This is a genomic window from Pseudomonas caspiana, from assembly GCF_002158995.1.
In the GTDB taxonomy this organism is placed as follows: Bacteria; Pseudomonadota; Gammaproteobacteria; order Pseudomonadales; family Pseudomonadaceae; genus Aquipseudomonas; species Aquipseudomonas caspiana.
The window spans coordinates 13805-71100 of sequence record NZ_LOHF01000010.1 but is presented as its reverse complement, the minus strand read 5'-3'; the positions used below and the strand labels follow the sequence as shown (position 1 = coordinate 71100).

General features: G+C 58.1%; 53 protein-coding genes and 1 pseudogene (1 of these 54 cut by a window edge). 20 read left to right on the top strand and 34 right to left on the bottom strand.

What is annotated here, in order from left to right; genetic code table 11:
* Nucleotides 1–412, top strand: partial view of a DUF1810 domain-containing protein gene (locus tag AUC60_RS13620; protein WP_087268028.1) — the 3' portion only. Its footprint begins 20 nt before the window's first position; only the last 412 of its 432 coding nucleotides appear in the window; its start codon lies beyond the left edge, outside the window; it ends in the stop codon at nt 410–412.
* A gap of 50 nt (nt 413–462) precedes the next feature.
* Entirely contained in the window at nt 463–693 is a 231-nt protein-coding gene (locus AUC60_RS13615; RefSeq protein WP_087268025.1) for a DUF6555 family protein, read from the top strand.
* On the opposite strand, the gene AUC60_RS13610 is transcribed toward AUC60_RS13615, so the two are convergent.
* The 7 genes from AUC60_RS13610 to AUC60_RS13580 all read right to left on the bottom strand — a co-directional run bounded on the left by AUC60_RS13610 (nt 690) and on the right by AUC60_RS13580 (nt 7493).
* Entirely contained in the window at nt 690–1835 is a 1146-nt protein-coding gene (locus AUC60_RS13610; RefSeq protein ID WP_405623476.1) for a DUF1615 domain-containing protein, read from the bottom strand. The genes AUC60_RS13615 and AUC60_RS13610 overlap by 4 nt on opposite strands.
* A 116-nt stretch (nt 1836–1951) precedes the next feature.
* A complete protein-coding gene (glsB, locus tag AUC60_RS13605) occupies nt 1952–2860 on the bottom strand; it encodes a glutaminase B (protein ID WP_087268023.1) in 909 nt (302 codons plus the stop codon).
* A gap of 211 nt (nt 2861–3071) precedes the next feature.
* Complete coding sequence (locus tag AUC60_RS13600) at nt 3072–3803, bottom strand: ABC transporter permease (protein ID WP_167384349.1); 732 nt, start codon at nt 3801–3803, stop codon at nt 3072–3074.
* Between the two features lie 29 nt (nt 3804–3832).
* Entirely contained in the window at nt 3833–5032 is a 1200-nt protein-coding gene (locus tag AUC60_RS13595; RefSeq protein ID WP_087268017.1) for an ABC transporter substrate-binding protein, read from the bottom strand.
* Nucleotides 4998–5843: an ABC transporter ATP-binding protein gene (locus AUC60_RS13590; protein WP_087268013.1), complete on the bottom strand. Its 846-nt coding sequence runs from the start codon at nt 5841–5843 to the stop codon at nt 4998–5000. Before AUC60_RS13590 ends, AUC60_RS13595 begins: the two co-directional genes overlap by 35 nt.
* Nucleotides 5840–6910, bottom strand: coding sequence for an acyl-CoA dehydrogenase family protein (locus AUC60_RS13585; RefSeq protein WP_087268011.1), 1071 nt, complete (start codon nt 6908–6910; stop codon nt 5840–5842). The genes AUC60_RS13590 and AUC60_RS13585 overlap by 4 nt, the downstream gene beginning before the upstream one ends.
* A gap of 22 nt (nt 6911–6932) precedes the next feature.
* On the bottom strand, nt 6933–7493 hold the full coding sequence (locus AUC60_RS13580) for a carboxymuconolactone decarboxylase family protein (RefSeq protein WP_087268008.1): 561 nt from the start codon (nt 7491–7493) through the stop codon (nt 6933–6935).
* A gap of 103 nt (nt 7494–7596) precedes the next feature.
* Here AUC60_RS13580 and AUC60_RS13575 point away from each other — a divergent pair, with 103 nt between their 5' ends.
* Entirely contained in the window at nt 7597–8508 is a 912-nt protein-coding gene (locus AUC60_RS13575; protein WP_087268005.1) for an AraC family transcriptional regulator, read from the top strand.
* A gap of 40 nt (nt 8509–8548) precedes the next feature.
* On the opposite strand, the gene AUC60_RS13570 is transcribed toward AUC60_RS13575, so the two are convergent.
* The 9 genes from AUC60_RS13570 to AUC60_RS13530 all read right to left on the bottom strand — a co-directional run bounded on the left by AUC60_RS13570 (nt 8549) and on the right by AUC60_RS13530 (nt 18737).
* Nucleotides 8549–9277, bottom strand: coding sequence for a UTRA domain-containing protein (locus AUC60_RS13570; RefSeq protein ID WP_087268001.1), 729 nt, complete (start codon nt 9275–9277; stop codon nt 8549–8551).
* A gap of 115 nt (nt 9278–9392) precedes the next feature.
* Nucleotides 9393–9998 carry a nicotinamide riboside transporter PnuC gene (gene pnuC / locus AUC60_RS13565; RefSeq protein WP_087267998.1) on the bottom strand — a complete coding sequence of 202 codons (606 nt, stop codon included), beginning with the start codon at nt 9996–9998 and terminating at the stop codon, nt 9393–9395.
* Between the two features lie 57 nt (nt 9999–10055).
* Nucleotides 10056–10892, bottom strand: a complete 837-nt coding sequence (locus tag AUC60_RS13560; protein WP_087267995.1) for a 5'-nucleotidase, lipoprotein e(P4) family — start codon at nt 10890–10892, stop codon at nt 10056–10058.
* Between the two features lie 7 nt (nt 10893–10899).
* Complete coding sequence (locus tag AUC60_RS13555; RefSeq protein ID WP_167384347.1) at nt 10900–13122, bottom strand: TonB-dependent siderophore receptor; 2223 nt, start codon at nt 13120–13122, stop codon at nt 10900–10902.
* Nucleotides 13123–13236: 114 nt separating this feature from the next.
* Nucleotides 13237–14118 carry a sulfurtransferase gene (locus AUC60_RS13550; RefSeq protein WP_087267992.1) on the bottom strand — a complete coding sequence of 294 codons (882 nt, stop codon included), beginning with the start codon at nt 14116–14118 and terminating at the stop codon, nt 13237–13239.
* On the bottom strand, nt 14115–15269 hold the full coding sequence (locus AUC60_RS13545) for a phosphotransferase enzyme family protein (protein WP_087267989.1): 1155 nt from the start codon (nt 15267–15269) through the stop codon (nt 14115–14117). Before AUC60_RS13545 ends, AUC60_RS13550 begins: the two co-directional genes overlap by 4 nt.
* Nucleotides 15269–16186 (bottom strand): ABC transporter substrate-binding protein, encoded by a 918-nt coding sequence (locus AUC60_RS13540; protein WP_087267986.1) that lies wholly within the window; start codon nt 16184–16186, stop codon nt 15269–15271. The genes AUC60_RS13545 and AUC60_RS13540 overlap by 1 nt, the downstream gene beginning before the upstream one ends.
* A gap of 325 nt (nt 16187–16511) precedes the next feature.
* On the bottom strand, nt 16512–17534 hold the full coding sequence (locus AUC60_RS13535) for an aldo/keto reductase (RefSeq protein ID WP_193441862.1): 1023 nt from the start codon (nt 17532–17534) through the stop codon (nt 16512–16514).
* A gap of 252 nt (nt 17535–17786) precedes the next feature.
* Complete coding sequence (locus AUC60_RS13530; RefSeq protein ID WP_087267982.1) at nt 17787–18737, bottom strand: helix-turn-helix domain-containing protein; 951 nt, start codon at nt 18735–18737, stop codon at nt 17787–17789.
* Between the two features lie 293 nt (nt 18738–19030).
* On the opposite strand from AUC60_RS13530, the gene AUC60_RS13525 reads away from it, so the two are divergent.
* Nucleotides 19031–20344 carry an ABC transporter substrate-binding protein gene (locus AUC60_RS13525; protein WP_087267979.1) on the top strand — a complete coding sequence of 438 codons (1314 nt, stop codon included), beginning with the start codon at nt 19031–19033 and terminating at the stop codon, nt 20342–20344.
* A 56-nt stretch (nt 20345–20400) separates the two neighbouring features.
* Complete coding sequence (locus tag AUC60_RS13520) at nt 20401–21174, top strand: L-iditol 2-dehydrogenase (protein WP_087267976.1); 774 nt, start codon at nt 20401–20403, stop codon at nt 21172–21174.
* 90 nt (nt 21175–21264) lie between these two features.
* Here the strand turns inward: AUC60_RS13520 and AUC60_RS13515 are convergent, their stop codons facing one another.
* Nucleotides 21265–21885, bottom strand: a complete 621-nt coding sequence (locus AUC60_RS13515; RefSeq protein ID WP_087267974.1) for a DapH/DapD/GlmU-related protein — start codon at nt 21883–21885, stop codon at nt 21265–21267.
* 319 nt (nt 21886–22204) lie between these two features.
* On the opposite strand from AUC60_RS13515, the gene AUC60_RS13510 reads away from it, so the two are divergent.
* Nucleotides 22205–24328 (top strand): TonB-dependent receptor family protein, encoded by a 2124-nt coding sequence (locus AUC60_RS13510; protein ID WP_087267971.1) that lies wholly within the window; start codon nt 22205–22207, stop codon nt 24326–24328.
* Between the two features lie 90 nt (nt 24329–24418).
* Complete coding sequence (locus tag AUC60_RS13505; protein WP_238599575.1) at nt 24419–25600, top strand: MFS transporter; 1182 nt, start codon at nt 24419–24421, stop codon at nt 25598–25600.
* Between the two features lie 118 nt (nt 25601–25718).
* On the opposite strand, the gene AUC60_RS13500 is transcribed toward AUC60_RS13505, so the two are convergent.
* Complete coding sequence (locus AUC60_RS13500) at nt 25719–27845, bottom strand: TonB-dependent siderophore receptor (protein ID WP_087268318.1); 2127 nt, start codon at nt 27843–27845, stop codon at nt 25719–25721.
* A 281-nt stretch (nt 27846–28126) separates the two neighbouring features.
* Here AUC60_RS13500 and AUC60_RS13495 point away from each other — a divergent pair.
* From AUC60_RS13495 to AUC60_RS13480, 5 genes and pseudogenes are all read left to right on the top strand, one after another.
* A pseudogene (locus AUC60_RS13495) lies at nt 28127–29022 on the top strand (LysR family transcriptional regulator).
* A 4-nt stretch (nt 29023–29026) separates the two neighbouring features.
* Complete coding sequence (locus AUC60_RS28340; protein ID WP_338014030.1) at nt 29027–29233, top strand: helix-turn-helix domain-containing protein; 207 nt, start codon at nt 29027–29029, stop codon at nt 29231–29233.
* Nucleotides 29234–29236: 3 nt separating this feature from the next.
* Nucleotides 29237–29929, top strand: a complete 693-nt coding sequence (locus tag AUC60_RS13490) for a LysR substrate-binding domain-containing protein (protein ID WP_338014029.1) — start codon at nt 29237–29239, stop codon at nt 29927–29929.
* A gap of 162 nt (nt 29930–30091) precedes the next feature.
* Nucleotides 30092–30712: a glutathione S-transferase family protein gene (locus tag AUC60_RS13485; protein ID WP_087267968.1), complete on the top strand. Its 621-nt coding sequence runs from the start codon at nt 30092–30094 to the stop codon at nt 30710–30712.
* 34 nt (nt 30713–30746) lie between these two features.
* Entirely contained in the window at nt 30747–32807 is a 2061-nt protein-coding gene (locus AUC60_RS13480) for a pyridoxamine 5'-phosphate oxidase family protein (RefSeq protein WP_087267966.1), read from the top strand.
* A 185-nt stretch (nt 32808–32992) separates the two neighbouring features.
* Here the strand turns inward: AUC60_RS13480 and AUC60_RS13475 are convergent, their stop codons facing one another.
* Nucleotides 32993–33256, bottom strand: a complete 264-nt coding sequence (locus AUC60_RS13475) for a DUF1652 domain-containing protein (protein WP_087267963.1) — start codon at nt 33254–33256, stop codon at nt 32993–32995.
* A 170-nt stretch (nt 33257–33426) separates the two neighbouring features.
* Complete coding sequence (locus tag AUC60_RS13470) at nt 33427–34914, bottom strand: helix-turn-helix transcriptional regulator (protein WP_087267960.1); 1488 nt, start codon at nt 34912–34914, stop codon at nt 33427–33429.
* A gap of 278 nt (nt 34915–35192) precedes the next feature.
* Between AUC60_RS13470 and AUC60_RS13465 the strand changes: the two genes are divergently transcribed.
* Nucleotides 35193–36446, top strand: a complete 1254-nt coding sequence (locus AUC60_RS13465) for an MFS transporter (protein ID WP_087267957.1) — start codon at nt 35193–35195, stop codon at nt 36444–36446.
* Between the two features lie 103 nt (nt 36447–36549).
* Here the strand turns inward: AUC60_RS13465 and AUC60_RS13460 are convergent, their stop codons facing one another.
* The 9 genes from AUC60_RS13460 to AUC60_RS13420 form a co-directional block, all read right to left on the bottom strand.
* Complete coding sequence (locus AUC60_RS13460) at nt 36550–37596, bottom strand: AI-2E family transporter (RefSeq protein WP_087267954.1); 1047 nt, start codon at nt 37594–37596, stop codon at nt 36550–36552.
* Nucleotides 37597–37695: 99 nt separating this feature from the next.
* Complete coding sequence (locus AUC60_RS13455; RefSeq protein WP_087267951.1) at nt 37696–38514, bottom strand: DUF4892 domain-containing protein; 819 nt, start codon at nt 38512–38514, stop codon at nt 37696–37698.
* Nucleotides 38515–38644: 130 nt separating this feature from the next.
* Nucleotides 38645–39499, bottom strand: a complete 855-nt coding sequence (locus AUC60_RS13450) for an alpha/beta hydrolase (RefSeq protein ID WP_087267947.1) — start codon at nt 39497–39499, stop codon at nt 38645–38647.
* On the bottom strand, nt 39496–40293 hold the full coding sequence (locus AUC60_RS13445; protein ID WP_087267943.1) for an alpha/beta fold hydrolase: 798 nt from the start codon (nt 40291–40293) through the stop codon (nt 39496–39498). The genes AUC60_RS13450 and AUC60_RS13445 overlap by 4 nt, the downstream gene beginning before the upstream one ends.
* A gap of 118 nt (nt 40294–40411) precedes the next feature.
* Nucleotides 40412–40855 carry a hotdog fold thioesterase gene (locus AUC60_RS13440; protein WP_087267940.1) on the bottom strand — a complete coding sequence of 148 codons (444 nt, stop codon included), beginning with the start codon at nt 40853–40855 and terminating at the stop codon, nt 40412–40414.
* A gap of 52 nt (nt 40856–40907) precedes the next feature.
* Nucleotides 40908–42578, bottom strand: coding sequence for an AMP-binding protein (locus AUC60_RS13435; RefSeq protein ID WP_087267937.1), 1671 nt, complete (start codon nt 42576–42578; stop codon nt 40908–40910).
* Nucleotides 42579–42880: 302 nt separating this feature from the next.
* On the bottom strand, nt 42881–43336 hold the full coding sequence (gene sixA, locus AUC60_RS13430; RefSeq protein ID WP_087267933.1) for a phosphohistidine phosphatase SixA: 456 nt from the start codon (nt 43334–43336) through the stop codon (nt 42881–42883).
* The gene (locus tag AUC60_RS13425; RefSeq protein ID WP_087267930.1) at nt 43333–43677 is read right to left on the bottom strand and encodes a DUF4389 domain-containing protein; all 345 of its coding nucleotides are present in this window, start codon (nt 43675–43677) and stop codon (nt 43333–43335) included. The genes sixA and AUC60_RS13425 overlap by 4 nt, the downstream gene beginning before the upstream one ends.
* 24 nt (nt 43678–43701) lie before the next feature.
* Nucleotides 43702–44727, bottom strand: a complete 1026-nt coding sequence (locus AUC60_RS13420; RefSeq protein WP_087267927.1) for an NAD(P)H-dependent glycerol-3-phosphate dehydrogenase — start codon at nt 44725–44727, stop codon at nt 43702–43704.
* Nucleotides 44728–45040: 313 nt separating this feature from the next.
* Here AUC60_RS13420 and AUC60_RS13415 point away from each other — a divergent pair, with 313 nt between their 5' ends.
* The 6 genes from AUC60_RS13415 to AUC60_RS13390 all read left to right on the top strand — a co-directional run bounded on the left by AUC60_RS13415 (nt 45041) and on the right by AUC60_RS13390 (nt 51203).
* Nucleotides 45041–45901, top strand: a complete 861-nt coding sequence (locus AUC60_RS13415; RefSeq protein ID WP_144443260.1) for an ABC transporter substrate-binding protein — start codon at nt 45041–45043, stop codon at nt 45899–45901.
* Complete coding sequence (locus AUC60_RS13410; RefSeq protein WP_087267921.1) at nt 45898–47826, top strand: response regulator; 1929 nt, start codon at nt 45898–45900, stop codon at nt 47824–47826. The genes AUC60_RS13415 and AUC60_RS13410 overlap by 4 nt, the downstream gene beginning before the upstream one ends.
* A 219-nt stretch (nt 47827–48045) precedes the next feature.
* Nucleotides 48046–48561, top strand: coding sequence for a 3-hydroxyacyl-[acyl-carrier-protein] dehydratase FabA (gene fabA / locus AUC60_RS13405; protein WP_027898655.1), 516 nt, complete (start codon nt 48046–48048; stop codon nt 48559–48561).
* An 11-nt stretch (nt 48562–48572) separates the two neighbouring features.
* Nucleotides 48573–49793 (top strand): beta-ketoacyl-ACP synthase I, encoded by a 1221-nt coding sequence (gene fabB / locus AUC60_RS13400; RefSeq protein ID WP_087267917.1) that lies wholly within the window; start codon nt 48573–48575, stop codon nt 49791–49793.
* A gap of 139 nt (nt 49794–49932) precedes the next feature.
* Complete coding sequence (locus AUC60_RS13395) at nt 49933–50334, top strand: OsmC family protein (protein WP_087267913.1); 402 nt, start codon at nt 49933–49935, stop codon at nt 50332–50334.
* A 17-nt stretch (nt 50335–50351) separates the two neighbouring features.
* The gene (locus AUC60_RS13390; RefSeq protein ID WP_087267910.1) at nt 50352–51203 is read left to right on the top strand and encodes a pirin family protein; all 852 of its coding nucleotides are present in this window, start codon (nt 50352–50354) and stop codon (nt 51201–51203) included.
* Nucleotides 51204–51299: 96 nt separating this feature from the next.
* Here the strand turns inward: AUC60_RS13390 and AUC60_RS13385 are convergent, their stop codons facing one another.
* The 4 genes from AUC60_RS13385 to AUC60_RS13370 all read right to left on the bottom strand — a co-directional run bounded on the left by AUC60_RS13385 (nt 51300) and on the right by AUC60_RS13370 (nt 55047).
* Entirely contained in the window at nt 51300–52031 is a 732-nt protein-coding gene (locus AUC60_RS13385; protein ID WP_087267907.1) for a dienelactone hydrolase family protein, read from the bottom strand.
* 84 nt (nt 52032–52115) lie between these two features.
* Entirely contained in the window at nt 52116–54020 is a 1905-nt protein-coding gene (gene htpG / locus AUC60_RS13380; RefSeq protein WP_087268315.1) for a molecular chaperone HtpG, read from the bottom strand.
* Between the two features lie 113 nt (nt 54021–54133).
* A complete protein-coding gene (locus AUC60_RS13375; protein WP_087267904.1) occupies nt 54134–54586 on the bottom strand; it encodes a PaaI family thioesterase in 453 nt (150 codons plus the stop codon).
* Nucleotides 54583–55047 carry a PaaI family thioesterase gene (locus AUC60_RS13370; protein ID WP_087267901.1) on the bottom strand — a complete coding sequence of 155 codons (465 nt, stop codon included), beginning with the start codon at nt 55045–55047 and terminating at the stop codon, nt 54583–54585. The genes AUC60_RS13375 and AUC60_RS13370 overlap by 4 nt, the downstream gene beginning before the upstream one ends.
* 167 nt (nt 55048–55214) lie before the next feature.
* Between AUC60_RS13370 and AUC60_RS13365 the strand changes: the two genes are divergently transcribed.
* On the top strand, nt 55215–55472 hold the full coding sequence (locus tag AUC60_RS13365) for a hypothetical protein (protein WP_087267897.1): 258 nt from the start codon (nt 55215–55217) through the stop codon (nt 55470–55472).
* Between the two features lie 122 nt (nt 55473–55594).
* Here AUC60_RS13365 and brnQ read toward each other — a convergent pair whose 3' ends face one another.
* The gene (brnQ, locus tag AUC60_RS13360) at nt 55595–56908 is read right to left on the bottom strand and encodes a branched-chain amino acid transport system II carrier protein (RefSeq protein ID WP_087267894.1); all 1314 of its coding nucleotides are present in this window, start codon (nt 56906–56908) and stop codon (nt 55595–55597) included.
* Between the last annotated feature and the right edge of the window lie 388 nt (nt 56909–57296).

Here is a 57296-nt window from a genome sequence, read left to right as displayed (position 1 = left end):
GCAGCGTTTCGTCGACGCCCAGGCGCCGGTATTCAATCAGGTGCTCAGTGAACTGCGTGCCGGTCGCAAACACAGCCACTGGATGTGGTTCGTGTTTCCGCAGATCAGCGGGCTGGGCCATAGCGAAATGGCCCGCCGCTATGCGATTACCTGCCTGGACGAAGCCTTGGCTTATCTTGCGCATCCGCTTCTTGGGCCACGGCTTGAGCAATGCGCAAAAATAATCGAGCCGCAATTGCAGTGGACGGCACGACAGATATTCGGTTCACCGGACGACATGAAACTGCACTCCAGCATGACCCTGTTTGCCACCGCCGCGCCTGAGCGCAAAGTATTTCAGGGCGTACTCGATACATTCTTTAATGGCCGCCATGATCCATCGACTCTGGAAAAGCTAAGCCAAGGCAACTGAACTATCAGAACGCCACTAGTGTCATAGCGCTACCACACTTGGAGCGACCTATGGCAATCCGCCGACATTTCGAGATCCGCTACCGAATCCACGGGCAAATGAAACTGTTCGTACAAACTGACTCACAAATGACCGACAGCGATGCCTGGTACTACGCTTGCCTGCACGCAGGCATTGGCCTAATGCATGATCTGACACCGCCTTCCGAGGAAATCGTCGTGCTCAAGCATCACGCCGAACGCTCGGGATTAACCGACGTCAGTTGGCAAGAACAAACCTAGCGCCCGGCCCGCTGCACGCAACGCTCACGTCGATCATCAACCCGCTCGGCGAACCACGCGGTAGTCAAGTCCCGAGTGATCTTGGGGCTTTGCAGCGTAATCCCCGGCAAGATAGCTCGAGGCAGGGGCTTGCCTGCAGCCTGCTCAGCCAGCTCGAAGACCCGCTCGTAAACTTCGGTCTCCTGGAAATCCAGCGTGTCACCCTGTTTGAGCTGGCTGAAAATCGCCGAGTTGCTCATGTCCAGACGCTTGCCCAATGTGCGAATCGCCAACTCGGTCGCGCCCGGCGACGTCGAGTCATAGCGGATCAGGTCACCGTCCAGCGCCAGCTTGATGCCCGTAGCACGGCTGACAGCACTCTGAAAGGCCGCATTGCGACTGGCGTACCAACCAGCATTGAAGTCCGCAAAACGGTAAAGCGACTGCGGATAATCTGCGGGGTAACCGAGCAAATGCGCGATCCCGAAATACATGCCGCCACGGCGACTGAACACTTCCCGGCGAATGGTCCCGTCTATCGGATACGGATAACCCTTGGCCTGTTTCTCGGCGAAGGCGATGCTGACTTGCATCGGCCCGCCGGTATGCACCGGATTGAGACTGCCGAACAGAGTCTGGCCCATGGGTACCATGCCAATGAAGTCATCAAAGATCGCACTGAGGTCCTTCTCCGTACGCGCCGCGTCAAGTCGCGCTGCATAGGTTTTACCGTTGGGCGAGCGGATCTTCAAAGCGCGGTTGATGAGCACCTGAGGGATGTGCAGCCGGGCGGCACGACGATCTATTTCGCCGCGAGCAATTCTGGCCATTCCCGGGACAGCCGGGTCGACTTGATAAGTGGATTCCTGCTCGGTCACTGCCAATACGGAACACAGGTTTTCGGTGCTGGGCTCCAATTCCTGCGCTGCAAAAGCAGTCTGAATATCAGCGGCCCAGCCTTCTCGATCAGGCGTTTTGGCGGGCATCAGCCGCACGATCTGCGCGCGTACCTGGCCCGGCGTCAGCTCAGGTGCCTGCTGGCTGCGTTGTGTGCCGCAGGCAGCAAGCAGCAGACCGCCAAGCACAATCAGCAGTGGCTTGAGTACCTCTGGAACACGGAGCGAAAACCCGAAAACCGGCAGCATTGATCGATTCAAAAGCATGCTTCCCCTGGCGCTAGTGAAATTTGAATCAACCGCATGGCAGCTGATTCGAATTCAATAGACCCGCGCAGAAGCGTGAATGCTCGGAGTTTTCCTGAATGGCGGTCAATCCGCGGTCAGAACACCGACCATTCAATCCGCGAACTGAGTTTTTCCAGAGCAGCCATGCCCGCCAGCGAATTGCCTGCCGCATTGAGCTCAGGCGACCAGACGCACACCGTGAAACGCCCCGGTACCACGGCGACGATACCGCCGCCGACCCCGCTCTTGCCGGGCAAGCCGACTCGATAGGCGAAATTGCCCGCTTCGTCGTACAGGCCACTCGTGGCCATGATCGAGTTGAGTTGCTTGGTCTGCCGTGCGCTGAGGATTTGCTCGCCGCTGTGTACGCAATAGCCCTGATTGGCAAGAAAGCCAAAGGCACGGGCCAGGTCGACGCAGCTCATGCTCAAGGCGCAGTGATGGAAATAGCTGCGCAGGACCGCCTCAACCTCGCCATGAAAATTGTCGAAGGATTTCATCAGATAGGCCGCAGCTGCGTTGCGTGAGCGGTGCTGGTATTCGGACTCGGCAACTTTCGAGTCGGAAATGATCTCGGGGTTACCGCAAAGGCGACGCACAAAGTCGCGCATCGACAATGCCGGCGCGGCGAAGCGCGACTGATTGATATCGCAGATCACCAGGGCCCCGGCATTGATGAACGGGTTACGCGGTTTGCCGCGCTCGAACTCCAGTTGCACCAGCGAGTTGAACGGTTGACCCGACGGTTCATGACCCAGACGCTGCCAGATATCCTCCCCGGAATGCCCGATGGCCTGCACCAGACTGAAGACCTTGGAAATACTCTGGATAGAGAAACGCGTCTCGGCATCGCCTGCGCAATACAGCTCACCGTCGTTGCCGTACACGGCAATGCCCAATTGATTCCCCGGGACCTCGCCCAGCGCCGGAATGTAGTTGGCAACTTTGCCCATTCCAATCAACGGACGTACTTCGTCGAGTATCTCGTTCAGCAACTTCTGCATGGATGTGCTCATTGTTTTCGGGACCGCATGCTAGACGATCAATGGGCGAGGCGCATCACACGGTGTCTGAGGCTGGCTGATATTTCTGTAAGAACACCCATTGTGTCCTCGACATACTGCGCGAAGCATACATTGGACCTGTAGCTGCCGAAGGCTGCAATAAACGTTCTAACCAGCGTGCAGAAAAGCAGCCTCGCACGCCAGTATTCCGTCAATGAGCCCAGCGTCGATGTAGATTTCTGGCTAACGCGTCAAGTAAATACCCCAGAAAACCAATCACCAGCACCATCGCCATCAATTCCGAATACGCCAATCGGTCACGGGTATCGAGTATGAAATAGCCCAACCCGGCACTAACCCCAAGCATTTCGCACGGCACCAGCACGATCCACAGAACGCCGATCGATAGACGTGTGCCAGTCAGCACATGACCAACAATGCCTGGCACGATGACTTTGCTGAGTGTCTCCCAACGCGTTGCACTCAGGCTGCGGCTTAATTGCAGCCAGCGCGGATCAAGCTGCCTGACCCCAGCCACGGTATTGAGCAAGATCGGCCAGACGGCAGCGAAAGTCAGCAGAAAATAGATCGGCTGATCACCGACGCCCATGAGCATCACCACCACTGGCATCCACGACAAAGGCGAGATCATGCGCAACAGTTGAAAGGCTGGCGTGGTCGCGGCCTCAAGATTGCGCGAGCTGCCAATCAATAATCCCAGCGGAACGCCAATCAGCAGCGCCAGCGACAGGCCGACGACAATCCGTTTCAGGCTGATCAGCACGTGCTCGTAGAGCTCAGACCGCCCCAGCAACTCCCACAGGCTGACAAAAGTCGCTTGAGGAGAAAAACGCCCTGACAAGCCGTCCGTTTCGCCAAACAACTGGGTGCCTGCCCACCAAAAGAGCAACAGACAAAGCAGCCCGACAATGCCGAGCACAATGTGCCCGGCTGCGGAATTTCGGGTCGTCGTCAAATGCCGAACTCCTCAGTGCGCTCGAAGCTATCCCCGAGCCCGAAGGTCTTCAGGCCGCCCACAGCCGCAATACTGTTGCGCACAAAGCGATCATCCACCAGGTCGCGGGCGGCATACGCCGGATCCAGGTCGGTAAGGAAGCCTTTGTCGCCCTCGATCAACGTGTCTTTCAGACGGCGCACCAGTGCTTCGGTGTAACTCGGATAAGGGTACGGCTGGAAATCGATCCGATGCTCATCCCACTGCGCGTGCTGGATGGCACCGCTGGCCAGATAGCCTTGCCGCTCACTAGCCTGAGGCGCCAACACTCGATCGAGCACCGATTGGGCGTGCGGCGTATAGCGATTCTGGCCCTCTTTGGAAAGCAGCTTTGCCGCCTCGGCGCGATTGTCACGAGTCCAGACCTGAGCCTGCACGATGGCGTTGACCACTTTTTGTGACCACTCGGGACGGTTATTCAAATCATGCTCGTGCATGAACACCACACAGCAGGCATGGTTGCGCCACAGGTCACCTGTGAAGCGCTGAATACGTCCGACCTTGAGGTCTTCGGCCAGGGCGTTGAAAGGTTCAGCGACGATGTAGCCCGCAATCCGCTTACTGGCCAGTGCCGGAGGCATGTCTGAAGGAGGCAGCACAATCAGGTTGACCTCATTGGCCCCCAGTGCCGCACCACCTGACTTGCTGACCGGCACCAAGCCGTTATCACGCAACAGCCCTTGCAGTACAACGTTGTGTACCGAGTACCAGAACGGGATCGCCACCGTCTGGCCGCCCAGTTGTTTGACGTCGTGGATGTGGGGCGCAACGGTCAGGCCCGAGCCACCGACGTGGTTCCACGCGACCACCTTGGCAGGCACCTTGCTCGCGTAACGCGCCCAGACAGTCATCGGTGACAGCAAATGAATGACGTTGACCTGCCCGGAGATAAACGCCTCGATAACCTGCGCCCAACTGCGCAGTAAAACCGGCCGCTCTGCCTTGATGCCCTGCGCCTCGAACAAACCGTTGTTGTGAGCCACCAGTAACGGCGTCGCGTCGGTGATAGGCAGGTAACCGATTCGCACCGGAGCATCAGGTTCAGCCGCAGCCCTTGCCTGCAAGCTGTTGAGCAAGGGTAATGCGCCCGCTGCCGTCAGTATTGCGCTGAGTTTCAGAAAGTCACGACGAGTGTGATTGAAGTCGTCCAGGCACATTGCCATTCTCCGGTGAGTCGAGCGATTTAAGGGTGTTGTTTGAATTGCGGCTCGCCCGCCGAAGGGTTTTGAGTATCTCGATACGCAGTGTGCCCAGTTCTTCGACCAGCTCGGCCCGGGGCTGAGGCAGATCAATGCGCCACTCGCCTAACGTCCGCGCCGGGGTGTTGCCCAGTAGCAGGATTCGATCGGAGAGCAGCAAGGCTTCATCAATGTCGTGGGTAATCAGCAACGCTGCGGTGTCATGCCGCGCAATTACTTTTAGCAACAGTTGTTGCATGTCCGTACGGGTCACTTCATCCAGCGCGCCGAACGGCTCATCCAGCAGCAACACCTGTGGCTGGCGCGCCAGGCAACGGGCCAGAGCCGTACGTTGGGCCATACCACCCGACAGTTGCGCCGGGTGATAGTGGCGTACATGATCCAGCCCCACCTCTGTGATCGCCTGAGTGATACGGGCCTCGCGCTCGACGTCAGTCAGGTGCGGCTGGCGAGCAAAATCGAGTCCGAACGCCACGTTCTTTTCCAGCGTCAGCCAAGGCAGCAGACTCGGATCCTGAAAGGCAACGGCCACCCGAGGATGTGGGCCATTCAAAGGTTCACCCAGCAAGCTGACACTGCCTTCTCGGGCCGTCTGCAGGCCTGCCAACACGCGCAGCAGGCTCGACTTGCCGACGCCGCTGGGGCCGAGAATGGACACGACCTCGCCCTTGGCCAATTTCAGGTCAAAATTTTCCAGCACGCTCTGCCAGCCATCATCACGGGCATAGCCCAGACCGATACCCGACGCCTCCAGCAACAGCCGACTCATGCTGCGTCTTCCGCGGCGTGGCGACGAAGCTCGGCACGTAGCTGCACCAGACTCGGCGTGACGATTGGCAGGAACGCTGACTCACGCCAGCGCCGCGCGAAATGGCTGCCGTATTCACATAGAAAGGCTTTGCCGCCACTGGCCTGGAGCTCCAGCTGTACCGCGCTCGCGGCCGACTCGGCCAAGGCAATACGCAGACGAAACAGTGCCGCCGGTTGAGTCAGGAAGCGGCCCTCCAGCAGCCCACGCTTGAGTTCATCCACGGTGTTTTGTAAATGGAGCGTGTGCTCCTCCAGCTCACCACGCAGGACTGAACGCGAACCCTGTAAATGATTGTCGACCTCCTTGAAGGCGCGCCGTGCAAGCCCTATCGACATGCCGCATTGCAACCCGAGAAACGCCGGACGTACTGCTGGCAGAAACTGCCGGGCATCTTCGTGCAGCAACCAGTCGGCGTTCAGTTGCACGTCCTTGAGTTGCAGTGCGGCGGTGTTGCTCGATTGCAGTCCCATCAATTGCAGGTCATCAGTGCGCTGCAAGCCCTCGGCAACCTGTGGGATTGCGAGAATAAACGGCTTGCCGCCCTGCTCGTGCTCAATGGCCGCGGCGACCACAAAACCACTTTTGCGCAGGTTCGTCACCCAGTGCAGCCGGCCATTCAGCGACCAGCCATCAGCGTGTGGCTGAGCACTGATCTGTAATGACTCAATGCCCGAGAGGAACTTCATCGCGTTGGATAACCCTGTCGCACCCGCCAACTGACCACTGAGCAAATCCGGCAGCAACCGCTGACGCAATGCTGTGTTAGGGCTGTACAGCAAATATTCGATAAATGCCCGCTGGCCCCATAACACGAACGCGGCGGCCAGTGAGTGGCCCGCCACGTGTGCAACCGCTTCGACGGCATCCGCAACATCACCGCCGCTGCCGCCCTGTTCGCTCGGGATGCCAACACCCAGCACCTGCGCAGCGACCAATTGCGCCAGTACCTGCTCAGGATCGTGACTGCCAAGGTCAAGCGCGTTGGCGTGGGCATCCAGCCATTGGCTTGATTCGGAGTTGAGCATGATGGTTCTCCCGTGCTGCGTATTAATGGTCTGGCCCCTGCCACTGGTAAGGCGCAAGTTCAGGATTGAGCGGCGTCCTGGCAAAGACATTGGCGAAGTTGCACAAGGTCGCCAGGCTCACGCCGAGGATCACCTCCAATGCGTGGCCCTCGCCGTAACCGACCTTCAGAAACGCCGCATAGTCCGTATCGCTGACATTGCCCCGGGTCGCGATCACGGCGCGGGTAAACGCGGCCAATACTTCGAGTTTTTCCTCGGGCAGCGCCTGGCCCTCGCGTAGCGCATCGACCACGGGCTGTGGCAGTCGAGCCTTGTTGAGCGCCACGGACGTATGCCCCGCAACGCAAAAACTGCATTCATGGGTGGTCGCCGCAATCAACTGCACGACTTCCCTTTCAGCCAGACTTAGCTCAGCCTTGCCGTTGAGTGCCGATACGGTGAGATAGGTTTCCAGCGCCGCTGGCGCGTTAGCCAGCACCCCGAGAAGATTGGGGATGAACCCGGAGGTCGCCTGAGCTTTTTCCAGAAAGCCCTTGGCAGCCTCCGGGGCGCTTTGTATAGAGTGAACAGTGACGCGAGACATGGAGTGGACTCCTTGATACAAGATGGGTCCAAGTCTGTTGGTTATAAGAATTCCGATCCATATTCTAAAGTCGCAATTACTTGCTCCTGAGTGTTTCCCTTAGATGATTTCTTCAAGCCCCCTTATCGATTGGTTATTAGAAAGCCTGGAGCTGGACGCCAGCTTGTTCCACGTGGGTCGCTATTGCAGTGGCTGGCACGCCAGCACTCACGGTATGGCGCGAGCCAGCTTTCATCTGGTGATACAAGGACATTGCTGGTTGCACATTGATGGCGAAGAACGGGCACGACGGCTCAACAGTGGCGATGCAGTGTTCCTGCTACGAGACCTTGACTATCGACTGTCCAGTGAAGCGCAGCCTGAACTTGCGCGTAGCCAGCCACGGATCGAGATGCAGGCACTGGACAGTCAGGCCACCGAAGGGGTCGGTCTGGTCTGCGGCTTTTTCCATTTCCAGCCCGGCTTGTCAACGCTGCTGATCGAAGCGCTGCCCGACTGGTTGATCCTGCGTGCAGACGAGCCATCATCCGATGCGGCACGCAGCCTGTTCCAATTGATTCTGCTGGAGTGCGACCGCCAGCCAGCGCCCTCTTCTTCCATTCTTGAGCGGCTCAGTCACCTGTTGTTTTTATATGTCCTGCGTCAGCACGTGGCCGACAACCAGGCTCTGCGAGGGCTGGTGGCGCTGGCTAAACACCCGGCGTTTGCCGGGCTGCTGGCAAAGATGATCGAAGATCCGCAACAGGCTTGGGGTCTGGAAAGCATGGCGGCCTGCACCGGTCTGTCTCGCTCAGCGTTTTTCAAGCGTTTCAACGAATTGGCAGGCCAGTCGCCGGGACAGGTTCTACTGATGCTGCGCATGCGTCATGCGTGCCGTTATCTACAGGCCAATAAAACCGTAGAGCACGTCGCGACGGCCGTGGGTTATCAATCCACGGCAGCATTCACCCGCGCCTTTAACAAAACCATCGGCGTCCAACCCGGTGCCTATCGCAAGCAGCACGAAGTCCGTTAGCTCTTCCCGGATTTTTGGCACTAAGGCATAGATGCAGCCGCTACCCCGGATAACGGGTTTCCATGACCACCGACAGCGCATCCGACCGCCAGAACTCCTGATCAAACTCTACTGGCTGCTCCTGCTCACCAAAGTTGAGCCGTTCCAGGTAGAGGCTGCTGGAGCCCGGCGTCAATTGCAGTAACTCGGCCTGATGCTCATCCAGGGTGCCGGTGTGCATGGCCAGTTCGCAGCGCGACTGCACACGTCCAAAACGCTCTTTTAGCACGCTGGTCAGCGAAGTATTCAGGTCGGCCTCAAGCAGGCCTGGGCACCAACTGGCGAGCAGCGTATTGAACTCCAGCAACACCGGCCGACGATCCACCCAGCGACGCCTTTGCAAATGAAACACTGGTTCGTCAGCCGACGCCAACCCCATGCGCCGGGCCAACCAGATGCCAGCCGGACGCAGCTCGGCGTGCAGGCACTCGGTCATGGGTGTACGGCCTTGGGCGACGACATATTCCATGAAACCGGTAATACGGGTCGGGTCATAACGAATGCGTTGCGGGCTGACATACCAGCCACGACGGTTTTCGCGATAGATCAGACCTTCCGCTTCCAGTTGCTGCAAGGCCTGACGCAACGTCACCCGCGTACAGCCAAAGCGTTCAGCCATCTCCCGTTCCGAAGGGAACTTGTGATCGGCGAGTGGCGCGCCGCCTGCGATATCCGCCGCGATTTCATCACGGATTCGCAGGTAGTGAGGTGATATCGGGTCGAAAGGCATTTCTGAATTCCTGTACGACCGGCTTTAGCCGGGAGCAATATTTCTGACGAAAGATGTGCAGCGAATGTGCCGACGTCCTCCCGGCTGAAGCTGGTCCTACAAAATTGCGCGCCCCCTACCCCCCGACTCCTATCTGCCCGCTCAACACCCCACGCCGTGCCTCCTGGCTCAGCAGATCACGCCGCCAGGCGCGATAGCCATAGAAAGCCAGCACCACAAATCCGGCGTACAAACCGGCAGTCAGATCCAGATCACGGTGCAGGTACATGCCGACGTAGACGCAATCGAGGACGATCCATAACCACCAGCTTGCGACATATTTGCGTGCCGCCCAGACGCTGGCGACCAGACTGAACGCGGTCAGCGATGCGTCCAGCCACGGCACGGCGGCGTCAGTAAAGTGCGCCATCAGGCTGCCAAGCAGAACAGCGGCCAACGCCCCGACGATCAGGCTCAAAACCGCGGTGCGCAGCGGCAGGCGCGCCACATGAACCTTGCCATTGTCCAGCCCGCCCTGGCTCCAGCGCCACCAGCCGTAACCTTGGAGGAAGGCGAAAATCACCTGCAACAGCATGTCCGAATAGAGTTTTGCATCGTAGAAAATCCACGCATACAACAACACCGCCACCACACTCACCGGCCAGCACCAACGAATGCGTTGGGTGGTAAGCCACACGCCAATGATATTGATGAGCACCGCGATTATTTCCAGCGTTGACATGTTTGCCCCTCGGTCCGCTGGCGCGCGGCGCCAGCCTGGAAAGCATTAGCGTTGGCCTTATTGCTGGAGATCCAGCGCCTGTTGTTTGAGCTCGCGTTTGCGCGTCATGGGCAGGTCTTCCTGATCACCATAAGGTGCGCTGTACCATTTGCCATAAGTCGGATTAGGCAGCAGGAACCAGCGCTGCCCCAACCAGGCCAGATAGGGCGCGGCTGCCTTGCGCTGTGCCGCGAGGTTATTGCTGTCGGCCTGAACGAAATCACCAAACGAATCCCCCACCAGCATCAAAACCCGTGCGTGGCTGGCGACCCATTGGCGACGACAGGTTTTGCCATAACCATCCTTCTCGCAACCACCAGTGGGGGTTGCCGCAGCCAGGACCTGCTGCGCATCGCTCACCGGAAAACCCCGCAGGCGCAGGTTTTTCACCGTTGCTGCTACCTGCGAATGCTCGCGGTTGGTCAGGTAATAGACTTTCACGCCACGCTGAGCAGCGGCCTGAAGGAAACCGACCGCCCCCGGCAAATCCTGTGCCTTGGCCTGATCCACCCAAACGTTCCAGCGGTCATAGGAGTAGATCTGGTCGTTGCGGATATCACGGGCATTGAGCGGGATGTTATCGAGCAGCGTTTCGTCGATATCCACGATCACCGCTGGCGGCAAACCGCTCAGGTTGCGTGGCGCTTGCGGCAAGGCGTCCCAGGTCGGATCAGCCAGCGCAATATCAAGTTGCCGTGTGGCGCTGTCGAACACCTGTCGGTAGATCAGCTCATGCTCGATGGACGTTTGCGTCCACAGCACCGCGTCCAGTTGATCGTTGGCCGGTGGTCGTTGCTGACATCCGGCGAGCGCGGCGAATAGCGCAAGCGTGCCACTGATAAAAAGCTTACTCATGCTGACCTCAGAAATTCACAGTGGCTGACAATCGCGCAGTACGTGGCGCGCCGGGGAACAGATAGCCGTCGCCCGCAGACTCGCCCACATCACGCCAGTAGCGTTTATCGAACAGGTTATCGACGGTCAGGCGCAACACCGTGTCATAGCCCTCGACCCTGGTGCTGTAACGACCGCCGACATCAAACACCGCATAGTCGTCGACTTTCACGCTGCCCTGCCTGTTTGCGTACTTGCTGCCGCTGTACTGCACACCACCGAGCAAAGCCAGGCCGTTGAAGCCAGGAATGCTGTAGTCACCGTGCAGCGCAGCGCGAAATTTGGGGACGTTGATTGCCTGATGACCGTCGTATTCCTCGGTGCCACTGCCGGAGACGCGTGCGCGAATCGCGGCGACGCTGGCCGATACTTGCAGGTTGGAGGTCACGTGACCATTGGCAGACAGTTCAAGCCCGGTATTTTTTTGCTTGCCTTGCTGAACATAGGTCATGGTCCCATCGTCGTTGGGACGGTTGTACTGATAGTCCTGTGTGATCTGGAACAGCGCGGCTGTCAGGCTCAATCGCTGCCAGTCGTGCTTGACGCCCAGCTCGATTTGCCGGGACGTCGTCGGTGGCAGAATCTCATCGGCGTTGGTGCTGAACCAGGACGCTTCGCCTCCCAACGACAAGCCTTTGCTGTAGCTGATGTAGAGCGAAGTGTCCGGACGCGGTTTGTAGATCAGCGCCGCCTGAGGCAGAAACTCCGCGCGCTGCGTATGCCGGGTGGTAGCACCGTCGCTGTCATAGCTTTCCTCATCAAGGCGAACCTGGCGCCCGCCAAGTACGGTTTGCCACTGCTCGTTGAAGCTGATCCGGTCGGTGGCGAAAACACCGTACTGGCGGCTGTCCAGACGGCGATAGGTATGGCCCAACTCACCTGAATAAGGCTCGAAAGTATCCGGCGTGGTGCCAATGCTGCCACTGCCAATGTATTCATTGATCGAGGCACGACGATCCACCAGACGGCGGAATGCTGTGGTCCCGAACGTCAGGTCATGCTTGAGGAATCCGGTGTCGAACTGCCCGTTGATCGCGGCCTGAGCTTCGTCATTGCGACGGGTGTCGTCAGGACTGCGGTAATCCGAAATATCGTACTCGCCCTCGGGGCTGAAATAGTTCGCCACGTTCACGCCTGCACAACTGGCCGAGCCATAGCAGCCCCAGGCAAAGGTGCTGTAGTCATCAATCACCACGCGGCTGCGCGAGGCGCTGAGGCTGGCTTTCCATGAGTCGTTGAAACGGTACTCGTATAGCCCGTCCAGGTTAAGCGACTCGATACCTACCGGATTGGACCAGCTCTGGTAGCCCAGCAGATCACGTGGGTTGGGGTTGTGAGGCACCGTGGTGCCGCCCAGTAATTGGTAGCCCGGCACGGAGCGCTGTTCGCGGTTCTGATACTCGGCGTTCAGTTGCAGCACGCTGTCAGGGCTGATGTTCCAGTCCACCGCCAGCGAAGCAAAATCGCGCTTGCCGTCGGCGTGATCAACGTAGGAGCGAATGTCCTCATGCGCCAGGTTGGTCCGGATGCCCAATTGCTGCTCGCTGCCAAACCAGCCGCCAAGATCGGTGGCCAGGTAGCGCTCGCCCTGCTCATTGGTCGAGACCGTGACAGAGCGTACATTTTCTGGACGCTTGCTCACGTAGTTGACCAGCCCACCGGGCTCCGACACGCCGCTTTGCAAGCCAGCCAGACCTTTGAGCAACTCGACCTGCTGCTTGTTTTCAAGCGCAACGTTCTGTTCGCCGGTAATGGTCCGGCCGTTAATCTTGTAGCTGCTGGCTGAGTTAAGGGCGAAACCGCGCACCACGAAATTCTCGTAGTAGCCGACAGGGGCATAGCTGTCGCCCACCGAAGCATCGTTGCGCAGCACTTCGCTGAGTAGCCGCGCCTGCTGGTCCTTGAGTCGTTGTTCGGTGATGACGGCAATGGATGCCGGCGTGTCCAGCAATGGCGCCTGACCAAACCCGCCCACCGCGGCCTCAGTCGCCTGATAACCAGTGTCCTGTTCGCCGAGGACCGTGATTGCACCCAGCTGCACGCTATTGCCTGCGGCTGTCTCGCCTTCTGCCCATGCCGTACCGGCCAGCAAACCATTGCCCACACCGCAGGCCATCAATACGCCGACTCTCAGCAGGTTCGGCGTAAACCTCGGAGCGGTTGACTCGGATGTTCGATAAGAAATAACCATGAAAGCTCCTTTGTGGGCGCTGTATACCGGCGCTTTTTGCCGGGCGCAAGGCCGCAAACGCGCCGGGTCTGCAAACAGCCCCGGTACAACTGGATTATTGAAGGCCAGAAGGCGTCAGGCCGGAGCTGCTCCGGTGGTCATTGGCAAGCTGAAATCGGCGGCCCATTCTTGAAGCGAGCCGTCGTAAATGAAGACGTTGGAGCGTTCAAGCAATGTAAGCGCCAGCGCCTGCGCAGCGGCGGAGATCCCTCCCCCGCAATACAGAATCAGCGGTGCAGAAGACTCAAGTAGTGGAGCAAGTGCGACTTGCAGGGCATCGGTATTGAGGTAGCGCCCGTGCTCATCGAACAGCGTACGGGCGGCAAGATTGATACTGCCCGGGATGTGCCCGCGACGTGCATAACGGCTCACCGCAGTGCCATCAAACAGCGCGGCTGACAATGCACACACCAGCGTGCCGGGGCGTTCCCCCGCCAGAACAGCCTGAACGCCTGGACGATCAATCCAGAAGCCGTCCTGGAAATCGGCTTGCCAGTTCACCGGGCGAGCGACTACGGATCCCGATTGCTGAGGTAAACCGGCGCGTTGCCAGGCACGCAAGCCCCCATCAAGTACCTGTGCCTGCAGACCGAGACTGCGTAGCATCCACCACAGGCGAGCAGCCCAGAATCCGTCGTTACGGTCATACACCACGACGCGTCGCTGAGCGTTGACACCCAATGCAGCCAATGCGGTGCTCAGGGTCTGAGCATCTGGCAAAGCGAAACTGAACGAAGCGTGCGGATCGCTGAGGCCAGCCGCGTACAGGTCCGCATGCAGCGCACCGGGAATGTGTCCCTGCAACCAGCCGTCACGACCGCTGCCCGCTTGATAATCAGCATCGAAACGTGGCGCTGGCAACTCGACCGTGGCATCCAGAATCAGCACATCTGACCTGTCCAGAATGGCGTGCAGTTCACTGACCTGAATCAGGATGGAGCGCGCTGACGAATTCATGACAGCACGCTCTCCGCGAGACTATTGATATGTGTAAGCAAACGCTGACCTTCAGCTCCATTGAACCAGCGCGTATGACCCATGAGGTAGGCGTCGTAAGCAATATTGGCATTGGCGACGGAACCCACTACACCCTGGTAATAAGCAATTTCAGACAAGGCGAAATCCGTATGTACCAGCGGCAGGAGCGCGGCCAGTGTCTGGAAATCCTGCGCCGACAGCGGCCTCACACGTTGGTAACCGGCGACAATTGCATCCACGGATTCCAGCGATGCTGGGGCACTGTCGCCGCTGTCCAGCTCCAGCCACGGCACGCAGTTACGTTCAAGCGCGGTCGCGAGATCAAACAAGGCAAAGGTCTGATCGGCGAGCCCAAAGTCCAGCACACTGCTGACCTGGCTGGCTTGCGACTCGGTGTTCCAGAGCAAATTGGACGCGTGCCAGTCGTTATGGGTCCACAACGGTTGTTGCTCGGCCAGCAACGGATACAACGCCCGATGAAACGGCAGATGCAGCTCCGTCAGATCACTGCGCCAGTTGCGCTGGTTTAAATAATCCGCGAGCGCTGGGTTGGCATTAGCCGCATGTTCAATGGCCGCTATGGGATCGCGCTGATTGAATAGACGGAAGTTGGCCAGCAACACCGGCGCCTGTCGTGGCGGCGCGCAGTAACCCGCAGCAGCCTCATGCAGTCGAGCCAGCGCCTGACCGGCAGCCAACGCATGCCGATGCTCTGCAAACGGCGTCCAGGACAGCGCCTCACGATACAGATCCTGCCCCGCCGCGATGGCATGCACCTCATACGTCCACTCGCCGATAGCGATGGCGGTTTCACCCTGCTCGTCCGCCAGCACTTCAACGACCGGCACACCGTTGCGTCGAAGATGAGCCATGAAGCGATGTTCTTCGCTCAACCAGCCAGGCTCGCGGACCGAACGGTGATGACGTTTGACGAACACCGAACCGGTCGAAGTGCTGACGAGGCAAGCGGCCGAAAATGGCCGAGGGCTGTGCCAGGTCAGAGCCCGCAACTCGCCGACACCGGGAAAGCGCCGCAATAACTGTTCGACCGCCCCGGCGGAAATGGCAGGCCAGTCCGGCGCTACCGGCTCCACCCCCAAACCGTGGCCGATCAATCCCTCGACAGCCATCACACAAGCTCCGGCAGGTACGAGTTAGTGGTCGCACCTTGCCAGGCATTGCCATCGTCCAGCACCTGATACTCATGCAACCACTGCGCATAAGGTTGCAACAGGCTTTGGCGCTGCTCGCCCCACTGACCTTGATGTAACCAGGTGGGCGCAATTCGTTGCAGGGATTGGGCAAGCAGCTCGCTGGGGAAGTAAGGCGTGACGTGCTCGTAAGACTGCAAGGCGCTCAATGGATCCTGCGCGGCGGCAAGGAAGCCGCGTGCAGTGACCGCCACGAATGCGCAGATCAGCTCAGGCTCAGCGGCCAGAGTGTCTTCGTGCGCGCCCAGCAAATAGCTGTGATACGGCGGAGCACCGATTTCATCCACTGGCCAGACCACCCGGCGCTCTTCAGCAACAGGGCTGGCCATTAACGCCTCCCAGGCCCAGTAACCGCCAAAGCTGGCGTCCGCAACACCTGCCGCCAATTGCTCCGGGCGCAGTTCGCGTACGCCGCTGTCGACCATGATTACCGCATCCGGATCGCCGCCGTCTGCCGCCACCAGATGACGAACCATGGCCAGACCACGAGGTGTCGGGTTCAGCGCGAGGCGTCGGCCGGCCAGATCCCGTGGTCGGGAAATCCCTGAATCGGTGAGGGTCTGGATTGACTCGAGGCCACGGTGATTGATCGCTGCGATGCCCTGCAACGGCTGGCCCAGCGCCCGACGCACCAACAAACGATTGCTCGGGAACACGCCGAACTGCACCGCTTTGTTCAGCAGGTGCTGGAGGGTGTCGCCATGCCACGGATCGTGTACGACCAGTTCGACATCCAGTCCGGCCTCGCGGTACCAGCCGCGCTCGCGAGCCAGATAAAACCCTGCCGAATTCGGCCAGGGATGGAAGTACTCGAGCATCACCCGTACAGCAATCATCACCGCGCTCCTGCCCTGCCACTTCTCCGTGTCGGGCCCTGTTTTTGAGTGAGCGATTTATAAAGGTGAAATCTGGTATATACCAATATCGTTTATTGCTATGGATATAGCTGATTGTATTTTGGAGTGCAGTTACTTTAGCGGGTCAGCTTCAACCGGGAAGAAGTCAGTGCAGCCGACGCTTTTCCATCGTCAGAGCCATCGCCTTCCCGGATAAATTCGGTCCCACAGGAGTATTTAGAACCCGTGGGAGCGAGGCTTGCCCAGGATAAGGTCACCAAAGGCTAACTGTCAGGCCTGAAGCTCCCTTGTTATAAACCCTGTCTCAAACCCGCGATTGACGCCCGAAAAACGGATGGCTTGGGTCGTTGTAGCCCGGTGTCGAGGAGTGCCCGGTGACAACAAGATCATTCACGAACGCCTCGTCTTCGGCTGTGAACGCGTAGTTCAGCGCAGGCACGTAATCGTTCCACTGCTCTTCGGTACGCGGACCGGCAATGGCCGAGGTGACCAGCTTGTTGTTAAGCACCCAGGCCAAGGCAAATTGACCAGACGTGATGCCTCGCGCTGCGGCATGGTCCTTGACTCGCTGAGCCAGGTTCAACGACTCGGCGCGCCATTCGGTCTGTTGCAGGCGTGGGTCGTTACGCCCGGCGCGGGTGCCTTCGGCCGGAGGCAGAGTTGGATCGTACTTGGCGGTCAGAACGCCACGGGCCAGCGGGCTGTAAGAAACAACGCCGATCCCGTAGTACTCGGCCGCAGGCAAGTGTTCGACCTCAATCTGACGGTTAGCCAGGTTGTACAGCGGTTGAGTGGCAGCAGGACGTTCGATGCCCAGCAAGTCAGCAGTACGGCTGAATTCTGCGAGTTTCCAGCCACGGTGGTTGGACAAACCATAGGAGCGGATCTTGCCCGCACGGATCAGGTCCGACAGCGCCCGCAGGGTTTCTTCCACCGGCACGCTGTCATCTTCGCGATGCAGATAAAGCAGGTCAATGTAATCAGTGTTCAAACGCTTGAGGCTGGACTCCACCGACTGAAGGATACTGGCCCGTGAGGCACCACGATCATTCGGCGCACGGCCCCCAGGATTGGGGTTACCGAACTTGGTAGCCAACACCCAGTGCGAACGACGCTCGGCGATCAATCGGCCCACCACTTCCTCGGACGCTCCGCCGTTGTAGTTGTTGGCGGTGTCGATGAAGTTGATGCCCTGTTCAAATGCCTTGTCGACAATGCGCTTGGCGACCGCATCATCGGTCTGCTCACCGAACATCATGGTGCCCAGGGTAAGTGGCGAGACCTTGACGCCGTTGCGGCCAAGGTTGCGGTATTCGATAGCGCTCATGGGTGCTCCAGAAATGGGTTGATGACTTCGGCGTTGAGTTGGCTCGCCTGCAAGATACTCCTGAAACAAATGCAAGGGGATACCAATCGAGGCTCACACGATTCAAATCCTGCTGCGCAGCCAACCGGCCCTTTAGGAGCTCACGAGCACCGCGAGGCAGCGATGGTGTACTGTCTGAGACCACGCTATCGCGGCCTCGCGGTGCGAGTGCGCTCCTAAAGGTCCAGTGTTCACTTCACGACAGCGCAGTAGTCAACATAAAGCTATTGAAGTCACCGACGGCTGAGCCTTGTGCAGATTGAACAGCGTCACCGCCGGATCGCGCCTGTACTCACTTGGCGTGAGCTGCATCTCATAACGGAAATGCCGATTGAAGTTGGACAGGTTGCTGTAACCCACTTCGAAGCAGACATCGGCCACTGACATTGGCGTCTGCACCAGCAACCGGCACGCGCGCTGAATCCTCAGCTTGCGCATCAGATCGATGAAACCATGCCCGGTGACGCGTTTGAAAAAGCGTGAAAAACCCGGTTCACTCATGTGCAGGCGATCAGCGATGACTGAAACCCGGACATCGCCCGTCAATTCGGCCTGCAGGTATTCAAAGGCTTTGTGAATACGCTCGGCACTTTTTGCATCCAGGGTGGGCGCATAACACGCGCTGGCCAGAAGCTTCGCCTCGGTCGGCGGCGCATTGAGCAGAACGCCAAGCAGTTGCAGGAACAACACCAGACGATTTAGCCCCTGCGCAGGTCCGATGGCCTCCAGTAGCCGGGCGGCTTCGATCGCCGTTCCGTCAGTGAATTCAATGCCCCGTCTGGCCCGCTCGAACAGTGGCTGTAAATGGCCAAGTTCGGGCAGCAACTGGCGGAGCTTCAACAGCGATCCGCCGTCGAATTGCAGGACCACGTCGCGCCCTTGCAGATACTCCTGCGGTGCCAGGTCCCCCATCCAGTCATGGGGCAAATCCGGACCGATCAGCGCAACGTGTCCGGCACCGAATGCGCCGATATAGTCACCCGCAACCAGTTTGCCGCTGCCATGGCGGATGAGATGAATTTCAAACTCGGGATGGTGATTCCAGCGCGCAAGCGGATAAGGATAATCGTGCTCATACCAGCGAAAGCTTTGTTCGGGCTGCGGCAGAATAATCTCCAGTTCAGCCGGTGAGTGCTCAAAAAGGCTCGTGAGACTTTCAGCCATGGTCAGCTCCTTTTGTTGTCATTTGAGAGCTTTTATTTATACGCACCATACGCTCGTCACTGTTCCCTGCTCCACCTCAAACTGACCGCTGACTGATACTTTTTTAACCCTGAGACGATTCGGCTGAAGTGGTTAAAAAAGTATCAGTCTGCCGTCCGCAATGCGTTTGCTACGGTTTTTGGCAGCTGATGTAATCGCTACGTAGCCTCGCTGCTCATGGAGCCGAATGTGATCAGTGGAGGCATAGAACAACAATAATAATTCCGCGCCACAGGCGTGGAGTGGAGAGCATCATGCAAATGATTCCGAAAGCGCTCCTGCTGTCTGCCGGTCTGGCATTTGTCGCTTCCAGCCAGGCCGCCGATACCATCACCATCGCCACCGTCAACAACAGTGACATGATCCGCATGCAGCGGCTGTCGAAAGTCTTCGAGGAGCAGCACCCCGATCTCAAACTCAATTGGGTGGTGCTGGAAGAAAACGTCCTGCGCCAACGACTGACTACTGATATTGCCACTCAGGGCGGTCAGTTTGATGTATTGACCATTGGCACTTATGAAACGCCGTTATGGGGAGCCAAAAACTGGCTCGAACCCATGAAAGACTTACCGGCAGGCTATGACCTGGAAGACATCTTCCCTTCGGTGCGCCAGGGCCTGTCGGTTAACAACACGCTTTACGCCCTACCCTTTTATGGCGAAAGCACGGTGACGTACTACCGCACGGATTTGTTCAAACAGGCCGGTTTGACCATGCCGGAACATCCGACCTGGACTCAGCTCGGCGAATTTGCAGCAAAGCTGCATCACCCGGACAAAGAACAGTACGGCATGTGCCTGCGGGGCAAAGCTGGCTGGGGTGAAAACATGGCACTGCTGACCACCATGGCCAACAGTTTCGGCGCGCGCTGGTTCGATGAGCAATGGCAACCTGAACTGACAGGACCCGAGTGGAAAGCAGCGGCCAACTATTACGTCAATACGCTCAAAAACTATGGCCCGCCCGGCGTCTCAAGCAATGGTTTCAATGAAACGCTGGCCTTGTTCAACAGCGGCAAATGCGCGATCTGGGTAGATGCGAGCGTTGCGGGGTCCTTCACTACCGACAAAGAACAAAGTCGGGTGGTGGACAGCGTCGGCTTTGCCCCGGCCCCCGTTGAAGTCACTGACAAAGGCTCTTCATGGCTGTATGCGTGGTCGCTGGCGATACCGGCCACTTCCAGACATAAAGACGCGGCCAAAGCCTTTATTACCTGGGCAACCTCTAAAGAATACATTCAACTGGTCGCGCAGAAGGATGGCATCACCAACGTGCCGCCGGGCACACGCACCTCCACCTACAGCGATGCTTATTTGCAAGCCGCGCCGTTTGCCAAAGTCACGCTGCAAATGATGAAAAACGCCGACCCTGCCCATCCCTCGGCCAAGCCAGTGCCTTATGTAGGCATTCAATACGTGACCATTCCCGAGTTCCAGGCCATTGGCAAATCGGTGGGCAAACTCTTCGCCGCCGCACTCACCGGGCAGACCTCGGTTGAACAGGCGCTGGACGCGGCGCAACAAGTCACCATCAGGGAAATGAAGCGTGCGGGCTATCCGAAAAAATAACCCACGGTGTGGCTCACGACATGACCTGAACTTTGTACTTGCGAAGGATGATTGATATGAAACGACTTGAAGGCAAAAGCGCCCTGATAACCGGCTCTGCCCGAGGCATTGGCCGGGCATTCGCCGAGGCCTATATTCGCGAAGGTGCAACTGTTGCCATCGCCGACATCGACCTTGAACGCGCGCACGCGACTGCTAAAGAGTTAGGCCCGCAGGCCTACGCGGTCAAGATCGACGTCACGCGGCAAACGTCCATTGATGGCGCCATTGCCGAGGTGGTCGGCAGAACCGGGAAGCTGGATATCCTGATCAATAATGCGGCGCTGTTCGACCTGGCCCCGATCACTGACATAACCCGCGAAAGCTACGACCGCCTGTTCGCCATCAACGTGGCGGGCACTCTGTTCACTCTGCAAGCGGCCGCGAGGCAAATGATCAGCCAGGGAACCGGCGGCAAGATCATCAACATGGCCAGCCAGGCAGGACGACGCGGTGAAGCTCTGGTCGGGGTTTATTGCGCGACAAAAGCAGCGGTAATAAGCCTGACGCAATCGGCAGGACTAAACCTCATCAAACACCGAATCAACGTCAACGCGATTGCTCCGGGCGTCGTCGACGGTGAGCATTGGGATGGTGTAGACGCCCTGTTCGCCAAACATGAAAACCGCCCGCTGGGTGAGAAGAAGAAACTGGTTGGTCAGGAGGTTCCTTATGGCCGTATGGGCACTGCCGATGACCTGACCGGGATGGCCATATTCCTTGCCTCGCAAGAAAGCGACTACGTCGTCGCCCAGACTTACAACGTCGATGGGGGTAACTGGATGAGTTGACTGGCGCCTGCCCGTGTCACGGCGCTCTGAATGAGCGCCCCTCGCGGGAGATATCAACATACGTAAGCCACCGGATCGCGAGCGGCGGACTCAGGATGAACCTGGATGTTGGTCAATCAGCCCCAACCTGGGCACGACACTGCCCCGCTCCAGCAAGGCACCCGGCGCCACCACCGCATTGGCGCCGATTCTTGTGCCGTCCCCCACCAGCGCGCCAAATTTTGCGACGCCGGTTTCAATGACCGTATCGCCGTACAGAATCCGAATATCCGCCCCGGCAAATTCATTGCGATAGTTCGCGATGACCGCGCCAGCCTCAATGTTTACGCCTTGGCCCAGTAATGAGTCACCGACAAAATTGAAGTGGGCGAGCTTGCTGCGGTCGAGCATGAAGCTGCTTTTCAATTCGCAACTGGGACCGACAATACAGTCGCTGCCAAGAAACACACCGCCGCGCAAATAGGCACCTGCGGCAATAAAACAGTTGGGGCCGATGACGATCGCTCCCTTGAGTACAGCGCCGTCTTCGACCTTAGCAGTCTTATGAATGGCGATATCACCCTGACGCTCATAGTCGGGGCCAAGGTTTGCGAGGACTCTGCGGACAAAGTGCTCGCACTGCTCAGTGACAGCCCATGGGGAAGTGACCTCCGCGCCCAGGCCCAGTGCACCCCAATGTGTGATGAATTCTGAAATCGATATCCCGTGCATCCAGGGTCCCTCTGAAAGTTGAGATTGAACTGTAGCTACTCAGGAGCGGCAGGTTCAGCCAATGATTGCACAGTTCAACCCGCCCCCTGTGTTTGCTACACGACAGCGTGATCTCATAAACAGGAGCTTCCCATAAAACTACGTTTAACCACCGGCATGGATGGAGGGGTTGGAGTGAGGATTGCCCGCAAACCAGCCGAGGCTGGTAAATCAGGCACGCTGGCACCAGGCAAAAAAACAAAAATTGCCATGTGTTTCTTTCGTTCTTTCATACGTCGCAAGTTTCACTGTTCGTTTTTCTATGTCTGGAGCGCCCTCAATGCTTTCCCCCAAATCCTTGCCCACTGCACTGTTGGGTCTGGCCCTTGTCTGTCCGGCGATAGCTGAGGCTCAGGAAGTGGAACTGGGCCAAGTGCTGATTAGTGATCAGGAGCGAGGTGGCGAGGACCAGTCAGTCGAAGACGCGAAGGAACAACTTGCCAAGGTACCCGGCGGCACCAACGTGATCGACCTGAAGCGCCCTCTGCAAGGCCGCGTGGCCAGCAATCAGGACGTGTTGGCGTATCAGCCCGGCGTCTATGCCCAGTCCGCTGGCAACGAGGGGGTGAAGATTTCAATACGCGGCTCGGGCATAAACCGCGCACCGGGCGCCCATGCTTCAGGGCTGTATGCGATGCTCGACGGCCTGCCACTCACCGGTCCCGGCGGTACGCCCTATGAGTTGCTGGAACCGTTGTGGCTCGACCATGTGGAAGTGCTGCGCGGCGCGAACGCATTTGACCGCGGCGCTCTGGCGCTGGGCGGTTCCATCAACTACGTCAGCCATACTGGCTACGATGCGCCACTGCTGCAGGTGCGCTACGTCACAGGCAGCCACGGTTATCAGCAACGGCAGATCAGCTCCGGGCAAGTGCTGGGCGACTTCGACTATTACGTCGCGATGACCGATGCCCGATCCGATGGCTATCAGGACCACACGTCCAGCGAAAGCCAGGGCGTCATTGCCAACTTCGGCTACCGCTTCAACCCGAATCTGGAAACGCGTTTCTATTTTCGTCACCGTGAGACTGATAACGAGCTTGCCGGGCGGGTCACCAAGAACTCCATTGAGCACAACTCCCGCGCAGCCAACCCCGTTTACGAATCGCGGGATTACAATCGCGACCAGCCGGGCAGCACGTTTATCGGCAATAAAACAACTTGGTACATAGACGACGATTCGAGCATTCAGACCGGCCTCGTCTACCACGACTACCCCATGGACTTGCGTGAAGGCCCGAACCGCCTGCGAGTGGCCTATACGGATGTCAGCGGCACGTTCGATTACAAGCGCCGCGACACGCTTTGGGGTCTGGAAAGCAATAGCACGCTGGGCTTGCGCGTGACCAAGCACCTGCCCAACTCTGGCGCCAGCGAGTTTGTGCGGATCCCCGTTGGCAATACCGCCGGTTACGCACCGGGCACGCGCATTCGCGACTTCACTTATCAGGGTTCGGACACGGTTCTGCATGTTGGCAATGATCTGGAAATTGCCAATGATCTATGGCTGACCACCGGTCTTGCGGCGATCTACACCCGACGTGAAAGTGCCGTTACCTACCCTGACGGCGGTGGCAAAACCAGCATAGGCGACTGGGACTATGCGCCACGACTGGGCATGCGCTATCAACTGACGCCTGACATACAGGTGTTCGCCAATCTCAGCCGCTCGGTGGAAGGCCCGCATCCGTGGTCGTTGATCTACAGCTCCAACCAGTTGTTCCCGGCAGGCAGCGGTGTCGCCACCGGTGCCCAGCGAGACCCGGTCAAACTGCGTAACCAGACCGCTACCACGCTGGAAATTGGCGGCCGCGGCGACAGTTCGCTCGGCGAATGGAGCCTGGCCTGGTACTACACGCAGGTACGTCATGAACTGCTTTCGGTGCTGCCGGACGCCAACGCGACGACGCCCTACGAACTCAACGCCAGCCCCACCGTGCACCAGGGTGTGGAAGCCAGCCTGCAGAGCAAACTGTGGTCCCACGAAGGCGGCGAACTGAGCTTGCGTCAGGCTTATACCTTCAGTGATTTCCACTACCGCGACGATGATCGCTTCGGCGATAACCGCCTGCCGGGCCTGCCGATGCACTACTACCAGGGCGAGTTGCGCTACGACTGGCCGCAAGGCTTCTTCGCAGCCCTCAACACCCAGCTAGTGTCCAAAGCCGCCGTGGATTACGCCAACAGCTACTACGCCGCCCCTTACGCGCTGTTCGGGGCGACAGTGGGTTACAACGCGGCGAAGAACGACTGGCAAACCTGGGTGGACATGCGCAACCTGACCAACAAGCATTACGCAGCCACGGTTACACCGGGCTACGACGACAGGGGGCTGGACGCAGCGCGCTCTACACCGGGTGAAGGCCTGGGGGTTTATGTCGGGGTGTCATGGAGTTTGCGCTGAGGTCCTGAACGGCTGTCTTTAAGCAGTTTGAAGCTGCTAGGATTCCGGCCTGCTATTGGCGTACTCACCGCTTGACGCTAAGGACTTCGATTGAATACCGCTGCACTGCCCCGCCGTCCCGGCAACGGCAAAATAGCCCTGCTCGGGCTGCTGCAAATATTGTCGTGGGGCGGGTCATTTTACCTGCTGGGTGTTTTGGCCGACCCTATCGCGGCTGACACGGGCTGGCCCCATCAATGGGTGCTGGGCGGTGCCTCCATCGGCTTGCTGGTGGCCAGCCTGTTGTCACCCCTGTGCGGACGACTGATTGCCCGCATCGGTGGACGCAGAGTGCTGGCCGCGCATGGCCTGATTCTCGCAGCAGGCCTCTGGTTGATGGCGCTCGCGCCATCTCTGCCGGTGTTTCTGCTGGCGTGGGTGATCATCGGCGTCGCCATGGCCAGCGGCCTTTATGATGCGCTATTCACCTCATTGGGCTCGACTTACGGGCTGGAAGCGCGGCCGATCATCGTCGGCATCACCCTGATTTCAGGGTTCTGTACCACCGTCATCTGGCCGTTGCTGGCAGTCATGGATCACCTCATGGGTTGGCGCATGACCTGTGGAGTGTTCGGCACCGTTGTCCTGTTTTTGCTCTATCCGTTATATCGCTATGCGCTGGACGCCCATGTGCCGGTCGCGGCATCAGCACACGCCAGCCAAGGCAGTGGCACCCCGCTTGCGCCCTCTATCTACTGGTCCATGACGGCGCTGTTCGCCATCGCTGCGGCGTTAATGACGTGTCTGTCCATCGTGATTCTGACCGTCCTGCAAGCCCGCGGGCATAGCCTGGCATCGGCGATTGCACTGGCAGCAATGATTGGCCCTGCGCAGGTGTTATGCCGGGTCATCGACCTGATGTTCAAGCGCAAAGCGCCGATGTTTACAGCCCTGCTGTCCAGCGGCATGACGGCTCTGGGTTTGCTGTTGGTCGATTTCGCGCCCGCTCTCGTGGCTTGGGGCCTGGTGTGTTACGGCGCGGGTAACGGCCTGCGCGCCATCGTCAAAAGCACTTTGCCTTTGGTGGTGGTGCATCAGAGCGATTACGCGGTGGTGTCCGGCAAAATGGCCCGCCCGGCATTGCTGGCACAGGCCGTAGCGCCCATTGCGTGCGGCTACGTCATATCGGAAATGGGCAGCGAGGCGATGATTCACGTGCTCACGGCCATGGCGCTGATTGCGTTTGGATTGTGCCTGTGGCTGGCGAGATTGGTGGCGCGGCGAGCGGCCTGACAGACCGAACTGCAATGCGCTTTCCTGTAGGAGCCAACTTATTGGCGAGGCGTCATATCCATTTACGCAGGTCTATAGCCTCGCGAACAAGTTCACTCCTTGGAAGCTGCTCCAACACCTACAGCGTGTAGGAAATCCCGGCCTGAACGGTGCGCGGTGCACCTGGATAGGCGTAGATATTGCCGAAGGCGCCCTCGTCGTAATGGCTGTCAAACAGGTTCTTCAGATCAAGATTCAGCCGGATCTTGTCGTTAACCTTGTAGAAAGCGAGCAGGTCCACCACGGTGTAGCTGTCCATGGAAAACGCATTCGCGGCGGTCTGCCCGGCGCGCTGATCAACGTACTTGCCACCCACTCCGAGACCCAGACCTTTCAAGCCCCCGTTCTGAAACTCATAAACGTTGAGCAGACTGAAACTGTTCTCGGGGATATTCACCAGACGCGTACCGGTCTTGAGCGTGTTGTCCTTGGTCACTTCAGCATCGACATAGGCGTACCCCCCAATCACACGCCATTCGGGTGTCAGGTTGCCCGCCACATTCAGGTCAAAACCACGGCTGCGCACTTCCCCGGCGGCAACACTGAAGGTGTTAACGACAGGGTCGGTAGTAAGCACGTTACGCTTTTCGATCTGATACACCGCCGCATCAACACTCAGCTGGCCATCCAGTGCTTCCCACTTGAGCCCCATCTCGAACGATTTACCCTCCTCCGGCTTGAAACCACCGCCCAGCCGGGCCGCACCATTGTTGGGTTTGAACGAACGCGCCGCATCGGCATAGATGGCGACGGTGTCGGTGAGGTCGTAGATCACGCCCAGGCGCGGGGTGACGGCGTTGTCGCTTTTCGACCAGGACCTGACTCCGGGCACGTAAGACTCGTACTCATGTTCGAAGCGTTCGAAACGTGCTCCTGCCAGGACCTTCAGGCGCTCGGTCAGGGCCACTTGATCCTGAATGAACGCTGCGTAGGTCTTCAGGTTTTCCTTGTCGTCAGTAGGTGTACGGGTCAACGCCGGACGAGGCTGACCGTAAACGGGATTGTAGATATCAATAGGGTAAGCACCGACCGCACCGCTTGAGCGCTGAATAATCGACTTGTAGTCATAGTCTTCGTACTCGATGCCGGTCAGCAGCGTGTGATCGAATCCTCCTGTGGAGAAATGCCCGGTGAGGTTCAACTGGGTATCTTTCGACGTCCACTCCAGCTTGCGGTAATTGAAGTTGCGACCCAGCGTCCGCCCATCCGCCGCCAGCCCGTTGGCCTCAATGGCATTGCCTTGCAGAGTGCCGTCGAGCCACTGAGTGCCGCCGCCCAGGGTCCAGTTATCGTTGAGCATGTGCTCGAAACGCAACTGCGCCATGTTGTTGTCATTGTGAAGTTTGCCCGCGTCTTTCTCGCCAAAGAAAGTATCGCGTGAGGCGGTACTGGTTTGCGCGGGATAGCGCGTCACGCCTCGATCCAGAGGATGGTTGTTGCGCATGAAATCGCCTTCGAACGTCAGGCGCGTTGTGTCACTGACCTGCCAGGTCAACACGGGTGCCACGCCATAGCGCTCGGTTTCTACATGATCCCGGAAAGTATCGCCGCCCTCGCCCACCAAGTTGATGCGGTAAGCCAGACGGCCTTCTTCGTCCAGCGGACCGGTCGCATCCAGCGTGCCGCGACGCATGCCCTGATCGTTGATCTGGCTGCCCAGAGTCACCTTGCGCTCGGCAAGCGGCTGCTTGGAGATCACGTTGAATGTACCGCCCGGGTCGCCGCGGCCGTACAAGGTCGTCGCCGGACCTCTCAACACTTCAAGACGCTCGATGGTGTTGGCATCCGGCATGTTGGGGTAACCGCGGTTGATCGGGAAACCGTTGCGGTAGAACTCACCCGTGGTGAACCCCCGGACCGTAAAGGTCGTCATGCCCTGGCCGCCAAAGTTATTGGCCCGGCCAACGCCACCGGCGTAATCCAGTGCGTCCTGCAAACGGGTCGCGCCAATATCCTCGACCACATCCCGCGAGACCACGCTGATGGACTGTGGCGTTTCATGGATCGAAGTATCGGTGCGCGTGGCGCTGGCTGAGCGCGTTGCCCGGTAACCATTTACCGGACCTTGCGGGTTTTCGGCGGCAGAGGTGCTGTTGATATCCGTCGCCTGAAGTTCAACAGGTAACTTTTCAGTCGTTGTTTCTTCGGCGAGGGCGGATACGGAATAAGCATTAAAAAGGCACAGTGAAACAAGAATTCGACGCATGAACATGCTGACCTTATAAGAAACCGGGCACACCTGTAGCCCGGCAATATTGTAGGGCAATGTTACTACGACTCATTCCCAATTACACACGATTCTTATACAGATCAGTACATTGCGATTGGGTCTTCTACTTGAAACGTCCTGTGCGCGCCCTGCGCAAAGCAGGTGGTCAACCACCAGGATCATCGAATTGCTGCAATCAGGGGCTCACTGACTACAGTAGACCGAGCACTAATCAACGGACTCCAGCGCGGAAGGTGACTGTGGACAGGTTTCAAGAAATGAAGGTGTTGCTGGCAGTGACAGAGGCGCGCAGCCTTGCGGGTGGGGCCAGGCTGCTCGGCATGTCGCCGCCCGGCGTGACCCGCGCCATTGCCGCTCTTGAAAAGCGGCTGGGCATTTCGCTGCTGGCGCGAAGCACTCGTAGCCTGCGACTCACCGAAGCCGGTCAGCGTTATGTCGAAGACTGCAGACGCATTTTGCTGGAGCTTCAGGAGGCCGAAGAGCAGGCCAGCGGAAGCAACATCCGGGTACGCGGCAACTTGACGGTGACCTCCTCGGTCATGTTCGGGGAGCTGTTCCTGATCCCACTGATTACCGACTACCTCCACGAACACACCGAAGTAACCGTCAATGCGCTGCTCGTTGATCGACTGGTCAACATCGTCGATGAAGCCGTGGACGTCGCGATACGTATCGGTCAACTGCCGGAGGGAGATTTTCATGCGCTCAAAGTGGGTGAAATAAGGCCGGTGATCTGTGCCGCTCCGCAGTTTCTGGATCGCGTCGGCAGACCCGACACCCCGCAGGATCTGCAGACCGCGCAAATTGTCATGTCTTCTGCCAGCACCCTGTTAACCCACTGGGAGTTCGATGGCCCGGACAGTGAGCTTTCCCTGTCGCCGCAACCGCGCCTGGTGGTCAGCTCCAATCAGGCGGCAATCAATGCCGCGCGCATGGGCTGGGGATTCACGCGTGTTTTGTCCTACCAGGTGGCGGAGTCAGTCGCCAAAGGCGAACTCGAGATGTGCTCGATGCATTCAGCACAAAGCGGCTTGCAGTTCACATCCTTTACCAAAGTGGTAGACCGCTATCAGGCAAAGTGCGCACGTTCGTCGACCACTGCTACAACGGCCTCCTGAAACATCCCGCCCTGCTTGAAACCAAGACGGAGTAGCGCCATGAGCCGGTATCGGGAAATGGAGATTTTCGATGCGGTGGCCCGGGCCGGCAGCCTGGCGTCGGCAGCAAGGCACATGGAGCTGTCGCAGGCCACGATTATCCGCACGATGACAATACTGGAAGGCCGTCTGGGTTGTGCCCTGCTGATCCGCAGCTCGCGCGGGGTCAACCTGAGTCCGGAGGGTGAACTCTTCGCGACACGTTGACGTTTGATCCTGCAGGACATCGCCGATGCTGATCGCTCGGTGCGTGGCATACACGCCAATCCTGCCGGACACTTGACGGTATCTCTGCCGCTGCTGATGACTCATCAGGTGTTCATGCCGATTGCCCTTGAGTATCTGCAAGCATTTCCTGATGTACAGGTGCTGACCCACTCCCGGGAAAACACTCCCAAGCTGCTGGAAGAAGGCATCGATGTCGCCCTCGTGGTCGGCCATCTTCCCGACTCAAGCGGGTTCGCCATTCCGATCGGTACGGTAAAGCCGCTGATCTGCGGCTCACCTGAGTACCTGAATAAATGGGGACGGCCCAATACCCCTGAGGACATCAAGGCGCATCGAACCATCCTGACCGGTTCAATGGATCATTTAGCCGAATGGCGCCAACCCTACAGCTCGTCCTGCCGACCGTTCAGGTCAACGCCAGTCCTGACCTGTACGACCCGGCATGCCGCTATTAAAGCTGCGGTGTCCGGACTGGGGTTGACCCAATGCATGAGCTACGAAGCTCATCAGGAACTGCACAGCGGTATGCTCGAACCTGTACTGGAGCGCTTCGCCACACCCAATCTACCGGCGCAACTCATGTCCCGCGAGGGTCGGAAAGCGTCGGGGCGCGTCCGGACGTTCCTCGACTTCGCGGTACCGCGCCTGCGTGCTCACCCGGCCTTCCATCACTGAACCAGGTCAGTTGCTGGACAAGTCCGGACTCCGTCATTTCAGAAAGTGAAATTGTGGATTGCCCAGTCTGGTGATTCTGCCCACACGCCGACGGGCGCAGTATGCCCCCTCAGCGTGAGTCCCCCGCTTCGTCCCGACGCTGCCACCCAAGGAGCTTCAGACATGACCATCAAACTCTATCGTCACCCTCTTTCAGGCCATGCACACCGCGTCGAGCTGCTGCTGGCGCTGCTCAACTTGCCTCATGAGCTGATCTCTATCGATCTGGCCAAAGGTGAGCACAAGCAACCCACCTTTCTCGCCCTGAACCCGCTCGGGCAGGTGCCGGTGATAGACGATGAAGGCACCGTTGTCAGCGATTCCAACGCGATCCTGGTTTATCTGGTGAAGCGCTACGGTAAAGGTCAGTGGCTGGCAGAAGAACCTCTCGCCGCCGCGCGCATTCAACGCTGGCTGTCGGCAGCAGCAGGCCCGCTGGCCTATGGTCCGGCCTCTGCCCGGCTGATCACGGTATTTGGCGCGAAGCTCAATGCCGATGAGGTCATCAGCCGTGCCCACACCCTGCTCAAGGAGATGGAGCGCGAGCTGGGCGCTTCACCGTTCCTGGCAGGCGCCACGGCAACCCTCGCAGATATCGCGAACTACGCCTACATCGCCCACGCCCCGGAAGGCAACGTGTCGCTGGAGGACTACCCCAATGTGCGCGCCTGGCTGGAACGAGTGCAGGCGCTTCCCGGTTTTGTCCCGATGCAACACACCGCTGTAGGCCTACAGGCAGATTGAGCCCCCCCGACTGTCTACTCGAGAGTGCCCTACCATGGAATATGTGCTCCCCAAACACCGTCAGTCCCCTTGGCACGCAGGTGAAAAAATCCTTCAGGAACGAGTCGGCGTGTCTGACCGGATGGAGATTTTTGGCCAAAAGGTGATCCGCGACTACATGCCCGATCAACACCGGGACTTTTACCAGCAGTTGCCTTTCATGATCGTGGGTGCGGTGGATGCAGAACACAGGCCATGGGCAACCCTCATCGAAGGGCCGGACGGTTTCATCACCTCTCCCGATCCAAGACGCCTGACCCTGCATGTATCGCCTGACCAGCAAGACCCAGCGGCTATGGGCCTGCAAGCGGGCAATGCGATCGGCATGCTGGGGATCGAGTTGCATACACGACGCCGCAATCGCATCAATGGAGTGATCACAGAGACTGCAGAGGATCGGCTGGAAATAGCCGTCGAGCATGCTTTCGGCAATTGCCCCCAGTACATCCAGAAACGTAACTTTTCCAGAGCGCCGGTCATCACCGGGTCCCCGTCCCGGCGCTTGGACCTTGCTGCGCTGGACGACCGGACAAGCAAAATCATCCGCGACGCAGACACGCTATTTGTCGCCAGCTACGTTGATCACGAGGATCAGCAACGCTCCGTCGATGTATCGCACCGGGGAGGAAGACCAGGGTTCGTCAAAGTGGAAGGCAACCATCTGACGATTCCGGACTACGCCGGTAATTTGCACTTCAACACGCTGGGTAACCTCGAGGTCAACCCCAAGGCCGGTTTGCTGTTCATCGATTTCGAGACCGGCGATATGCTGCAACTCACCGGGCGTACCGAACTGATTCTGGAAAGCCCGATGATCGCGGCCTTTGAAGGGGCTGAGCGCTTGTGGACATTTGATGTGGAGTCCGTGGTTTTTCGCCCTGCGGCAGTCTCGATCCGCTGGGCCTTTGAGGACTTCGCACCGACCAGTCTGATGACAGGCACCTGGGCCCAGGCGGATCAGCGGCTGCAGCAAAGCGAGCAGCGTCGGCAATGGCATCAGTGGCGAGTGACTCGCGTCGAGCAAGAAAGTACAGAGATCCGCTCGCTGTTCATCCAGCCCGTGGACGGCAGCACCGTGACGTTCGCTCCAGGACAACATCTGCCCGTTCGTTTGCCCGCAGGCAATGGTGCAGCGCTGATCCGGACCTATAGCATTTCCAGTGCGCCCTCTGACGGCCATTTGCGCATCAGCGTCAAAATGCAGGGCCCTGCCTCACGCTACCTGCACGAAAATCTGCGCGTAGGCGACACACTGGAAGTACGCCCGCCGCTGGGAAGCTTCACGCTAAAAACCGATGTGGACAGGCCGGCGGTATTGATCGGCGCAGGCGTGGGGATCACCCCTCTGATATCAATGGTGCGAGAGCTGGTCGACCAGATCGAAAAGCAGCAACGCAAGCAGCCCGTGTACCTGTTTCAAAGCGCCAGAACCTTGAAGGATCTGCCCTTCCAGAACGAACTCAAAGTGCTCCTGCAACGAGCATCAGGCCTTGTGCATTGCTGGCGTGTGCTCAGCGCGCCTGAAGATGATGCGGTGATGGGCGTGAATTACCAATTCTCGGGACGGTTGGGACTCAAACACGTGACGGCCAATCTGCTACTCGACGATTACGACTTCTATGTGTGCGGTCCTGCAAGCTTCACTCAGGACATCTACGACGGTCTGCAAAGGGTCAATATCCCGGATTCGCGCATTCATGCCGAGGCGTTTGGCCCCTCGACACTCAAGCGTAATGTCGCCGGGGAAACACCGGCGCTTGCGCAATTACCTGCCGCCAGCAGCCCGGTACCGGTCTACTTCGCGGAGTCAGCCAAGGAAGCTCGCTGGACACCGCAAAGTGGCAGCCTGCTGGAGCTGGCAGAAAGTCGGGGACTGTCTCCAGACTTCAGCTGTCGCGGGGGCTCGTGCGGAACCTGCAAGACCCGCCGGGTCAGCGGCAATGTCCACTACCCCAATCCTCCGGCAGAAATGCCAGAGGAGGACATGGTCCTGATCTGCTGCGCTGTTCCGGCAGAAGACCAGAGCGGGATCCATCCTCTGGTCCTTGAGCTGTAGGTGCTTGAACTGTAGATGCCTGGACTGTAAGAGCTTGAGCTGTACCGGGCCGAGTTGTAGCGGCAGCGCCGCTACAACAAGCTCTCATCAACCAGAACGCAATTTCGGGTTGACCGAGATCCGATGTTTGTTGCGCGACAGCGCGGCCTGAAAGGCGTACTCGAGGAGCGTGATGTAGCGGGCAGTCACGCCTGTGAAGAGGGTTCAGTATCGAGATGGCTCATGCGGATGATACCCAAGTCATCGCGCAGCTCGTTGATCAGCGCCAGGACGTCTTGATGGGTTTTGAGCTGGTCAATGGCGATCCCGATGACCATCAGATCGACACGCCCCGACTCTCGGTCAAAAACGCGAACGCTCAGGGAAGCATCGCCCCCGACCAGACACTCGCACGCCAGTGGCTCGAAACTGCCTTCGATTTCCTGACGTACCTGTGAGAGCCAGCTCACCGCTGGCCACCGTTTAATCGACCATCGTGCATCCGGGAGCGTTTGAAAGTCTGCAACTGAGGCCCCTGAAAAGGTCCGGAAAATGGACCGTCAGGTTAAAGAAAAAGGCCTCACCACCAACAGACGAATTTGCACTGGTGGCACTAGTGCATTTGCACTTTCGACTAGTGCTATTGCTTGTGTTTGTCACTCGCAAATAACGCCCGCTCGCGTGCCCAGACAATTGCCTCAGCCCGGCTGTGCACACCTAGCTTGGAGTACATGGTTGCCACGTGATTGCGTACCGTATTGGGCGCTAGCTTCAGGCGTGCGGCGATTTCCTTGTCGGCCAGACCTTCGCAGATCAATCCCAGCACATCCTTTTCCCGAGTGGTCAGGTCTGTCAGCGAACTGCCTGGCAATTGCGGAGCTTTGCCCTTCTTCACGTTGGCGAGTTTTTCGATCAGTGAACGGGCAAACCAGGAGGCGTCCTGCATGACTTCTTCGATGGCGGCGATCAATTCCAGGTCAGATCGCTTGCGCTCCGAAATATCCATGAGCACCAGCAGATAACAGGGGACGTCCTGAATGACCACCGTATCGGCAGACAGCACACAGTCGATGACCTCATCACCATGCTTGCGCACCTTGAGTTCCATGCCCTCGATGCTGCCGACTTTCTTCAAGACATCGAAAATCTGTTCACAAGTCTTTTTGTCGTCAATGAAGCCGAGTTCCTGAATGGATCGGCCCGTCAATTCCTGAGCGGTAAAACCGGTGGTATTGATGAAGGCATTGTTCACCTCGACGACAAACTGCGACTCGGCATTGCACACCAGAGTCGGCACGGGTGTCAGCCGAAAAGCCTTGGCGAAGCGCTCTTCGCTCTGGCGCAACGCAGTTTCAGTTTTGCGACGAGGTTCCATGTCCATGAATGAAAACAGCATGCAGTCATCTTCATTGATATCCAGCGGCTGCCCGGCGACGATCACCAGCTTGCTGCCGCCATCGGGTAGTTTCAGCTCGGCTTGCATCTGCGGGATGGTGCCACCGTCGTTGAGACGCTCGATGGCCAAATCCTTGCGCTCGGCATTTTCCAGCACGTCCAGTTCATAAACCGAACGGCCTATCACTTGCTCGCGGCTGTAGCCGGTCATTTCCAGAAACCCCGGGTTGACCTTGATGTAACGCAAATCGCTCAGCCGACAGATAACAGCCGGTGCTGGATTGGCCGCGAACGTGCGCTCGAAACGCTGCTCGGCACTGGCCAGTTCAGTGGCATCGGTAATGATCAGCGCCATTAACTCCGGCTCACCGGAGCGGCCGTCCAGAACCATGCTACGCACCCGATGCACCCAGCACTTCTCTTCATCGCTTACTGGTCTGACCTCCACAACGACATCACTGAAGGATTCCCCTTGGGCGATTCGGCTGATCGGGTAGTGGTCCAGCGAAAGCGGGTGATTGTTGCGATAGCGCAGATGGAACCGCGACGCATATTCTCTGACGTTACGACCCAGCTCCTTGACATGATTGACACCGTGCATCGCCAGCGCGGACTCATTGGCCCACAGAATGCTCTGATCCAGTTCGATCAACAGCACCCCGTCCGACAGGCCACCAATAATGCTCTGCAGTTGTCGACGATCGGTTTCTCTCTCAAGGACTGTCTGACTCATGGTTCCTCCATTCCATGCCAACGAGCGCCCTGCACGCGGCGCAGCAGCCACGGCGGATCATTGCTCAACGTCGGTATGACAGTGGACCCTTGCCGGGAATTCCAAATAATTCAACGGTGTCCGGCTGGAATCTAACTCCTGTTACAGCCCTACGCGATTGCATGGAACCGTTGGAACGCTTCACCCAGGTGATCGTATTCAGATGAAAACTTGCGCCGACGCAAACCTTTTTCGAAGCGGCGGCTCCAAGCTCAATCATCGACCAATCGAGACATCCCGTGGACGCCCTTACCCAACGCCGTAATAACCGTTCACTGGATGCTCTGAATTTCTTTCTAGCCGACGTTCGCGACGGACTTGGACCTTATCTGGCCATCTACCTGCTGGCGGTTCATCACTGGGACCCGGCCAGCATCGGCGTGGTCATGACAGTTGCCGCGATAGCGGGCCTGGTCACCCAAGGACCGGCAGGCGCGCTGATCGACAGCACCCATTACAAACGCGCAGTGGTCGCGGTGGCTGCGCTGCTGGTGACGGCAAGTTGCCTGGTGCTGCCCTTTACCTCCTCGGTCAGCCTGATTGCCATCACCCAAGCGGTCAGCGGGATCGCCGCATCGGTGTTCGTCCCGGCCATCGCCGCCATTTCGCTGGGAATTACTGGCCCCAAAGCATTCACCCGCCGAACCGGACGCAACGAAACCTTCAACCACGCGGGTAACGCCTGCGCAGCGATGCTGGCTGGCGGCTTTGCATACCTTTTCGGCCCTATCGCAGTGTTTTATCTGATGGCGGCAATGGCAATCGCCAGCGTCATTGCAGTCAGTTGCGTGTCGGCCAAGGCGATTAACCATGATGTGGCCCGCGAGCTGAGCCCTGGAGATGCGCAGCACGGCGCTCAGCCTTCCGGCTTCAAAGCATTGGCAAGCAACAAAACGCTGCTGTTATTTGCCGCCTGCTGCGCCCTCTTCCACTTGGCAAACGCAGCGATGCTGCCGTTGGTGAGCCAGAAGCTGGCACAGGTAAATCTGCAATTGGCGACGCCATTGACCTCGGCCTGCATCGTCGCGGCCCAATGGGTCATGGTGCCCATTGCGCTGCTGGTGGGGGCCAAGGCTGACGTGTGGGGGCGCAAACCATTGCTGCTGGCAGGGTTTCTGATCCTGCCAATACGCGGTGTGCTCTATGTGCTGTCCGATAACCCTTTCTGGCTGGTCGCCGTGCAATTGCTTGACGGTATAGGTGCAGGACTGTTCGGCGCGTTGTTTCCACTGGTGGTAAAGGACCTGACACAAGGGACTGGACGCTTCAGCGTGAGCCTTGGGGTCATCTCCACGATATTCGGTCTGGGCGCGGCGCTGAGCAACGGTCTGGCCGGACTCATCGTCCAGCATGCTGGCTACAACGCGGCGTTTCTGACCCTTGCGGCCATCGCCACGGCAGCACTGCTGTTGCTGCTGGCGATGCCGGAAACGCTAAACACCTCCGAGCGTCCGGGAGAAACGACGGACTCCGCCCTCCCGCAGACGGTGTGAAAACTAATGCGCTCGGCAATACTGCGTGAGAAAACAGCCGAAAAAATGCTCATTTTCGCTACGTTTTCACACAGCCTTCCCGGCCGCATGATGCTGGATCACATCAACTCCTGGCTGGACGCTCACTGCGCGCCCAGTCGGTGACCAGACTGTAACCCACAGCCAATAGCGTCGGGCCAATGAACAGGCCGATGAAGCCGAACGCCAGCAAACCACCGAAGACACCCAACAATACGATCACCAGCGGCAGGTTACCGCCGCGACTGATCAGGTAAGGCTTGAGCACGTTGTCGACACCACTGATGATGAACGTGCCCCAGATGGCCAGGAAGACGGCCATTCCATAGTTACCATTCCATGCCAGCCACGCCGTCGCAGGAATCCACACCAGCGGTGGTCCCATCGGGATCAGGCTGAACATGAACGTCATGATGCCCAGCACCAAAGCGCCCGGCACGCCGGCAATCAGGAAACCGATCAACGCCAGCACCGCTTGCGCGGCAGCGGTACCGATCACGCCGTTGACGACTCGCTGAACGGTGCCTGCCACCAGATCCAGGTAATACTGCGCCCGGTCACCGATCAAACGTTCCAGCAAACGCAGCACAAAAGCCGCCAATCGCGGGCCGTCGCGGTAGAAGAAGAATACAAACACCAGGCTCAGGGTCAGTTCGAGAATTCCGCCCCCGATCTGCGCACTGCGCGCCAACAGCCAGTTACCCACCTGACCAAGATACGGCTTGATGGTCGTCATCATTGCCGCGCCCTGTTCATCAATGCTGTTCCAGAATGCGACCAGCCGCTCGCCAACCAATGGAACACTGCCCAACCAGCCGGGTGGATCGGGCAGACCGTCGACCTGGATATCCTTGACCAGCGCTGTTGCATCACGCACATGGTCAGCCAGATTGAAGCCAAGCCAGACCAGCGGCGCGGCGACCAGAACCATCCAGCCCAGACTCAGGATCAATGCCGCAAGCGACTCGCGGCCGTCGAGCCAGCGTGTCAGCAAGCGCATCAGCGGCCAACTGGCAAATGCCAGCACCGCGCCCCAGAACAGCACCGACCAGAATGGCGCCATCACCCAGACACAGGCACCGAGCAGCGCCAGGAGCAGGATCTGCACCAACAGGCGATCGTTATTGAACATGAGCAGTTTCCAAAAGAAGGGTCAGGACATCAGAAGTGAAGCATAACGGCGAACAGTGACAACGTCAGTGTCCGCCGTGGACCAGCGTATGAGCTGCGTTCAGCGAATGAGTTCGATAAGCAGGCCAGGTGAATCGCCGCTCCCTGCTTCCAGACGGGCCGCTCGTACCCCTTTGCTGACCAGCGCCTGACGCCATGCTTCGGCTTGCGGGCCGGATACCGTGGCGCGCAGGCTGCTGTCGAGATTCAGACCACGGGACAATAGCGTCAGCCATGCGTCCTGAGGCTCACCCACCAGCTTGGGCAGAGCCAGCTTGCCGGTGCTTTTCAATTGCCTGAGCAGCGTACCCGAAGTGGGCATCAGGTCGCCCAGTGGCGCGGCGGAGTCGAACTGTTCGACATGCAGGTAGGCCCGGCGATTACCGCGGGTGATGCTGTAGAGAGCGACCAGGGTATCGGCTTTGGGCTCGGCCAGACGCAGCAGCAGATAAGCCTGCTGCTCATCAGCGCCGTACAGCTTGGCATTGCCGAATACCTCGTTGGCCCACAGGCTGCTTTCACCGCAGTCCCGGGCCTGACACCAGAACAACAACTCGGCATTTTGCGCCTGCAAGGCTTCACGTGCAGCCGTGAAAGCCTCATAGGACGTGCGTTCAGCAGGCAACTGATAGGTCACGCCGGTCACATTGCCCCTCGCGCTGACCTGGCCGTCAAAGCGCAACTGGCCACTGATCTTTCGGATCGAGCCCATGGGATAGATGCGTTCCAGCTCGGAAGCCGGACGATAATCGACAATTTCGGCGTCGGTCAGCCTTGGCACGATCTGCAGATCGCTGCTGCCGGGGACATCGGCAGCCCATAACGATGTGCTGAATGCAGATGCACACAACGCCACTCCAAGCGCGCGAGTAAAACCCATAGACGCGCTCATCGCGGCACGTTCAGGGAAATAGCGTTAACGGGCAGTTCAAAGGGTACAACGATACATAGATCCATCATGATTGATTCCTGTTTCAACCCGCTCAGCCTCGGCAGTTGCCTTGCGCAAGTCAAGGCGCAGCGAAGAAGCGATTGAAACAGTCTGCAACAGCGCTTGCCCCGGCTTCATCATTCAAATGCAAATGATGGCCTCCTGACAGGCCCGTAACCTCAAAAGGCAGCCCTGAAAGCAGCGATTCGTTCTGCGCCAGCAACCCTTGAGAAGCTACTACCAAATGTGTCGGACAGCGGATTGCGTCGACAAACGCCATCGCTTGTTGGCGAGTGATACGAATCGCCGAGGGCAACATCAGGCGTCCGTCACTGCGCCAGGTGTAACCACCCGGCACAGGCATCAAACCACGCTGAGCGAGTAACTCAGCGGCCTCACGCGTGACAGCGACCGCGCCCTTCATTCGTGCGCAGATGGCTTGATCCTGATCGGGATAAACCGGCTTGCGCTTGTTTGCCAGCCGAAGTTGCGCCTGCAAGGATTTACCCAATTGCCCTGGCGCATCATCGGCCTCGCCCATAGGCGGAATAAGACCGTCGATCAACGCCAGCCGCGAAACACGTTCGGGCAACGCTCCGGCCAGGAACACCGAAATAATTGCTCCCAGAGAATGGCCGAGCAACGAAAACTGCTGCCAGCCGAGTTGCTCGGCGACTTGCAGCACGTCATGAACGTAATCCGCCAACGCATAGCCCGCCCCCGTTGGCCGGTGACTTGAATGCCCATGCCCCGCGAGGTCCAACGCAACAATACGCAAGCCGTGAAGCCGCGGGGCCAGACGCGCGAAGCTGTTGGCATTATCGAGCCAGCCATGCAGAGCGATCACTGGCAGGCCATCCTCGGGACCAAACAGATGGGCAGCCAATTCGATGTGCGGCAGACTCAGGCGAACCTCTTCGACTGATTGGCTCATACGCGAGCGCCTGCGGCCCATCGGCTAAACAAAGACTTGAGCATCTGTGCGGTCGCTTCAGGCTGCTCCAGTGGAAACATGTGTCCGCCCGGCATCGACAGATATTCGCCCAAAGGCATTCGCCTGACAGAGCGCGCATGGTGGCGCATGACCACTCGGCTGTGCTCACCACGCACCATCGCCAGCGGCACTTTGAGCTGCCGCGAAGGCCCAGGACTGGTGTGCGGCACACTGCGGTAGATACTGATTTCCGTAGCAGGGTCGAAACGCAGGCGCAGCTGTTCGCCATCGCTTCGCAAGCCGTGCTGCAGATAGGCATCGAGACACTCGGGATCAAAGCGACGGAACAGGGTTTTGCCAGAGAAGTAACGACGCGCCGATTCAAGATCGGCAAACGCTTCGCGACGCCCCAGCGTACGCCCGGCCGGGGTAATGCGGTCAATAAAACCAAAGCGCTTGGCGGCGCGGATCATCCATTGATCCGCCAGGGTCAGCACCGGGGAATCAAGCATGACGACGCCGCGATACAGTTCCGGGCTGCGCATCGCCGCATGCAAGTGCAATACGCCGCCCAAGGAATGACCCACGCCCCAGACGGGTTCAGGCTGCTCGCGCAAATGGTGAATCAGCTCATCCACCAGATTTAGCCAGTTGTCATCCACCGGGAAACGCGGGTCATGGGCATGTTGTTCCAGATGGCTAACGGCGTAGTCCGGCGCGAGCGCGGAGAATAGCTTGCCATAAGTGCCGGACGGAAAACCGTTGGCGTGAGCGAAGAACACCTGTTGCGACATGCCGGAGCACTCATTGAGCCAAATCAGTTGCGATTGTGCGCAATGAGCTGCTCACTCGGCAATGATCGTAATGGCCATCGCACACGACGATCCGGCCACCATACGGCATAACCGGCACCTAACGCGCCGGAGGTTCCTGCCCCAGCGGTACCACGGCAACGGTCAACCGCGAGATGCAACTCGCCTTGCCATCCTCGCTGGTCAAACGAATATTCCAGACATGAGTGGTGCGACCGATGTGCACCGGGTACGCCACGGCCGTTACCCGACCACTGCGCACGCCGCGCAGATGGTTGGCATTGACCTCAATGCCGACGCAGAAGTATTTGCTGGTATCGATGCACAGATAGCTGGCCGACGAGCCCAGAGATTCAGCGAGCACCACCGAAGCACCGCCATGCAGCAGGCCATAAGGCTGATGAGTGCGATGGTCGACCACCATACTTGCGGTCAGGGAGTTCTCAGTAAAAGACTCGAAGCGAATATCGAGCAGTTCGAGAATGGTGTTCTTACTGTTGGCATTCAGTTGTTCAAGATCCGGGGTTTCGCGCCACAGGCCCATATTCAATCCTTGTTATGAAGCGCCCGAACACTGAGCGCTGGAATTCATCGCCTCACTCCTGCCAGACCACCGTTTCCGGTCGTGCGCTCCATTCCTGAAAGCGCTCGCCATAGACGGCTTCGATCACCGTGCGTTTGATCTTCAAGGTAGGAGTCAGGAAACCGTTTTCGACCGCCCAACTATCTTTCACCACCACTAGCCTGTGCAAGCGTGAATGTTTGTCGAGTTCGGCGTTGACCCGTTCCATTAGCGTTGCCAGGCTTTGATCCAAGGCCGCGCGTCCCGTACCAGCGGCCCCTTGCGTCTCGCACATTGACAGCACGCAAACCCCAAGAGGCGCGACCAGCCCCTCCCCGACGACGCAGACCTGTTCAATCCGCGAATGCATGGCTAACAGGTTTTCAATGGGGGCCGGCGCGACGTACTTGCCCTTGCTCGTCTTGAAGATTTCCTTGAGCCGCCCCGTCAGGCGCAAATAGCCCTCGGGGTCCTGCTCACCCTTGTCTCCGGTGCGCAGGAATCCGTCATGGGTGAACGTCTCAGCGGTTTTCAGCGGGTCCTTGAAGTAGCCGAGCATGTTGGCCCCGCTACGCACCAGCACCTCCCCGTTATCCGCAATCCTCACCTCAACCTGCGGACAGGGCTGGCCAATCCAGCCGGGCTTGTGCTTTGCGGGTCGACCAATATGCGAGTAACCACAGCTCTCGGTCATGCCGTAGACCTCCAGTACGTCCAAACCCAGCCGCCGATACCAATGCAATAGCGTCTGCGGCACGGGCGCGGCGCCGGACAGGGAAACCTTCAGGGCATCCAGTCCCAACCCTTTGAGCACTTTGCGGCCTATATGCTTGCCAACCACGGGCAGGCTCAACAGCAGATCCAGGCGCGCAGCGGGAATCTTACTGAATACGCCCATCTGAAACCTGGTCCAGATACGAGGAACGGCGAACAGTAAGGTTGGCCTTGCACGCTTCAGATCAGGGAGAAAAGTGTCGAGGCTCTGGGCAAAAAAAACCGTTTGCCCGCCATATAGCGACGCCAGCTCAACAAACATTCGTTCAGCAACATGGCATAACGGTAAGTATGAAAACAGCCGGTCCTTTTCGCCCAGGCCGAAGATGCTGCTGCCATAAGTTGCAGCGAAGGCCAGAGTGCCGAAACTGTGCATCACCCCCTTGGGCATGCCGGTTGTGCCGGGGGTATACATGATCGTGGCCAGTTGATCAGCGTGCCCATAGGGGTTGTCCTTGATGGGCTCCCAGCTCTGCAAATCCTGCCAGGTGAAGTCGAACTGCGCGTCAGCCGGACAAATTGGCAGGGCTATGGTTGGCAGGCCAACCTTGATTGCGCGGCTCATGGCTGGCCAATCGTCGAGCTTGCCGACAAACACCAGCGCCGCCTCGGAATGTTCAAGCACCTGGGCGACGGAATCGGCCGTCAGATTGGGATACAACGGCACCGACACATGCCCGGCCATCCAGATCGCGAGATCGGCAATGATCCAGTGAGCGCAGTTTTTGGAAATGATCGCGATGGTGCTACCCGCAGGGAGTCCTCGCCGTCGCAACCAATGCGCCGCACGCCGCGCCTGATCGCCTGCTTCGGACCAGTTCAAGGACTGCACTCGCCCGTCAGCCAGAGGCTGAACCAGATAGCGTGTGTCAGGGTACAGAGCCTCACGGTCATAGAAGCGGCTCAAAGGCAAAGCTACGGCGATAGTCATTGCGACTCACTCCTTGTTATTTTTATTTGGAGCAAGCGTAGTCGACCAAGCAGTTGCTTGGTTGCCGACTATCTGAAAGGGGATTCAGGCACTGACTGCCAGGCTGGAGCGGTGTAAAGCTGGTGAAACAGAGCCTCGCGCCTCCAGAGTCGCACTCTTTGCTGGAACGAGGATTGCCCGCGAATCAGACAACAAGGTGTGTCAGTAAAACCTTGTCATTGCTCTTCGCGGGCAAGCCTCGCTCCAACGGGTTTTAGCCCCTGTGGGCGTTGCTTGCACGGGATTTGGCCAATGGACAAAAATCAAACGTGTCGCACGCTCACCAGCTCCATCGCTCCAGCCAGGGCACACTCACCTCTCAACTCCGCCAGACTGGCCGTACTCATCGGCTGCGGATGCTGATGACTGCCATGCACGGCGAGTCCGATCAGCGCGCCCACCAAGGGTTGATGGCTGACCAGCAACACATCGTCAGCGGCGTAAGCGGCCAGGTGCCCCAGCACTTTGCCGGGATCACTTTCCGGAGTCAGCCAGGGCACGATGACCACAGCATCACTGAACCCCAACGCCTGACGCACCAGCTCAGCGGTCTGCTGCGCCCGCACATAAGGGCTTACGAGAATGCGCGTCAGGGGTTTACCCAACAGGTGAGCTGCACTTTGCAACACCTCTTCACGACCATGGCCGGTCAGCTCGCGCTGCGAATCACTGCGCGCATGCGCCTGGGCCTCACCATGGCGCAATACCCATAGCTTCACAGCTTGGGTTCCTCATCACGTACTGGATGCGCGGCAGGAGGAACACTGTGCGGTGCCTCACCCTCAGGCACTCGAGGTGCCGGCCAGTCAGCAAACGGCCAAGGCTTCTGGTCACTGTGAAAAGTACCGAAACGGCCGATCTGTGCGAGAAACTGGCTCAGGCTGTCACCAAAGTTCATCAGGCTGCCACTTGGCGCACCGTAGATAAGGCGATAGCCCAACTGGACCAGCACCACGCCTGCCAGCAGCAACTCGGCCAGTTGCCAGATCACTACAAACACCACCATCCAGAGGACGCGCAGCAAAATCGATTCGTCTTGCTTGTTTTTCGGTTCGTTCAAGATCTTCTCCCGGTATGAGTGGCTTCAGTTGAAACCGGTGATGGAGATAAAGTCCACATCCGTTTTTGGCTCGGCACGCATCAACTGCTCAATGACTTGATTCAGCGTACGTCCCTCGAAAAGAATTGCATGCAGGCCCGCGACCAGTGGCATGTACACCTGCAGCTCATGCGCCTTGACCTTAAGCACCTTGAGGGTATTGACGCCCTCGGCGACTTCACCGAGCCGGTTGACCGCTTCTTCAAGACTCAAGCCCTGCCCCAGCGCAAACCCGACCTGATAGTTGCGACTTTTCGGCGAAGAGCAGGTCACGATCAAGTCGCCGACCCCGGCCAGCCCCAGGAAAGTCATGGGATTAGCGCCCTGGCTAACGGCGAACCGGGTCATTTCTGCTAGTGCCCGAGTGATCAGCATGCTCTTGGTGTTTTCGCCCATGTCCAGCGCCACTGCCATTCCGGCGATGATTGCATAGACGTTTTTCAGCGCCCCGCCCAACTCCACGCCAAAGCGATCGGCACTGGCGTAAACCCGGAACGTCCTGCCGTGCAGCACTTCCTGAACCTGCCGGCACAAGTCTTCGTCTTCGCTGGCAACCACTGTTGCCGTCAATGCATGCTCTGCGATTTCACGCGCCAGATTAGGACCAGACAACACACCGATACGGGCGTTGGGGGCGATATCTTCAATGATCTGGCTCATCAACTTGAAGGTCTGCGCCTCAATGCCTTTGGTCAGACTGACCAGCATTTTGCCCGTCAGGCGTTCCACATGAGGCGCCAACACACTGCGCAATGCACTCGAAGGCAGAGCAACGAAAACCAGCTCGCACTCATCCAGCGTCGCCGCCAGGTCTGTGACCGGTTCAACCAGAGGCAGAATCTTGATGCCCTTGAGGTATCGAGGGTTCTCGCGATTGACACGAATGGCCTCGGCCTGTTCCGGGTCGCGCATCCATTGACGGACCTGACGGCCGTTTTCCGCCAGCAAGTTGGCCACTGCGGTACCGAAGCTGCCGCCACCTAGAACCGCAACAGGTTGCTGTGTGGTCATAAAGACATCCATCTAGAGCCATCTCATCTGGCGATGCAGGCATTATACGGAGCATGGCGATGGCGGCCAGTGACAACCTTCGTCTTGCTGCGATCATGGGTGTTGGGGGCAGCATCTTTTATGCAGCTCAATAACGAAAATGTACCCAAAAACCACTACACCAAAAACCACCCGAACTACACCCTGCGTGGCAACAAGCCGTGTCTCGGTTAACATGCCGGGCATGATAATTGCGGTAACTGGACGAACAGGTATGGACACGGCTGTAGCTTTCTTGGGCAGATTTCTGCGCTGCACCGCAATAGCGGCACTGATGTGGGTGAACTGCAGCGCTGCGTCAGCGGCCGAGATTTTGCTGACTGCTGCCAGAACCAGCCCGAGCATCCAGAGCTTTGTGAACGAGCTAAGCCTGCGCCGCCCAAGCGATCAGATCCGTTTTGTCGAAACCGATAAAATGCCTTCGCCCGGCAAAATCAGCGAGCACACGCGGCTCGTGCTTCTGGACACCGCAAGCCTGGACTGGCGCCTGGGCGATAGCGAGGGCCCGCGGGCGCTGGTACTGCGTGTCAGTCGGATTCAGGCCCACGAACGACTGGGTGAAAAGCGCCCACCGGCTTTGAGCCTGTTGTGGAGCGATCCACCGGTCACGCGCCAATTGCTATTGATTCGGCATCTGATGCCGCAAGCCAGAGAGATCGGCGTTCTGTTCAATAACAAAAGCCAGTTCCTGCTCAAGGAGTTGCGCCATGCGGCACTCTCCATGGGGTTGCGGGTTATTTCCCAGCCCTGGACACCTAACGCCGAAAGCCAGTCGCTGCAGAGTCTGCTAAGTCGCAGCGATGTGTTACTTGGGCTCGACGACCCGGATTTGTATAACGCCAGCACCGCGAAAAAGCTTTTGCTCAGCAGCTACGCCCATCAACAGGCGTTGCTTGGGCCTAACGCAGCATTTGTCAAAGCCGGAAGCCTGGCCAGCACCTATAGTGATGAAGTCGACTGGCTGGATACGCTGGACGCCCTGCTGAACAAGACGCCTGAGCAATGGCCGCGCGCGCAATATCCGCGGCATTTCAAAGTACTGAGCAACCCGCGGGTTGCCCAATCGTTAGGCATCATTGCGATTGACGATGCTGCAGTGACAACCAGCCTGAGTCAGGCGGAGCAGCAGCCATGAAAGTGAGTCGTCATTGGGATATCAACACCCGTACACAAATGATCAGCCTGGGTCCGGCGCTACTGCTGACGCTGCTGTTGATCTGCTTTTTTACCTTTGTACGTATTCAGGATCTGCGACAGGAACTGAATCACACCGGCCAACTGATCGCTAATCAATTGGCTCCAGCATCGGAATACGGCGTGATCGTCGGCAACGATGAAGTCCTCAAGAGCTTGATGCGCGCGACCCTGTCGACACCTCACGTGCGTTTTATCGAGGTTCAGGACAAGCTCAACAAAGTGTTGGTGTATGTCGAGCAATCCGACGATGCCGGCGCCCACCCCAAACAGGTGGAGATCTTCCAGGCGCCGATTCGCTCTCAACAAATCAAGCTGGGCAAGGACTTCCTCGGCAACCATGAGGACACCGTCAGCGCCGCTCAGGACTATCTGGGTCGGGTGTTGGTCGGCATGTCCAATGAAGCTTTCAGCGAACGTCAGCAGGAGATTCTGCTCAAAGCCGGGATTCTTGCGCTGTTCGCATTACTGTTCACGTTTATCCTCGCCAGGCGCCTGGCGTCGAGCCTGTCCCAGCCCATCAGCGCCATGGGCGACGCTGTAAAAGCGATCCAGCAAGGGGATTACCGGACACCACTTCCCGTGCCTGACGATGCGGAGCTGGGTGATCTGGCAAGACACATCAATAACCTCGCCGCCAACCTGGAGAAAGCCAGTCGTGAACAACAGCATTTCATCGAGCAATTGATTCAGGCCAGAGAAGAAGCTGAGCGCGCCAACGGCGCAAAATCAGAGTTCCTGGCGATGATGAGCCATGAATTGCGCACTCCAATGAACGGTGTGCTGGGTATGCTGCAGTTGATGGAGACCACGCAGATGAGCGAGGAGCAGGCCGAGTATTCGGCACTCGCGACCGAGTCTACCGAGCATTTACTGCGAGTGATTAACGACATTCTCGACTTCTCCCGGTTCGAGCGGCACTCGCTGGAGATGGAAAATATCCCGTTCAATCTTGCAGAACTGGTGAGCACCTCCAGCCAGGCGTTCAGCCATGACGCGCAGCAGCGCAACCTGTCGCTGCAATTGCATATTCAACCCGGGCTGGATCATCTAAGGGTTCAGGGCGACCCGACCCGGGTCAGGCAGATTCTGGTCAACCTGATAGGTAACGCACTTAAATTCACCGAACAAGGCAGCGTTGACATAGAGGCTCAGTACGAACCACTGGAGCCGGGACGGATTCTTTTTGTGTGCCATGTGCGCGACAGCGGGATCGGTATTCGCCCAGAGCAACTGGAGTCCATGTTCGATGCTTTCCAGCAGGCCGACAGTTCAATCTCAAGACGCTATGGGGGTACAGGATTGGGGCTGCCCATCGCCCGCACGCTGGCGGAGCGCATGAACGGCACCCTGCGCGCGCAAAGCGCCGAGGGCTATGGCTCGCTGTTTACTCTGGAAGTCCCGATGAGCGTCTTGCCCGAAGTAGCCGACACTCCAGAGCAGGCCAACCCGCAGATCGATACCGATGGCGGGCAGCGTAATGTGTTGCTGGTGGAAGATAACGAGGTCAATTGCGCGGTGATTCGCGCCATGCTGCATAACCTCGGCTACCAGGTCGCCGTCGCGAGGGATGGCGCACAAGCGGTGAGCATGGCGGGCAGTGGACAATACGCGGCGATTTTCATGGATTGCCGACTGCCGGTCATGGACGGCTACGAAGCCACACGCCACATTCGCCAATTACCGGGCCTGGGTGAGATGCCGATTATCGCCCTGACCGCCAACGCATTGCAGGGCGATCGCGATGCCTGTTTACAGGCGGGAATGAGTGACTACCTGGCAAAACCCTTCAAACGTACTGATTTACAGCAGGTTTTACAGAAATGGATACCCGTTCGGGCATCTGTGACTGGCGATAATTGTTAAATTGCGGCAGTCTTGTCCGCTAAATCGACCTTGATGGTCGGCTGGATGGCAAATTTCAGTGCACAAGTGTACTTTCATTTCCCTTGTGCTGTGACTTTCACTACAACGCAATAGTCTATGAGTAGGCTGCCGGCAGACCCCTGGCGAGTCAGCCGGCCAGGACTGGCTTCTGGGGACACATCGCCCCACCCTGCCGCACAAGATTATTGAGGAGCTCGCATGACCAAACAAAACGCCTTTACCCGGGAAGACCTGCTGCGCTGCAGTCGCGGTGAGCTGTTCGGCCCAGGTAACGCGCAACTGCCCGCCCCTAACATGCTGATGGTTGATCGGATCACCCATATCAGCGAAGAGGGTGGCAAGTACGGCAAAGGTGAATTGGTCGCTGAGCTGGATATCAATCCGGACCTGTGGTTCTTCGCCTGCCACTTCGAAGGTGACCCGGTGATGCCAGGCTGCCTGGGCCTTGATGCCATGTGGCAGTTGGTTGGCTTCTTCCTGGGCTGGCAGGGCCTGCCGGGCCGTGGTCGCGCACTGGGTTCGGGCGAAGTAAAGTTCTTCGGCCAGGTCTTGCCGACCGCCAAAAAAGTTACCTATAACATTCAGATCAAACGCGTCCTCAAGGGCAAGCTGAATCTGGCCATCGCTGATGGTTCGGTCACTGTCGACGGTCGCGAGATCTACACCGCCGAAGGCCTTCGGGTCGGCGTCTTCACCTCCACTGACAACTTCTAAGGGTTATCCGCATGCGCCGCGTCGTTATCACTGGTCTGGGCATCGTTTCGTGCTTGGGCAATGACAAAGAGACCGTCTCCGCCAACCTGCGTGCAAGCCGCCCTGGCATCCGTTTCAATCCGGAATATGCCGAAATGGGTCTGCGTAGCCAGGTTTCCGGCTCCATTGACCTCAACCTTGAAGAGCTGATCGATCGCAAGATCTATCGCTTCGTTGGCCACGCGGCAGCTTATGCCTATCTGGCCATGAAAGACGCCATCACTGATTCGGGCCTCACCGAGGAGCAAGTCTCCAACCCGCGTACCGGCCTTATCGCTGGCAGCGGTGGTGCATCGACCCTGAACCAGATGGAAGCGCTGGATATCCTGCGCGAAAAAGGCGTCAAGCGCGTGGGCCCATACCGCGTTACGCGGACCATGAGTAGCACGGTCTCCGCGTGTCTGGCCACGCCGTTCAAGATCAAGGGCCTGAACTACTCCATCGCTTCTGCCTGCGCCACCAGTGCTCACTGCATCGGTACCGCCATGGAACAGATTCAGATGGGTAAACAGGACATCGTGTTTGCCGGTGGTGGCGAAGAAGAGCATTGGAGCCAGTCGTTCCTGTTCGACGCCATGGGCGCACTGTCCAGCAAGCGCAACGACACTCCAGAACAAGCTTCCCGCGCATACGACGCTGACCGTGATGGCTTCGTCATCGCTGGCGGCGGCGGCATGGTCGTGGTTGAAGAGCTTGAACATGCTCTGGCCCGTGGCGCCAAGATCTACGCTGAAATCGTGGGTTACGGTGCAACTTCCGACGGCTACGATATGGTCGCACCAAGTGGCGAAGGCGCAATCCGCTGCATGCAGATGGCCCTGTCCACCGTTGAAGGCCCTATCGACTACCTGAACACTCACGGCACTTCGACTCCGGTCGGCGATGTCAAAGAGATGGAAGGCGTTCGTGAAGTGTTTGCTGGCAATGCCCCAGCCATCAGCTCCACAAAGAGCCTGTCGGGTCACTCCCTGGGCGCCGCCGGCGTTCACGAAGCGATTTACTGCATGCTGATGATGGAAGGCAATTTCATTGCTGGCTCGGCCAACATCGACGAACTGGATCCAGCTGTCGCCGACATGCCGATCCTGCTCAAAACCCAGGAAGATGCAAAAATCGACCAGGTCATGAGCAACAGCTTCGGCTTCGGTGGCACCAACGCTACGCTGGTCATGAAGCGCTGGCAGGGCAAGTAATTCTGCCCCTGCTGTAGAAACAGCTTCAGCTGTGTAAAAAGGCGCCTTTCGAGGCGCCTTTTTTATGAGCACCGATTTTATAGGCTGAGTAACCGCTATGCGGGTAGGATATTTTCCTTTGCCTACAGCCGAGGCCGCCATGCCTGTCATCGTCAGCACCGTTACACCTGACGGGTTTCGTCACAAGATCGATATCAACCAGCAGCACGAAGTGTTCACTGACCTGCCTGTTGATTTGGGTGGTGAAAACTCCGCGCCCTCCCCTCATGATTATTTCGATGCAGCGCTGGCTTCGTGCAAGACACTGACCGTCAAGCTGTACGCGAAGCAGCATGACATCCCCCTGACAGGCGTCACCGTCAAGGTCACTCACGATGACAGCGAAGAGAGACAGGGCAAGTACCGCCTGAACGTCGAACTTTCCCTTGAAGGAGCTCTCAGCGAACAACAGCGCACAGTGTTGCACCGCATCGCGGATCGCTGCCCCGTTCATAAGCTGATGACCACCGCAGAGATCAGCATCAACACCCAACTGGTCTGACTACCGAGTACCGCCTGATGCTTACCATCAAACCTCGCGCCGAAGACGTTGAAGGCCAGCCTATTCTGCGCCCCCTGCCCTCCGCCAAATGTCGCAATGTCGGCCCGTTTGTATTTTTCGATCACATGCTGGAAACCGACTACGCGCCAGGTCAAGGCATGGATATTCGCCAGCATCCGCATATCGGCCTGTCGACGCTGACGTATCTGTTCGAAGGTCGCCTTCTGCACAAAGACAGCCTCGGAAGCAATCAGCAAGTCGCTCCCGGCGAGGTCAGCTGGATGACGTCAGGCGCAGCCATCGCACACATCGAGCGCACGCCCGCCGACCTCTTGGCCAGCGGCTCACGCATGCACGGCTTGCAGGTGTGGCTGGCTTCGCCCAAAAGCCACGAGACAGGCGAAGGTCATTACAGTCATCACCCAGCCAGCAGCCTGCCGCAGAGCGATAACCTGGGCATTCTGATTCGGATGATTGCAGGCAGCGGCTTCTGCCTGACCTCGCCAGTGCCGGTGTTGTCGCCGACGATCTATGCCGAACTGCATCTGCAAACTGCGACCACGCTACTGATCCCGACAGAACACGAAGAACGAGCACTGTATGTACTCAGCGGTGATGCGTCAGTGGACGGCGAAGCGCTGGAACCCCGGACGCTGGTCGTACTGGAGCCGGGTCAGGAGGTGAATCTGTGTGCGGAAAGTGAGTGCCACGCGGTATTGATCGGCGGCGCACCACTGGATGGGCCACGACGCATGAACTGGAATTTCGTCGCCAGTGATCCGGCGCTGATTGAACAGGCCAGAACCCGCTGGGCGGCTGGAGACTGGCCAACGGTGCCTGGAGAGATTGGCAGGATTGAGCTGCCATAACAGCGAACAGAATTTGTAGGAGCTGCCGAAGGCTGCGATAGCGGTGTGTCTGAGCGAATGCATTCGCAGCCTTCGGCAGCTCCTACAAATACGTCGTTAGTCTTTGAACACTTCATCCAGCAGGTTATGCATCGACACAAAGGCGCGCTTGGCGGTCTTTTCGTCGTACTGCATCATGCCAGGCGTCTGCGCATGAGGGTCGGTGAACGAGTGTACCGCCCCGCCGTAGCTCAGCAACTGCCAGTCCACACCCGCAGCATTCATCTCAGCTTCGAATGCTGGCAACTGCTCTTTCGGCACCAATGGATCTGAAGCACCGTGCAGCACCAATACCGCACCCTTGATGTTTTTCGCATCAGCCGGGTTCGGCGTGTCCAGCGTGCCATGGAAGGACACAGCTGCTTTCAGGTTTGCTCCGGTGCGAGCCAGCTCCAGGGAGCAACAACCGCCGAAGCAGAAACCGAAAGTAGCAACTTTGTCGGCATCAACCGGCGCATCGGTCTGAGCCAGCAGTTGATCCAGGGCAGCCTGCATGCGCTTGCGCAGCAGAGCACGATCATCCTTGAGCGGCATCATCGCAGCGCCAGCCTGATCGTTGTTCTGCGGACGCGTGCCTTGACCGTAAAGGTCGGCCAGGAACACCACATAACCCTGTTCGGCTACCGCCTGAGCAATCTTCTCCGCGCCTTCGCTGACGCCCATCCAGTTAGGAGCCATTAACAGGCCAGGACGAGACGACGCATCACCCGAGTCGAATACCAGGCGGCTTTCGTAAGGCTGACCGTCGATCTGGTACACCACTGAACGCACAGTAACGTTACTGCTCATCGTTGACTCCTCAAGTAATGAAAGACAAATGGGTAGAGCACAATCAGAAAACCCGCCGAAGCGGGTTTTCTTTGACTCGGAATATTAAACCGACAACTCGACCAATAACTTGTTCAGACGGCGCACGTAAGCCGCCGGATCTTTCAAGCTGTCACCGGCCGCCAACGCAGCCTGATCAAACAGGATGTGCGACAGATCACCAAAACGCTCTTCGCTCTGCTCGGCGTCCAGCTTGCCGATCAGTGGATGCGCCGGGTTGAATTCGAAGATCGGCTTGGAGTCTGGAACCTTCTGGCCGCTGGCCTCAAGGATCTGACGCATCTGCAGGCCAAGATCAGCCTCACCAATGGCCAGGATTGCCGGAGAGTCAGTCAAGCGATGGGAAACCCGTACTTCGCTGACGGATTCACCCAGAGCTGCTTTCAGACGCTCAACCAGACCTTCTTTGTCCTTGGCGATTTCTTCCTGGGCTTTCTTGTCCTCTTCGGAATCAAGCTTGCCCAGATCCAGATCACCGCGTGCCACATCAACAAAACCTTTGCCGTCGAAATCGCTGAGGTAGCTCATCAGCCACTCGTCGATACGGTCGGTCAACAGCAATACTTCGATGCCTTTCTTGCGGAAGACTTCAAGGTGCGGGCTGTTCTTGACCTGTGCGTAGGTTTCACCGGTGAGGTAGTAAATCTTGTCCTGACCTTCCTTGGCGCGAGCCAGGTATTCGGCCAGAGAAACGATTTGCTCGCCGCCCTCTTCGTGAGTCGAGGCGAAACGCAGCAGACCGGCGATTTTCTCTTTGTTGGCGAAGTCTTCTGCCGGGCCTTCTTTCATGACCTGACCGAAGTTTTTCCAGAAGCCTTTGTATTGCTCAGGCTCGTTTTTCGCCAGTTTTTCCAGCATGTCCAGCACACGCTTGGTCAGCGCCGACTTCATCGAATCGATGATCGGATCTTTCTGCAGAATTTCACGCGAAACGTTCAGGGACAGGTCATTGGAATCGACCACGCCTTTGACGAAGCGCATGTAAAGCGGCAGGAACGACTCAGCCTGATCCATGACAAACACGCGCTGCACGTACAGCTTCAGGCCGCGCGGTGCTTCACGTTGATACAGATCGAACGGCGCACGAGCAGGCACGTAAAGCAGCGAGGTGTACTCCAGCTTGCCTTCGACCTTGTTATGACTCCAGCTCAGCGGGTTCTCGAAGTCGTGGGCGACGTGCTTGTAGAACTCTTGATACTCCTCGTCCTTCACCTCGGTGCGAGGACGAGTCCACAGCGCGCTGGCACGGTTGACCGTTTCCCACTCAAGCGCCGGAGCCTCTTCGCCTTCGGCGGCAGCGGATTCCTTCGGCAGCTCAATCGGCAACGCGATGTGGTCGGAATATTTCTTGATGATGTTGCGCAGACGGTAACCGTCCGCGAACTCGTCTTCACCGCTCTTGAGGTGCAGAACGATGCGGGTACCGCGTTCGGCTTTCTCGACGTTGGCAACTTCAAACTCGCCTTCGCCTTTGGAAGACCAGTGCACGCCCTCGCTGGCAGGTGTGCCGGCGCGACGGCTGAATACTTCAACCTGATCGGCAACGATAAAGGCCGAATAGAAGCCCACACCGAACTGACCGATCAAGTGCGAATCTTTTTTCTGATCGCCGGACAGGTTTTTCATGAAATCAGCGGTGCCGGACTTGGCGATGGTACCCAGATGGGTGATCACATCGTCACGGTTCATACCGATACCGTTGTCTTCCAGCGTGACGGTTTTCGCTTCCTTGTCGAAGCTCACGCGGATTTTCAGCTCAGAGCCGCCTTCGAGCAGGTCCGGTTTGGACAGCGCTTCGAAGCGCAGTTTATCGACGGCGTCAGAGGCGTTAGAGATCAACTCGCGAAGGAAGATTTCCTTGTTGGAATACAGCGAGTGGATCATGAGGTGCAGCAATTGCTTCACCTCGGTCTGGAAGCCCAGGGTTTCCTTTTGAGTTTCCACACTCATGGTCATCAAACTCCAATCAGATGGCATAAGCCGCCAGCTACAAGCCGGAACCTGTATCTGGCGGCGGGTTGTCATCAAGGTGGGGGCTGGGTCCCGGATTTCAAGGGCTCAACTTATTCGATCTGCAAGTCTTCGATTTTGAAATGCGCACGTGCGGTTGCGATAGGTTCTGCTGCCGTGGTCTGCCAGGCGGTAATGCCCACGTTCGTTACACGTCGCCCCTGCCGCCAGACCTGACACTGAACGTAGGTGTCGCGGTAGAGACCGGCGCGTAGATAGTCCACCGAGAAATCGATGATTTTCGGCAACTGCGCAGTGCCCATGCCGATCATGAGATGCAGGCACGCAGATAACTCCATGAAACCGGCGATCACTCCGCCGTGCAACGCGGGAAGCAGTGGATTGCCCACATTGCCCTGAATCGCGGGCAGGCAGAAAATCAAATCATCACCCTGGCGAGAGCATCTGACACCGATGAGTCGTGCGTAGGGAATGCTGTCGAGCAGCAGCGAGAAATCACCGGAGACCTGAGCCAGGCGTGCTTGCTCCTGAAGATCAATCGTCATTGACCACCTCCGGCAAACGCACGGGTCCCGATGACCCCCTTGCCCAACCGCATGAACGTACCCACCACATGAGCAATCGGTTGCTGCGGATCATCCTGCCATGCAAAGCCTCGAATGAAGAGCACCTCTGGCGTGACCCTGTAACACTGCGCAAAGCCGAATACATCCTGATGAGGCGTCGCGGCGCTCATGTAGTCGATGCGCAGGTCCAGTGTCGGGCAGACTTCGAATTCCGCCAGCACGCAAAGAATCGAGATACCGCATGCACTGTCCATCAAAGAAGTCAGCGCCCCGCCATGTATAACGCCAGTCTGCGGATCACCAATGATTTTCTCGGAATAAGGCAGCACCAGTGTCATGCCGTTTGCATCGGCACTGACTACTTGCAATCCAAGCACCTGACAATGGGGCAAGGCAGAGAGAAAACGTTTGGCACGCTCAAACACAAGGGTTTCATTCATAGGGCTCACAACTATTTTTATAGTTTGATTGAAAGTTGCTGCCATTCAGCATAGCCGCTCGGTTATGCGCCCGAAATACAAATTCAGTCCGCTGGCAAAAGAGTTGGAACTTAATTTAATGCCCAAGGCTCTTAGGCTCGTAGATATTCAATAAGGAGAAACACCCCATGCGCAATACTTTAGCTTATGCCTTGATGCTCTCTGCCACCTTGGGCCTTGCCGCGTGCGACAAGAAATCCGAGAACACTCAACAAGATGCGAACAAAGCAGCTCAAGAATCCCAGGAGTCGATGCAAAAGGCTCAGGACAAAGTGAACGACGCTGCCAAAGAAAGCCAGGAAGCCGCTCAGAAGAATGCCGAAGCGGACGCACAGCGCGCCCAGGAAGCTGGCAAGACCACTCAAGATCCAGCGACCACCAAGTAAGCCGAAAAGTTTCCCCGACTTTTCAGATAATAAAGCCCGCTATAAGCGGGCTTTATTAGTTGCGAGTTTAATAACCTCACCTGTCGATATTATCCCGTGCGCTTATCGCAGGCCATTAAACCTCAGGCCAGCGCCTCGCTGCGCTTGCCGATAACACGATCACAGACAAACGCTACGCACAGAACAATGATTGCGGGTATCAACCACGCCAGCCCTTGTTCACTCAGCGGCAAATCGCTCAAGACGTGCGGCAAGTAATCCGCGAAACCGGCACCTTTGATTGCATCGATCAGACCGAATATAAACGCCACCAGCATCACAGGCGCGACGATACGCCCCTGGGAATACCAGAAACCTTTGCAGAAGCTCAGCGCGACCAGCACGATGCAGGGCGGATAGATCGCCGTCAGCACGGGGATGGAAAAAAGGATCAGCTTGGTCAGGCCCAGGTTAGAGACCAGCAGCGAAAATGCCGCAAGTATGATCACCAGGGTTTTATAGGAGAGCGGCAGCACCTTGGCAAAGTACTCGGCGCACGCACACGTCAGCCCTACCGCAGTCACCAGACAAGCCAGCGAGATCAGCACCGCGAGGAAGCCGCTCCCCAAAGAACCGAAGGTATGTTGCACGTAGGCATGCAACACCGCCGCGCCATTGCTCGCCCCTGCCGCGACGGCATGGCTCCCGGAGCCAAGACGGAACAGGCTGATATACACCAGCGCCAACCCCACCCCGGCAATCAATCCGGCAATGATCGCGTAGCGAGTGATCAGACGCGGCGACTCCACACCACGGGAGCGAATGGCATTAACAATGACGATGCCGAACACCAAGGCACCCAACGTATCCATGGTCAGGTAACCATTGATAAAGCCCTGGGAAAATGGCGCAGCGACATAAGCTGGCTCAGCGACACCGATGTCTCCTGCGGGCAATGCAAAAGCTGCAATCCCCAATACCGCCAGCGCGATGATTTTCAGCGGCGCCAGAAATCGTCCAACTGTGTCCAGCAAACGGCCTGGGTAGAACGACACCCAGAGTACGATCAGGAAGTACACCAGACTGTAAAGAAACAACGCTGTCGCGCTGTCACCCGTCAAGGGCGCGAGACCGACTTCGAATGAGACGGTTGCCGTACGTGGCGTGGCGAACAGCGGGCCTACGGCCAGATAGCAGACAGCTGCGAGGATACTGCCAGCGACCTTGCCAATGGGACTGCTCAGCGCATCCATCGCGCCGCCGACTTTGGCCAGCGCGATGACGGTGACCACTGGCAAGCCTACCGCAGTGACCAGAAAGCCAAGCGCGGCCATCCACACGTTCGGCCCGGCCTCCAGCCCTACGATAGGCGGGAAGATGATGTTGCCAGCCCCGACGAACAGGGCAAACGTCATGAAACCCAGTGCCAGGATGTCCTGACCTTTCAACACTTTCATTGAGAAAACCACACTTCAGAATCGGAATTGGAGGGCGATTTCCCGTGAATGGGGGAAATTCATGCCGGTCCTTTTAGGACGAGCCGCTGTGCGACGGCTCCTTGTGAGACCCGCGATGCACAAAATGGCGGCTAGCCTAACCAATTTGCGTGTTTATTGCACTAATAGAGGGCGAAGCGGCCGATGAACGCACGGTTGGGGGTCGAAGTGTCGACATCAATTTCTGTGGCGGGATTTTTGTGTACATATCCATTGGTGGGTATTGGCTGATATTGGTTGCGCCCTTACGGCGCCTCACTTTTGGGCCCAAAAGTAAGCAAAAGGCTCTTGCCCCACCACTGGGTCCCTCGCCTAGGCTCGGTATGCCCGTAATCCGACACTGCTGCGT

What these genes read in the sequence shown, in the direction of transcription:
- AUC60_RS13590 (WP_087268013.1), bottom strand. Translation starts at nt 5,843, where the DNA reads ATGAGTCGGCTGTTGCTGGAGGCGTCGGGTATCGGTCTGGGCTATGCC.
- AUC60_RS13540 (WP_087267986.1), bottom strand. Translation starts at nt 16,186, where the DNA reads ATGATTGCTGTACGGGTGATGCTCGAGTACTTCCATCCCTGGCCGAAT.
- glsB (WP_087268023.1), bottom strand. Translation starts at nt 2,860, where the DNA reads ATGCAGAAGTTGCTGAACGAGATACTCGACGAAGTACGTCCGTTGATT.
- AUC60_RS13445 (WP_087267943.1), bottom strand. Translation starts at nt 40,293, where the DNA reads ATGTCGCAACAGGTGTTCTTCGCTCACGCCAACGGTTTTCCGTCCGGC.
- fabA (WP_027898655.1), top strand. Translation starts at nt 48,046, where the DNA reads ATGACCAAACAAAACGCCTTTACCCGGGAAGACCTGCTGCGCTGCAGT.
- AUC60_RS13470 (WP_087267960.1), bottom strand. Translation starts at nt 34,914, where the DNA reads ATGAGTCAGACAGTCCTTGAGAGAGAAACCGATCGTCGACAACTGCAG.
- AUC60_RS13570 (WP_087268001.1), bottom strand. Translation starts at nt 9,277, where the DNA reads ATGCCTTTCGACCCGATATCACCTCACTACCTGCGAATCCGTGATGAA.
- AUC60_RS13415 (WP_144443260.1), top strand. Translation starts at nt 45,041, where the DNA reads ATGTGGGTGAACTGCAGCGCTGCGTCAGCGGCCGAGATTTTGCTGACT.
- AUC60_RS13460 (WP_087267954.1), bottom strand. Translation starts at nt 37,596, where the DNA reads ATGTTCAATAACGATCGCCTGTTGGTGCAGATCCTGCTCCTGGCGCTG.
- AUC60_RS13535 (WP_193441862.1), bottom strand. Translation starts at nt 17,534, where the DNA reads ATGAGCGCTATCGAATACCGCAACCTTGGCCGCAACGGCGTCAAGGTC.
- AUC60_RS13395 (WP_087267913.1), top strand. Translation starts at nt 49,933, where the DNA reads ATGCCTGTCATCGTCAGCACCGTTACACCTGACGGGTTTCGTCACAAG.
- AUC60_RS13365 (WP_087267897.1), top strand. Translation starts at nt 55,215, where the DNA reads ATGCGCAATACTTTAGCTTATGCCTTGATGCTCTCTGCCACCTTGGGC.
- AUC60_RS13595 (WP_087268017.1), bottom strand. Translation starts at nt 5,032, where the DNA reads ATGTGCCTGGACGACTTCAATCACACTCGTCGTGACTTTCTGAAACTC.
- AUC60_RS13560 (WP_087267995.1), bottom strand. Translation starts at nt 10,892, where the DNA reads ATGAGTAAGCTTTTTATCAGTGGCACGCTTGCGCTATTCGCCGCGCTC.
- htpG (WP_087268315.1), bottom strand. Translation starts at nt 54,020, where the DNA reads ATGAGTGTGGAAACTCAAAAGGAAACCCTGGGCTTCCAGACCGAGGTG.
- AUC60_RS13410 (WP_087267921.1), top strand. Translation starts at nt 45,898, where the DNA reads ATGAAAGTGAGTCGTCATTGGGATATCAACACCCGTACACAAATGATC.
- AUC60_RS13420 (WP_087267927.1), bottom strand. Translation starts at nt 44,727, where the DNA reads ATGACCACACAGCAACCTGTTGCGGTTCTAGGTGGCGGCAGCTTCGGT.
- pnuC (WP_087267998.1), bottom strand. Translation starts at nt 9,998, where the DNA reads ATGTCAACGCTGGAAATAATCGCGGTGCTCATCAATATCATTGGCGTG.
- AUC60_RS13550 (WP_087267992.1), bottom strand. Translation starts at nt 14,118, where the DNA reads ATGAATTCGTCAGCGCGCTCCATCCTGATTCAGGTCAGTGAACTGCAC.
- AUC60_RS13500 (WP_087268318.1), bottom strand. Translation starts at nt 27,845, where the DNA reads ATGCGTCGAATTCTTGTTTCACTGTGCCTTTTTAATGCTTATTCCGTA.
- AUC60_RS13555 (WP_167384347.1), bottom strand. Translation starts at nt 13,122, where the DNA reads ATGGTTATTTCTTATCGAACATCCGAGTCAACCGCTCCGAGGTTTACG.
- AUC60_RS13610 (WP_405623476.1), bottom strand. Translation starts at nt 1,835, where the DNA reads ATGCTTTTGAATCGATCAATGCTGCCGGTTTTCGGGTTTTCGCTCCGT.
- AUC60_RS13580 (WP_087268008.1), bottom strand. Translation starts at nt 7,493, where the DNA reads ATGTCTCGCGTCACTGTTCACTCTATACAAAGCGCCCCGGAGGCTGCC.
- AUC60_RS13520 (WP_087267976.1), top strand. Translation starts at nt 20,401, where the DNA reads ATGAAACGACTTGAAGGCAAAAGCGCCCTGATAACCGGCTCTGCCCGA.
- AUC60_RS13585 (WP_087268011.1), bottom strand. Translation starts at nt 6,910, where the DNA reads ATGCTCAACTCCGAATCAAGCCAATGGCTGGATGCCCACGCCAACGCG.
- AUC60_RS13515 (WP_087267974.1), bottom strand. Translation starts at nt 21,885, where the DNA reads ATGCACGGGATATCGATTTCAGAATTCATCACACATTGGGGTGCACTG.
- AUC60_RS13440 (WP_087267940.1), bottom strand. Translation starts at nt 40,855, where the DNA reads ATGGGCCTGTGGCGCGAAACCCCGGATCTTGAACAACTGAATGCCAAC.
- AUC60_RS13450 (WP_087267947.1), bottom strand. Translation starts at nt 39,499, where the DNA reads ATGAGCCAATCAGTCGAAGAGGTTCGCCTGAGTCTGCCGCACATCGAA.
- AUC60_RS13530 (WP_087267982.1), bottom strand. Translation starts at nt 18,737, where the DNA reads ATGGCTGAAAGTCTCACGAGCCTTTTTGAGCACTCACCGGCTGAACTG.
- AUC60_RS28340 (WP_338014030.1), top strand. Translation starts at nt 29,027, where the DNA reads ATGAGCCGGTATCGGGAAATGGAGATTTTCGATGCGGTGGCCCGGGCC.
- AUC60_RS13545 (WP_087267989.1), bottom strand. Translation starts at nt 15,269, where the DNA reads ATGGCTGTCGAGGGATTGATCGGCCACGGTTTGGGGGTGGAGCCGGTA.
- AUC60_RS13390 (WP_087267910.1), top strand. Translation starts at nt 50,352, where the DNA reads ATGCTTACCATCAAACCTCGCGCCGAAGACGTTGAAGGCCAGCCTATT.
- brnQ (WP_087267894.1), bottom strand. Translation starts at nt 56,908, where the DNA reads ATGAAAGTGTTGAAAGGTCAGGACATCCTGGCACTGGGTTTCATGACG.
- fabB (WP_087267917.1), top strand. Translation starts at nt 48,573, where the DNA reads ATGCGCCGCGTCGTTATCACTGGTCTGGGCATCGTTTCGTGCTTGGGC.
- AUC60_RS13525 (WP_087267979.1), top strand. Translation starts at nt 19,031, where the DNA reads ATGCAAATGATTCCGAAAGCGCTCCTGCTGTCTGCCGGTCTGGCATTT.
- AUC60_RS13455 (WP_087267951.1), bottom strand. Translation starts at nt 38,514, where the DNA reads ATGGGTTTTACTCGCGCGCTTGGAGTGGCGTTGTGTGCATCTGCATTC.
- AUC60_RS13385 (WP_087267907.1), bottom strand. Translation starts at nt 52,031, where the DNA reads ATGAGCAGTAACGTTACTGTGCGTTCAGTGGTGTACCAGATCGACGGT.
- AUC60_RS13485 (WP_087267968.1), top strand. Translation starts at nt 30,092, where the DNA reads ATGACCATCAAACTCTATCGTCACCCTCTTTCAGGCCATGCACACCGC.
- AUC60_RS13615 (WP_087268025.1), top strand. Translation starts at nt 463, where the DNA reads ATGGCAATCCGCCGACATTTCGAGATCCGCTACCGAATCCACGGGCAA.
- AUC60_RS13375 (WP_087267904.1), bottom strand. Translation starts at nt 54,586, where the DNA reads ATGACGATTGATCTTCAGGAGCAAGCACGCCTGGCTCAGGTCTCCGGT.
- AUC60_RS13370 (WP_087267901.1), bottom strand. Translation starts at nt 55,047, where the DNA reads ATGAATGAAACCCTTGTGTTTGAGCGTGCCAAACGTTTTCTCTCTGCC.
- AUC60_RS13435 (WP_087267937.1), bottom strand. Translation starts at nt 42,578, where the DNA reads ATGACTATCGCCGTAGCTTTGCCTTTGAGCCGCTTCTATGACCGTGAG.
- AUC60_RS13575 (WP_087268005.1), top strand. Translation starts at nt 7,597, where the DNA reads ATGATTTCTTCAAGCCCCCTTATCGATTGGTTATTAGAAAGCCTGGAG.
- AUC60_RS13510 (WP_087267971.1), top strand. Translation starts at nt 22,205, where the DNA reads ATGCTTTCCCCCAAATCCTTGCCCACTGCACTGTTGGGTCTGGCCCTT.
- AUC60_RS13480 (WP_087267966.1), top strand. Translation starts at nt 30,747, where the DNA reads ATGGAATATGTGCTCCCCAAACACCGTCAGTCCCCTTGGCACGCAGGT.